The 56,431-nt window shown below is 59.2% G+C and carries 53 protein-coding genes and 2 tRNA genes (2 of these 55 running past the window's edge); 25 read left to right on the forward strand and 30 right to left on the reverse strand.

From position 1 onward, the window contains the following. The 6 genes from ACEWMW_RS09795 to alaS all read left to right on the forward strand — a co-directional run. Window positions 1-181: the end of a DUF2062 domain-containing protein gene (locus ACEWMW_RS09795; RefSeq protein WP_409413750.1), read on the forward strand. The gene continues 356 nt to the left of window position 1, outside the view; only the last 181 of its 537 coding nucleotides appear in the window; the start codon falls outside the window, past its left edge; the stop codon is at window positions 179-181. Further along, the gene (locus ACEWMW_RS09800; RefSeq protein WP_409413751.1) at window positions 178-2,628 is read left to right on the forward strand and encodes a hybrid sensor histidine kinase/response regulator; all 2,451 of its coding nucleotides are present in this window, start codon (window positions 178-180) and stop codon (window positions 2,626-2,628) included. The genes ACEWMW_RS09795 and ACEWMW_RS09800 overlap by 4 nt, the downstream gene beginning before the upstream one ends. A gap of 90 nt (window positions 2,629-2,718) precedes the next feature. Further along, complete coding sequence (locus ACEWMW_RS09805) at window positions 2,719-4,203, forward strand: DUF4139 domain-containing protein (protein ID WP_409413752.1); 1,485 nt, start codon at window positions 2,719-2,721, stop codon at window positions 4,201-4,203. Window positions 4,204-4,213: 10 nt separating this feature from the next. Continuing rightward, window positions 4,214-5,854: a DUF4139 domain-containing protein gene (locus ACEWMW_RS09810; RefSeq protein ID WP_409413753.1), complete on the forward strand. Its 1,641-nt coding sequence runs from the start codon at window positions 4,214-4,216 to the stop codon at window positions 5,852-5,854. 155 nt (window positions 5,855-6,009) lie between these two features. Continuing rightward, a complete protein-coding gene (gene recA, locus ACEWMW_RS09815) occupies window positions 6,010-7,077 on the forward strand; it encodes a recombinase RecA (protein ID WP_409413754.1) in 1,068 nt (355 codons plus the stop codon). 209 nt (window positions 7,078-7,286) lie between these two features. Beyond that, a complete protein-coding gene (gene alaS, locus ACEWMW_RS09820) occupies window positions 7,287-9,953 on the forward strand; it encodes an alanine--tRNA ligase (protein ID WP_409413755.1) in 2,667 nt (888 codons plus the stop codon). A gap of 20 nt (window positions 9,954-9,973) precedes the next feature. On the opposite strand, the gene ACEWMW_RS09825 is transcribed toward alaS, so the two are convergent. The 5 genes from ACEWMW_RS09825 to cpdR form a co-directional block, all read right to left on the reverse strand. Beyond that, on the reverse strand, window positions 9,974-10,144 hold the full coding sequence (locus tag ACEWMW_RS09825) for a hypothetical protein (protein ID WP_409413756.1): 171 nt from the start codon (window positions 10,142-10,144) through the stop codon (window positions 9,974-9,976). Window positions 10,145-10,196: 52 nt separating this feature from the next. After that, the gene (locus ACEWMW_RS09830; protein WP_409413757.1) at window positions 10,197-11,957 is read right to left on the reverse strand and encodes a cation:proton antiporter domain-containing protein; all 1,761 of its coding nucleotides are present in this window, start codon (window positions 11,955-11,957) and stop codon (window positions 10,197-10,199) included. 205 nt (window positions 11,958-12,162) lie between these two features. Next, entirely contained in the window at window positions 12,163-13,380 is a 1,218-nt protein-coding gene (locus ACEWMW_RS09835) for an NADP-dependent isocitrate dehydrogenase (RefSeq protein WP_409413758.1), read from the reverse strand. A gap of 120 nt (window positions 13,381-13,500) precedes the next feature. Then, a tRNA-Val gene (locus ACEWMW_RS09840) sits at window positions 13,501-13,575 on the reverse strand. A 100-nt stretch (window positions 13,576-13,675) separates the two neighbouring features. Further along, window positions 13,676-14,065 carry a cell cycle two-component system response regulator CpdR gene (gene cpdR, locus ACEWMW_RS09845; protein WP_409413759.1) on the reverse strand — a complete coding sequence of 130 codons (390 nt, stop codon included), beginning with the start codon at window positions 14,063-14,065 and terminating at the stop codon, window positions 13,676-13,678. Between the two features lie 117 nt (window positions 14,066-14,182). Between cpdR and ACEWMW_RS09850 the strand changes: the two genes are divergently transcribed. Beyond that, complete coding sequence (locus ACEWMW_RS09850; RefSeq protein WP_409413760.1) at window positions 14,183-15,109, forward strand: N-formylglutamate amidohydrolase; 927 nt, start codon at window positions 14,183-14,185, stop codon at window positions 15,107-15,109. A gap of 168 nt (window positions 15,110-15,277) precedes the next feature. On the opposite strand, the gene ACEWMW_RS09855 is transcribed toward ACEWMW_RS09850, so the two are convergent. Then, window positions 15,278-16,060 (reverse strand): SapC family protein, encoded by a 783-nt coding sequence (locus tag ACEWMW_RS09855; RefSeq protein WP_409413761.1) that lies wholly within the window; start codon window positions 16,058-16,060, stop codon window positions 15,278-15,280. A gap of 77 nt (window positions 16,061-16,137) precedes the next feature. After that, window positions 16,138-17,586, reverse strand: coding sequence for an FAD-binding oxidoreductase (locus ACEWMW_RS09860; RefSeq protein ID WP_409413762.1), 1,449 nt, complete (start codon window positions 17,584-17,586; stop codon window positions 16,138-16,140). Window positions 17,587-17,731: 145 nt separating this feature from the next. Between ACEWMW_RS09860 and ACEWMW_RS09865 the strand changes: the two genes are divergently transcribed. From ACEWMW_RS09865 to ACEWMW_RS09875, 3 genes are all read left to right on the forward strand, one after another. Next, entirely contained in the window at window positions 17,732-18,322 is a 591-nt protein-coding gene (locus ACEWMW_RS09865; RefSeq protein WP_409413763.1) for a hypothetical protein, read from the forward strand. Between the two features lie 138 nt (window positions 18,323-18,460). After that, complete coding sequence (locus tag ACEWMW_RS09870) at window positions 18,461-19,855, forward strand: DEAD/DEAH box helicase (protein WP_409413764.1); 1,395 nt, start codon at window positions 18,461-18,463, stop codon at window positions 19,853-19,855. A 27-nt stretch (window positions 19,856-19,882) separates the two neighbouring features. Continuing rightward, the gene (locus tag ACEWMW_RS09875; RefSeq protein WP_409413765.1) at window positions 19,883-20,560 is read left to right on the forward strand and encodes an O-methyltransferase; all 678 of its coding nucleotides are present in this window, start codon (window positions 19,883-19,885) and stop codon (window positions 20,558-20,560) included. Window positions 20,561-20,597: 37 nt separating this feature from the next. On the opposite strand, the gene ACEWMW_RS09880 is transcribed toward ACEWMW_RS09875, so the two are convergent. Together ACEWMW_RS09880 and ACEWMW_RS09885 are read right to left on the reverse strand one after the other, a co-directional pair. After that, complete coding sequence (locus ACEWMW_RS09880) at window positions 20,598-21,719, reverse strand: pyridoxal phosphate-dependent aminotransferase (RefSeq protein WP_409413766.1); 1,122 nt, start codon at window positions 21,717-21,719, stop codon at window positions 20,598-20,600. A gap of 60 nt (window positions 21,720-21,779) precedes the next feature. Then, complete coding sequence (locus ACEWMW_RS09885) at window positions 21,780-24,089, reverse strand: ATP-dependent helicase (protein WP_409413767.1); 2,310 nt, start codon at window positions 24,087-24,089, stop codon at window positions 21,780-21,782. 133 nt (window positions 24,090-24,222) lie between these two features. On the opposite strand from ACEWMW_RS09885, the gene ACEWMW_RS09890 reads away from it, so the two are divergent. Then, window positions 24,223-24,513 carry a hypothetical protein gene (locus ACEWMW_RS09890; protein WP_409413768.1) on the forward strand — a complete coding sequence of 97 codons (291 nt, stop codon included), beginning with the start codon at window positions 24,223-24,225 and terminating at the stop codon, window positions 24,511-24,513. A 97-nt stretch (window positions 24,514-24,610) separates the two neighbouring features. Here ACEWMW_RS09890 and rsmD read toward each other — a convergent pair whose 3' ends face one another. From rsmD to ACEWMW_RS09905, 3 genes are read right to left on the reverse strand one after another with little or no spacing between them, the layout of a single operon-like run. Then, entirely contained in the window at window positions 24,611-25,156 is a 546-nt protein-coding gene (rsmD, locus tag ACEWMW_RS09895; protein ID WP_409413769.1) for a 16S rRNA (guanine(966)-N(2))-methyltransferase RsmD, read from the reverse strand. Beyond that, window positions 25,153-25,929, reverse strand: a complete 777-nt coding sequence (locus ACEWMW_RS09900; RefSeq protein WP_409413770.1) for a pseudouridine synthase — start codon at window positions 25,927-25,929, stop codon at window positions 25,153-25,155. Before ACEWMW_RS09900 ends, rsmD begins: the two co-directional genes overlap by 4 nt. Before the next feature lie 17 nt (window positions 25,930-25,946). Beyond that, the gene (locus ACEWMW_RS09905) at window positions 25,947-27,107 is read right to left on the reverse strand and encodes an aromatic ring-hydroxylating oxygenase subunit alpha (protein ID WP_409413771.1); all 1,161 of its coding nucleotides are present in this window, start codon (window positions 27,105-27,107) and stop codon (window positions 25,947-25,949) included. A 71-nt stretch (window positions 27,108-27,178) separates the two neighbouring features. Between ACEWMW_RS09905 and ACEWMW_RS09910 the strand changes: the two genes are divergently transcribed. Then, the gene (locus ACEWMW_RS09910; RefSeq protein WP_409413772.1) at window positions 27,179-28,951 is read left to right on the forward strand and encodes an AmpG family muropeptide MFS transporter; all 1,773 of its coding nucleotides are present in this window, start codon (window positions 27,179-27,181) and stop codon (window positions 28,949-28,951) included. Here the strand turns inward: ACEWMW_RS09910 and ACEWMW_RS09915 are convergent, their stop codons facing one another. The 9 genes from ACEWMW_RS09915 to purB form a co-directional block, all read right to left on the reverse strand. Further along, window positions 28,952-30,244 carry a bifunctional folylpolyglutamate synthase/dihydrofolate synthase gene (locus tag ACEWMW_RS09915; RefSeq protein WP_409413773.1) on the reverse strand — a complete coding sequence of 431 codons (1,293 nt, stop codon included), beginning with the start codon at window positions 30,242-30,244 and terminating at the stop codon, window positions 28,952-28,954. It abuts the gene before it with no gap. Window positions 30,245-30,251: 7 nt separating this feature from the next. Next, a complete protein-coding gene (gene accD, locus ACEWMW_RS09920) occupies window positions 30,252-31,100 on the reverse strand; it encodes an acetyl-CoA carboxylase, carboxyltransferase subunit beta (protein WP_409413774.1) in 849 nt (282 codons plus the stop codon). Then, window positions 31,097-31,891, reverse strand: coding sequence for a tryptophan synthase subunit alpha (gene trpA, locus ACEWMW_RS09925; protein WP_409413775.1), 795 nt, complete (start codon window positions 31,889-31,891; stop codon window positions 31,097-31,099). The genes accD and trpA overlap by 4 nt, the downstream gene beginning before the upstream one ends. Further along, on the reverse strand, window positions 31,884-32,216 hold the full coding sequence (locus ACEWMW_RS09930; RefSeq protein WP_409413776.1) for a hypothetical protein: 333 nt from the start codon (window positions 32,214-32,216) through the stop codon (window positions 31,884-31,886). Before ACEWMW_RS09930 ends, trpA begins: the two co-directional genes overlap by 8 nt. After that, window positions 32,213-33,427 (reverse strand): tryptophan synthase subunit beta, encoded by a 1,215-nt coding sequence (gene trpB / locus ACEWMW_RS09935; protein ID WP_409413777.1) that lies wholly within the window; start codon window positions 33,425-33,427, stop codon window positions 32,213-32,215. The genes ACEWMW_RS09930 and trpB overlap by 4 nt, the downstream gene beginning before the upstream one ends. Further along, window positions 33,424-34,062 carry a phosphoribosylanthranilate isomerase gene (locus tag ACEWMW_RS09940; RefSeq protein ID WP_409413778.1) on the reverse strand — a complete coding sequence of 213 codons (639 nt, stop codon included), beginning with the start codon at window positions 34,060-34,062 and terminating at the stop codon, window positions 33,424-33,426. The genes trpB and ACEWMW_RS09940 overlap by 4 nt, the downstream gene beginning before the upstream one ends. A 9-nt stretch (window positions 34,063-34,071) precedes the next feature. Beyond that, window positions 34,072-34,746: an orotidine-5'-phosphate decarboxylase gene (gene pyrF, locus ACEWMW_RS09945; protein ID WP_409413779.1), complete on the reverse strand. Its 675-nt coding sequence runs from the start codon at window positions 34,744-34,746 to the stop codon at window positions 34,072-34,074. Then, on the reverse strand, window positions 34,743-35,075 hold the full coding sequence (locus tag ACEWMW_RS09950; protein WP_409413780.1) for a LapA family protein: 333 nt from the start codon (window positions 35,073-35,075) through the stop codon (window positions 34,743-34,745). Before ACEWMW_RS09950 ends, pyrF begins: the two co-directional genes overlap by 4 nt. Before the next feature lie 66 nt (window positions 35,076-35,141). Beyond that, the gene (purB, locus tag ACEWMW_RS09955; protein WP_409413781.1) at window positions 35,142-36,455 is read right to left on the reverse strand and encodes an adenylosuccinate lyase; all 1,314 of its coding nucleotides are present in this window, start codon (window positions 36,453-36,455) and stop codon (window positions 35,142-35,144) included. A 186-nt stretch (window positions 36,456-36,641) separates the two neighbouring features. Between purB and ACEWMW_RS09960 the strand changes: the two genes are divergently transcribed. Next, window positions 36,642-39,386 carry a DUF3857 domain-containing protein gene (locus ACEWMW_RS09960; protein ID WP_409413782.1) on the forward strand — a complete coding sequence of 915 codons (2,745 nt, stop codon included), beginning with the start codon at window positions 36,642-36,644 and terminating at the stop codon, window positions 39,384-39,386. Here ACEWMW_RS09960 and ACEWMW_RS09965 read toward each other — a convergent pair. Together ACEWMW_RS09965 and radC are read right to left on the reverse strand one after the other, a co-directional pair. Next, entirely contained in the window at window positions 39,365-40,147 is a 783-nt protein-coding gene (locus ACEWMW_RS09965) for an NRDE family protein (protein ID WP_409413783.1), read from the reverse strand. The genes ACEWMW_RS09960 and ACEWMW_RS09965 overlap by 22 nt on opposite strands. A gap of 1 nt (window position 40,148) precedes the next feature. After that, entirely contained in the window at window positions 40,149-40,862 is a 714-nt protein-coding gene (gene radC / locus ACEWMW_RS09970) for a RadC family protein (RefSeq protein ID WP_409414445.1), read from the reverse strand. 54 nt (window positions 40,863-40,916) lie between these two features. Here radC and ACEWMW_RS09975 point away from each other — a divergent pair, with 54 nt between their 5' ends. The 9 genes from ACEWMW_RS09975 (at window position 40,917) to ACEWMW_RS10015 (ending at window position 48,235) form a co-directional block, all read left to right on the forward strand. Further along, on the forward strand, window positions 40,917-44,147 hold the full coding sequence (locus tag ACEWMW_RS09975) for an intermembrane phospholipid transport protein YdbH family protein (protein ID WP_409413784.1): 3,231 nt from the start codon (window positions 40,917-40,919) through the stop codon (window positions 44,145-44,147). A gap of 47 nt (window positions 44,148-44,194) precedes the next feature. Continuing rightward, window positions 44,195-44,404, forward strand: coding sequence for a YnbE family lipoprotein (locus ACEWMW_RS09980; protein WP_409413785.1), 210 nt, complete (start codon window positions 44,195-44,197; stop codon window positions 44,402-44,404). A gap of 11 nt (window positions 44,405-44,415) precedes the next feature. Beyond that, a complete protein-coding gene (locus ACEWMW_RS09985; protein ID WP_409413786.1) occupies window positions 44,416-44,808 on the forward strand; it encodes a YdbL family probable chaperone protein in 393 nt (130 codons plus the stop codon). A 187-nt stretch (window positions 44,809-44,995) separates the two neighbouring features. Beyond that, window positions 44,996-45,322: an AtpZ/AtpI family protein gene (locus tag ACEWMW_RS09990; protein WP_409413787.1), complete on the forward strand. Its 327-nt coding sequence runs from the start codon at window positions 44,996-44,998 to the stop codon at window positions 45,320-45,322. An 18-nt stretch (window positions 45,323-45,340) separates the two neighbouring features. Continuing rightward, on the forward strand, window positions 45,341-46,117 hold the full coding sequence (locus tag ACEWMW_RS09995) for a F0F1 ATP synthase subunit A (RefSeq protein WP_409413788.1): 777 nt from the start codon (window positions 45,341-45,343) through the stop codon (window positions 46,115-46,117). Window positions 46,118-46,150: 33 nt separating this feature from the next. Continuing rightward, a complete protein-coding gene (locus ACEWMW_RS10000; protein WP_409413789.1) occupies window positions 46,151-46,378 on the forward strand; it encodes an ATP synthase subunit c family protein in 228 nt (75 codons plus the stop codon). A 44-nt stretch (window positions 46,379-46,422) separates the two neighbouring features. Then, window positions 46,423-46,917 carry a F0F1 ATP synthase subunit B family protein gene (locus ACEWMW_RS10005; protein WP_409413790.1) on the forward strand — a complete coding sequence of 165 codons (495 nt, stop codon included), beginning with the start codon at window positions 46,423-46,425 and terminating at the stop codon, window positions 46,915-46,917. Continuing rightward, a complete protein-coding gene (locus ACEWMW_RS10010) occupies window positions 46,910-47,443 on the forward strand; it encodes a F0F1 ATP synthase subunit B family protein (RefSeq protein ID WP_409413791.1) in 534 nt (177 codons plus the stop codon). Before ACEWMW_RS10005 ends, ACEWMW_RS10010 begins: the two co-directional genes overlap by 8 nt. Window positions 47,444-47,677: 234 nt before the next feature. After that, the gene (locus tag ACEWMW_RS10015; protein ID WP_409413792.1) at window positions 47,678-48,235 is read left to right on the forward strand and encodes a PepSY domain-containing protein; all 558 of its coding nucleotides are present in this window, start codon (window positions 47,678-47,680) and stop codon (window positions 48,233-48,235) included. Here the strand turns inward: ACEWMW_RS10015 and ACEWMW_RS10020 are convergent. From ACEWMW_RS10020 to aroA, 7 genes are all read right to left on the reverse strand, one after another. Beyond that, on the reverse strand, window positions 48,232-49,212 hold the full coding sequence (locus ACEWMW_RS10020) for an NADPH:quinone oxidoreductase family protein (protein WP_409413793.1): 981 nt from the start codon (window positions 49,210-49,212) through the stop codon (window positions 48,232-48,234). The two genes, ACEWMW_RS10015 and ACEWMW_RS10020, sit on opposite strands and share 4 nt — an antisense overlap. A 7-nt stretch (window positions 49,213-49,219) precedes the next feature. Next, window positions 49,220-49,975, reverse strand: a complete 756-nt coding sequence (gene gloB, locus ACEWMW_RS10025; RefSeq protein WP_409413794.1) for a hydroxyacylglutathione hydrolase — start codon at window positions 49,973-49,975, stop codon at window positions 49,220-49,222. A 7-nt stretch (window positions 49,976-49,982) separates the two neighbouring features. Next, window positions 49,983-50,405 carry a GFA family protein gene (locus ACEWMW_RS10030; RefSeq protein WP_409413795.1) on the reverse strand — a complete coding sequence of 141 codons (423 nt, stop codon included), beginning with the start codon at window positions 50,403-50,405 and terminating at the stop codon, window positions 49,983-49,985. 127 nt (window positions 50,406-50,532) lie between these two features. After that, complete coding sequence (rpsA, locus tag ACEWMW_RS10035) at window positions 50,533-52,251, reverse strand: 30S ribosomal protein S1 (RefSeq protein WP_409413796.1); 1,719 nt, start codon at window positions 52,249-52,251, stop codon at window positions 50,533-50,535. 345 nt (window positions 52,252-52,596) lie between these two features. Further along, window positions 52,597-53,220, reverse strand: a complete 624-nt coding sequence (locus ACEWMW_RS10040) for a (d)CMP kinase (RefSeq protein ID WP_409413797.1) — start codon at window positions 53,218-53,220, stop codon at window positions 52,597-52,599. Next, window positions 53,217-53,474: a CBU_0592 family membrane protein gene (locus ACEWMW_RS10045; RefSeq protein WP_409413798.1), complete on the reverse strand. Its 258-nt coding sequence runs from the start codon at window positions 53,472-53,474 to the stop codon at window positions 53,217-53,219. Before ACEWMW_RS10045 ends, ACEWMW_RS10040 begins: the two co-directional genes overlap by 4 nt. After that, window positions 53,471-54,853 carry a 3-phosphoshikimate 1-carboxyvinyltransferase gene (gene aroA, locus ACEWMW_RS10050; RefSeq protein ID WP_409413799.1) on the reverse strand — a complete coding sequence of 461 codons (1,383 nt, stop codon included), beginning with the start codon at window positions 54,851-54,853 and terminating at the stop codon, window positions 53,471-53,473. Before aroA ends, ACEWMW_RS10045 begins: the two co-directional genes overlap by 4 nt. 114 nt (window positions 54,854-54,967) lie before the next feature. Between aroA and ACEWMW_RS10055 the strand changes: the two genes are divergently transcribed. The 3 genes from ACEWMW_RS10055 to ffh form a co-directional block, all read left to right on the forward strand. Next, window positions 54,968-55,303 carry a TIGR02300 family protein gene (locus ACEWMW_RS10055; protein WP_409413800.1) on the forward strand — a complete coding sequence of 112 codons (336 nt, stop codon included), beginning with the start codon at window positions 54,968-54,970 and terminating at the stop codon, window positions 55,301-55,303. 131 nt (window positions 55,304-55,434) lie between these two features. After that, a tRNA-Ala gene (locus tag ACEWMW_RS10060) sits at window positions 55,435-55,510 on the forward strand. Window positions 55,511-55,630: 120 nt separating this feature from the next. Beyond that, window positions 55,631-56,431, forward strand: the 5' portion of a protein-coding gene (gene ffh / locus ACEWMW_RS10065; protein ID WP_409413801.1) for a signal recognition particle protein. The gene runs 690 nt beyond the window's last position; the window shows 801 of its 1,491 coding nt (coding positions 1-801); it begins with the start codon at window positions 55,631-55,633; its stop codon lies off the right edge, out of view.

Here is a 56,431-nt window from a genome sequence, read left to right on the forward strand (position 1 = left end):
TTTCTTCGAAACAGCAGGCGTTACTGCTTTTGGATTTGTCGTTCTGGCCGTAGTCAGCGCTGCAATTGGCTATTTGCTGGCGAGCTTCAGTTGGCGGGTTCTGGTCGGCCGCAAACGTCGCCGCCGTCTTCGCGCTATGGAGCTGCGGCTTGATAGCCGTCTCGGAAAAGGTGAACAATGAGCCCTGCTGAGGGCAGCTTGCCAATGCCCGGTTGGCGCGTTCGGTTAGGTCTGTTGGCTGCGGTCTCAATTAGCGCCGCTGTATTGTGGCTGGTGACGCAATCGCCGCTGCTGACCGCGTCGTTCGCCGGTGGCCTGGTTGTTATCCTGCTGGGCATTTTTGCGCAGGCGGGCCTCAAGTCGAAACCCGAAGTTGAGTCTTTTGCGTCGCCCGACTGGTCTGTAACAGCCGCTGCGCTTGAAAAGCTGAGCGATGCGGTGGCGCTGACGGACCGGGCCAATCGCCTCGTTTGTGCCAACTCGGCCTACGTCGAGGCATTCGGGCTCGAAAATGCTCCACCTAACCTCGGTGTTGCAGATGGCGCGCGGACGGAGATGCAGCTCAAAGCACGCGAGGCGTGGCGCGACGGATCGGCGGAAATGTCCCACATTGAAAGTGAAGATGGATTGCGCAGCTATTCGCTGATGATCGAGCGGAGCGGACGCGCGGAAGACTATCTTCTCTGGCGGTTTGCTTCGCATCAGGCGATTTCGCTCGAAGAGCAGATCATCGGTCCCCTGACCGGTTCGGCTGGGCAGACATTGTCGCGTGCGGGTATCGAGCTGGCGCTGGTCAACCAGGACGGGTCTATCAAGGCAGCGGGCGCAGGCTTTGCCGAACGCGCGGCCGGCGATCCCAATGCAACCTTGGCCGGACAGGATTTCGTTGGGCTGCTGCGATCGGACGACCGGGAGCGGATTTTCTTCGGGCGCGAGGGCAAACAGGGCACGCCGCAAACGCTGGTACACATTCCACTGGACCAACCTACGCAAGGCAATGTTCCTGCGGCGGATGCGGGGCCATCGATAATGGCGCTGGTGGATAGCGGTGTCGGTATTGGCGGGGGCTGGGAAGGTGCTGGCCGCTCGGCCATGCCGCAGATAGAATCGCTTCTGTCTGCCCTTCCGCTCGGCTTGGCGGTTGCCGACCGGGATGGCCGCTTCCTCTTCGCCAACAAGGCGTTCCTGCGGGCTGTGAATCGCAAGGAAACGGGCCTTCCGCAGTTCCCTACAGATCTCGTCATGCGTGAAGACAAGGCCATAGTATCCGATGCTGTGCGGCAATTTGGGCGCGGTCCCGCCGCTTCAGGTGACATGGCAGTGCGGCTCACTACCCAGCCGGATGAGCCGGTCTCAATAGGCCTGGCCGGGATACGCGGGTTGGGAGAAGCTGCAGTCCTCCTCAGTCTTGCCGATTCAACCGAAGAAATCCGGCTCCGGCGCCAAGTCGCACAAGCTACCAAGATGCAAGCGGTTGGCCAGTTGGCCGGCGGCGTTGCCCATGACTTCAACAACGTCCTCACCGCTATCATTGGCTACTGTGACCTGATGTTGCTGCGCCATTCGCCCGGTGACAGCGATTATGACGATATCCAGCAGATCAAGGCCAATTCCAACCGTGCGGCGTCTTTGACGCGACAATTGCTTGCATTCTCCCGTCAGCAGACCCTGCGGCCTGAAACGGTGCAATTGCCTGACGTTGTGAGCGAAGTCAGCCAGTTGCTGAAACGCCTGATGGGCGATCATATTGAGTTCACCGTCCGCCATGATCGCGAACTTGGGCCAGTGCGAGCCGACCCGCAACAGCTTGAACAAGTCATCATCAACCTGGCTGTGAATGCGCGCGACGCGATGCAATCGCATAGCGGTGGGCCGGGAAAACTGTCATTGGTTACTCGCCGTGTCCCTGCTGCAGAAGTCTCGAAGATCGGCAAGGATTTCATGCCGGAAACCGACTATACTGCGCTTATCGTGCAGGATACCGGCGGCGGCATACCCGAGGCCGCTCTCGGCAAGATATTCGAGCCATTCTACACCACGAAGGAACAGGGGAAGGGCACAGGCCTGGGCCTCTCGACCGTTTATGGGATTGTGAAGCAGTCCAACGGGTTCATCTTCGCTGACAATATTGTCGGGAATGAGGGCTCGGTCGAGGGCGCCCGCTTCTCAGTCTATCTTCCAGTCCACTACGTTGATCCCGACGAAGAGGCGGATTCAGAGGCGGCTGAGGCTGCATCTGCTAGTGATTGGTCCGGCGGCGGAAAGCTTCTGCTGGTCGAAGATGAAGATATGGTCCGTACTATCGCCACGCGGGCACTTACGCGTGCAGGGTACGAGGTCACTGCCTGTGCCGATGGCGAAGAAGGCTTCGACGAGGTGAAGGGCGGCGGCGAGTTCGATCTGGTCGTCAGCGACGTGGTCATGCCCGGAATGGACGGCCCAAGCATGGCCCGTGCAATCCGCGAATTACAACCCAATCTGCCGATCCTGTTCATGTCCGGCTATGCGGAGGAACAACTCCGCAAGGACATAGACATGGCCGAGATGCATTTCATTGCAAAGCCATTCTCGGTGCAGGATATCGGCGACAAGGTTGCGGCAATCCTTGCGAGTGGCGGAAAGAAATAGTGCTGCTTCGGCGCCCACGCTTTCGCGCCATTCACAATTGATACATAGTTACATGCCGATCCCATGCGGTGATCGGATGGAGAGACTCGTATGACAACCAAAGCAACGCTCGCCTGCAATCTCGCAATAGTTACGGCCTTGGTGATCGCTGCACCAGGCGCAGCGCAATCGGACGAAGAAACAGCGCAAGGCGATGTCTCGGTCACGATCTACAACAACAACCAGGCGCTGGTTCAGGATATTCGCCAGCTCAATATCGCCTCTGGTCGCAGCCGGATCGAGTTTCCTGACGTATCGGCGCAGATCCGCCCGCAGACCCTGAGCTTCGCGGCTAACGGCGCGGCCATTATCGAGCAGAATTTCGATTTCGACCTGCTGACACCGGTCAAGATGATGGAAAAAGCCATTGGCCAGACTGTCACGCTCATCCGCACCAATCCGGCCACGGGCGCGGAAACGCGTGAGCGCGCCAAGATCCTTTCGACGGCGGGCGGGGTCGTGATCCAGATCGGTGGCCGGATCGAGGTATTGCGCGACGATGGCTTGCCAGTTCGCGTCGTGTTTGATCGCGTGCCGCCCAATCTGCGCGCGCGCCCCACCTTATCTGTCAATGTCCAGAGCGATCGCTCCGGCGTTCGTCCCGCTTCGATCCGTTATCTCACTCCTGGCCTTGGCTGGGGCGCGGACTATGTCGCGCTATATGATGAGGGACGCGACACGATCGACATGCAGGGCTGGGTCACGCTGACCAACAACACTGGCACCACTTTCCACAATGCGGATACGCTGCTGGTCGCTGGAGCCCCCGGTCAGAACAGCGGGCGGAACACAAATCGCAACCTCAATCGTCCCGGAACCGAAACTGCTGACCGCGAGAGACTGGGTGATTTCTATCTCTACCCGATCAGCGGGCGCACCACGATTGCCAATGCACAGACAAAGCAGGTCAGCTTCCTTGATGTTCAAGGCGTGCCTGCGCGCAAGGTCTATTCGCGCATGGTCGGATGGCTTTCGAGCGATAGCTCGCCGCAAAACGTCTCGAGCGCGATCGCATTCTCGAGCTCTCGCGATGGCGGGCTGGGCGATGCGCTGCCGGCTGGAACGGTGCGATTCTACCAGCGCGATAGCCAGGGTTCGCCGCAGTTCATCGGCGAGAATCGCATCGGGCATACGCCGATGGGCAGCGAATTGACGCTGGTCACCGGCGACGCATTCGATGTGTTTACTCAGGCCGAAGTCGAGAAGCGTGATCGTATCACTGAAGGCGAGTGGGAATCATACGCCCGCTATCGCGTGATCGAGGATGACAAGACGGTACGGACGGTCGAATACCAACAGAAGCCAACGTACTGGCGCACAACGATGCGCTACACCTTCACCAACGCAAAGCCAGAATCGGTTGAAGTCGAACTGACGCAGGGCGGGCTCGATCGCGGCTGGTGGAGCCGGGATTTCCGCATCGTGAGCGAGGATGTGCCGGGCGAGCAGCTCAATGCAGATCGCCGAAAATACTCGGTGACCGTGCCCGCAAATGGCACGCGCGTCGTCCGCGTCACTTACGCAACCCGTTATTAAGGCGCGGGCCGTGCGGCTATTCCTGCCGTGGCTGATAGGCGCGCTGGCTGGCTTTTCGCTGGCCGCGCCGCCTGCGCTCGGACGCGAGGTTGTGGACGCATCGGCGCCGCAGAATGTTGCCGTGACCGTGTATCGCGATCCATCGCGAGGCGAGGGCGATGCCATGAATGTCGACTGGCCGCAGGGCTTCGCCATGATCAGCGAGACGCGGCGAATATCGCTGCCTGTTGGCCGATCAACCATCCGCTTCAGCGGGGTCGCAGAAGGCATGGTAGCGGTGTCGGCGATTGTGACAGGTCTACCTGGCGGAACAATCGAGAAGAACCGCAATGCCGATCTCCTGAGCCCGGCGGCGCTGGTCAATGGCATGCTGGGCAACCGCATCACCGTTACACGCACCAATCCGGCAACCGGCGCACAGCAGAGCGAAAACGGCATCGTCCGCACGCGCGCCGATGGCGGCTTGGTCCTGCAGACCGCCCAGGGATATGAGGCAGTGCGTTGCGCCGGGATCCCTGAGAAGCTGACGTTCCCGATGGTGCCTGATGGCCTGTCAGCAGAGCCGGTTTTCACTATCGATACGCAAGATGAACGCGGCGGAACCTATGAAATTACGCTGACTTATCTCGCATGGGGCTTTGACTGGCAGGCGCATTATGTCGCCACGCTGCGCGACGAAAAAACCCGGAACGGTAAGATGCGGTTTCGACTGATGTCCTGGCTATCTATCCTGAATGACAACGGCCAGAGCTTCGCCAACTCCGAATTGATGGCAGTGGCAGGCGCGCTCAATATCGAGAGCGATTATGAAGGCCTGGCGGAACCGCCGCGCGCTGCGCCGCTGCGCCTAACCTGCTATCCTTTTGGCAGCACCGCTGCTGGCTCGCCGATCCGCTATCCTCCGCCACCGCTGCTGCCTGCTCCGCCTCCGCCAGCGATGATGGCTGTGGCCTCCGAAGATTCTGTCATCATGGTCACCGGCAGCCGCCGCCAAGAGAAGCTCGCAGATTTTGCTATGGAAGCGGTCGAGGAAGCACTTGGCGATCTCAAACTTTACCGCGTGCCTGAACGCGTCAGCGTCAACGCTCAAGGTATGAAGCAGGTTGCATTCCTCAACAAGCAGGATGTCGAGGGCGAGTACCTCTATGTCGCTAGCTGCGATCCATGGGAGGAGTATCGCAATGCCGATGCCTCCGCGCAGCCGTCCAATATGCTGCTTGTGACCAAGAATGACGAAGAACATGGCCTTGGCGTCGCTATGCCGATGGGTGGCTTTACACTGTTCGAGCCGCACCCGACGGGTGATCTGCTGGTCGGCGAGGAGTTTCTGCGAGACTATGCGATAGACCAAGATGTCGAGATTGCACTGGGGAACAGTTCGCAGGTCTTCAACCAGTGCGCACGGGTAGGCAAGACTGACCCCAATCCTGCGGAAGGTCAGAACATTCCGCCCTGGGTCACGATGAAAGCGGTCATTACAAATGCCAATCTGCATCCAGTGCGCGTACGCATTGATGCGGGGCTGGCTTTGCAATGGGAAGTGCGCGGCTTGCGCGGCACTCGATTAAAAGACGGCAAGCACGTGGCCGAAATCAGCGTTCCAGCCAATGGCGAACGCGAGGTGGCGTTCCGTGTGCGCAGAGTGATCTAATCGCAGGGACTGCAACTTATCCGTTGAAATAGTGCATTTTTCACTTTGTTGGAAAAAATGGTGTTCTACACTTGTTCTCTGAGAACAAATCGGATACATCGGTGAAATGTTGAAAGAGCCTGGACGGGTCTAGGCAAGCAATGGAGGCATGTGTCATGGCGACTAACCTGAAGCTGGTAGAAGGCAAAGAGATGAACGGAGACCGTCAGAAGGCACTTGATGCCGCCTTGGCACAAATTGATCGCGCCTTCGGCAAGGGCTCTGCGATGAAGCTCGGCTCGCGCGAGACGATGAATATCGAATCCATTTCCACTGGCTCGCTGGGTCTGGACATTGCGTTGGGCATCGGCGGCTTGCCCAAAGGCCGGGTGGTTGAAGTCTATGGTCCGGAAAGCTCGGGCAAGACCACGCTGGCGCTACATGTCATTGCGGAAGCGCAAAAGGCTGGTGGCACTGCAGCGTTCGTGGATGCCGAACATGCGCTCGATCCTGCCTATGCCAAGAAGCTGGGCGTCGACATTGACGAATTGATCATCTCGCAGCCTGACACAGGTGAGCAAGCGCTCGAAATCACCGATACGCTGGTGCGCTCCAATGCGATCGATGTGCTGGTAGTCGACTCGGTCGCGGCACTGGTTCCGCGGGCGGAGATCGAAGGCGAGATGGGTGACAGCCATGTTGGCCTGCAGGCGCGATTGATGTCGCAATCGCTGCGCAAGCTGACCGGTTCGATCAACCGCTCGAAGTGCATGGTGATCTTCATCAACCAGCTGCGCATGAAGATCGGCGTGATGTACGGCAATCCGGAGACGACCACCGGTGGTAATGCGCTCAAGTTCTATGCTTCGGTTCGGCTCGACATTCGCCGGACCGGCCAGATCAAGGACCGCGACGAAGTTGTCGGTAATTCCACACGCGTGAAAGTCGTGAAGAACAAGGTCGCCCCGCCGTTCAAGCAGGTCGAATTCGATATCATGTACGGCGAAGGCATCTCCAAGGTCGGCGAAATTCTCGACCTCGGTGTCAAAGCTGGCATCGTCGAAAAGTCCGGCTCGTGGTTCAGCTACGATAGCATTCGCATCGGTCAGGGCCGGGAGAATGCCAAGGTTTTCCTCAAGGAGAATCCGGAGATTTGCAGCCAGTTGGAAGCCGCGATCCGCGGCCGCACCGACGAGGTTGCCGAGGAGATGATGACAGGGCCGGACGCGGACCCTGACAACTGATCCTCAAGCGAGTCCCTCTGTCCAAATGAAGCACTAGCTTCGGGGGCTCGAACAAACGGAATGCCGCTGTATGCCACCCCGTCCGGCATGCAGCGGCTTTTCCTTTCGGAGCTGACAGTCGAATGCAGCCCTGATTCCAGACCTCGTTTGGCGATTTTGAGAGGCATCCGCGCTTGTCGGACCTCGCGGAAATCACTAACTGCCCAACGATGACGTCGACCAATGATATCCGCCGGGGATTCCTCGAATACTTTGCCGGTGCCGGGCACGTTGAAGTGCCCTCGGCTCCGCTCGTGCCGTACAATGACCCGACACTGATGTTCGTCAATGCCGGTATGGTGCCGTTCAAGAATGCCTTTACCGGCCTAGAGAAGCCTCCCGGCCCGACCGCGGCCAGCAGCCAGAAGTGCGTTCGGGCTGGCGGCAAGCACAATGACCTCGACAATGTCGGTTATACAGCGCGGCATCACACATTCTTCGAAATGCTCGGTAACTTCAGCTTTGGCGATTACTTCAAGGAGCAGGCGATCCAGCATGCATGGACGTTGCTGACCAAGGAGTGGGGTATTGATGCCGGTCGCCTCACCGCGACAGTGTACCACACCGACGACGAGGCGTTCGACCTTTGGCGCAAGATTGCCGGCCTGCCCGAGGAGCGGATTATCCGCATTCCCACCAGTGATAACTTTTGGTCGATGGGTGACACGGGCCCCTGTGGTCCGTGTAGCGAGATTTTCTATGATCACGGTGACCATATCGATGGTGGCCCACCAGGGAGCCCTAACGAAGACGGCGATCGATTCGTCGAGATATGGAACCTCGTGTTCATGCAGTTCGAGCAACAGGCCGATGGCTCGCGTGCGGATTTGCCTAGGCCGTCGATAGATACCGGCATGGGGCTCGAACGGATCGCGGCTGTCATGCAGGGCGTGCACGACAACTATGATACCGACACGTTCAACGAACTGATTGCCGCTTCGGAGAGCCTTACAGGAGTCCGTGCTGACAGCGATCATCAGGCGAGCCACCGCGTAATCGCGGATCACCTGCGTTCGACCAGTTTCCTGATGGCAGATGGCGTACTGCCTTCCAATGAAGGGCGCGGTTATGTCTTGCGGCGGATCATGCGCCGGGCAATGCGCCACGCGCATCTGTTGGGTGCCGCCGAACCGTTGATGTATCGTCTTGTTCCTGCTCTGGTGACCGAGATGGGGCAGGCCTATCCTGAACTTGTCCGCGCGCAGCCGCTGGTAGAGGAGACGCTCGAACGCGAGGAATCTCAGTTCCGGCGCACACTCGAAAAAGGCCTGCGCCTGCTCGATGATGCGACGGCTTCGATGAACGAAGGTGACAAGCTGGACGGCGAAACTGCCTTCCAACTTTATGACACTTATGGCTTCCCCTACGACCTTACTGAAGACGCCTTGCGCAGCAGAGGATTAGACGTTGACCGTGCCGGGTTCGATGCTGCGATGGAGAAGCAGAAGGCTGCTGCGCGCGCTGCGTGGAAGGGCTCGGGAGAGGCTGCCGATTCCGAGGTCTGGTTCGATATTGCTGAGCGCGAAGGTGCCACCGAGTTTACTGGCTATACGTCGACTTCAGGCGAGGGGACCGTAGTAGCACTAGTCCGCGATGGCGCCGAAATAGCTAGCGCATCTGAGGGCGAAACGGTCACGATCCTGACTAACCAGACCCCATTCTATGGAGAAAGCGGCGGGCAGACCGGTGACGCTGGCACGGTTTCCACACCCGAAGGCCTCCAGATATCCGTCAAGGACACTTCGAAACCGTTGGGGCGACTGCATACGCATTCGAGCACCATTGAGGCCGGTTCGATCGCTGTTGGCGATACCGTGCATCTCGAAGTTGATATAGAGCGCCGCGATCGCATCCGTGCCAATCATTCGGCGACGCATCTGCTGCACGCGGCCTTGCGCAATCGCCTGGGCGGGCACGTGACCCAAAAGGGATCACTGGTTGCTGATGAGCGGTTTCGTTTCGACTTCTCGCATCCCAAGCCGCTGAGTGATGAGGATATTGCTGCGGTCGAAGCAGAAGTGAATGCGGAGATTCGTCGCAATGAGCAGGTGGTTACACGCCTGATGAGCCCAGATGACGCAGTGGAAGCTGGCGCTCTCGCGCTATTCGGCGAGAAGTATGGTGAAGAAGTGCGGGTGCTTTCGATGGGCGGCCTGGGCGAAGACGGCCGCAGTTATTCTGTCGAGTTGTGCGGAGGCACACACGTCAAGGCGACAGGTGACATAGGAATTTTCCGCATTGTTTCCGAAAGTGCAGTTTCGTCTGGTGTGCGTCGCATCGAAGCGCTGACAGGTGAAGCGGCGCGCAAGTGGCTGGTGTGCCGCGAAGATGCGCTCAAGTCGATAGCCACCACCATCAAAGCTGCTCCCGATGAAGTAGGCGAGCGTGTGGCTGCACTGGTAGACGAGCGCAAACGACTTGAAAAAGAACTCGCTGAAGCACGTCGGCAGCTGGCACTGGGCGGTGGTGGAGGCGCGACGGACGAAGTCTCAACCAGCGAGGATGTCGCCGGGGTCACATTCTCCGGGCAGGTCGTGCAAGGTCTCAATCCGAAGGATCTGCGTTCTGTGCTCGACGAGGCGAAGCAGAGCATGGGATCGGGGATCGCCGCAATCTGTGCGGTGAATGATGGCAAGGCCGCGTTTGCCGTGGCCGTCACCGATGATCTGACCGATAAGTTTGATGCTGTTTCCCTAGTCCGTACCGGCGTGGAGATTCTCGGCGGAAAGGGCGGAGGCGGGCGCGCAGATATGGCCCAAGGCGGCGGCCCGGACGGAGAAAAGGCTCAAGATGCCATTGTTGCAGTCCGGGAATCGCTAATAGAAAGTGCGGCTTAGAACTTAATGTGCGTCGTACCTTATCGACGATTCATGCTCTTGCGCTGCAGGTGATGTTCTGAACCCTGCGGTGTATCAGGACCCTTGCCGCCCCGGAGCGCAGGGTCGCCCTTGTCGCCACCGCGTACATTCTGGGGCTTGAACTTTTCCTTGTTCGAGATCGGTTTGGTCGGCGGCGCTTTATTGCTCACAGGGTTACTCCTTCACCCCACCAACGCGTGAGAACGGGCAAAGGTCCGACAATCACGCGGTCTCGGTGCTCGTTCGCAGTTTTGGGCGCTCAGCCAACTTCCCGGCATCCTGTATCTGTTCGCGCAATTCGTCGCGTTTTTCGTGGATCGACGCGATGACCGGGCCCATTGCTACACCGACATCCACTAGCGCCGCTTCCGACAATTGCAGGGAGGCTTCCAGCGTTTCTGGCACGGCGGTACTAGCTCCGACCCGGTAAAGTTCTGCCGCATGGATCGCATCGCGCGCACGCGCGATGATGGGCAGGTCAGGATAGGATTTGCGCAGTTTAGAGACCAGGCGCTGGGCCAAGACAGGCTCGTCCATGGTCAAAACAACGGCCTTTGCATTCTCGATGCCAAGCCTCGCCAGGGCATCGTCGCGCAATGCATTCCCGAAAATCGAATAGAAGCCCTTGCGCCTTGCGCTTTCCACCATGTCGGAATCGGAATCGATCGCGACATAGGGCTGGTCGTGTCGGCTCAGCATTTCCGAGACGAGCCTGCCCACGCGTCCCGCACCGATGATAATAACCTTTGGTGTTTCCTCATCACCTTCATCAAGCCTTGGCGCAGGCTCGACCTTGCGAGCTGCGAAGCGGCCGAGACGAGCAAGGACAGGAGTGACGGTGAGGCCGATTGCCGTGACAATCTGCCAGAACTGCGCTGTGCCAGGTTGGATCAGCATGGCCGAGCTTGCCGCTGCGAGGACGATAAGGGTCGTTTCAGACGGGCTGGCCATCAGCAGTCCCGTTTCCGCCGCGGTAGATCGGCGCGCGCCCATCAGTCGCAGCAACACGCCTGTGACCAGAGCCTTGAAGATCAATACCCCAACAACCGCACCCAGGATCGGACCGAGATTTTGCCAGATGGTCATCAGATCGATCGACATGCCGACGGTAATGAGGAACACGCCGAGCGCCAGACCCTTGAACGGCTCCATGATCCCTTCAATCTCGCCGTGATACTCGGTCTCTGCAATCAAAAGCCCGGCGATCAGAGCGCCAACGATCGGCGATAGGCCAACCGCGGCCGTTGCAAGGCTCGCTCCGATAACAACGAGCAAGGATGCCGCGAGGAAAAGTTCGGGGCTCTTGGTCCGTGCCGCCTGGGCAAACAATCGCGGCAATGCAAAGCGCCCGATCACGAGGAGTGCGATCACGACTAGGCCGCCCTGCCATAACGTATCGACAAGGCCTTCCCAGCCTTCCGCCTGTGCGTGCGGCGCCATGGCGCCGAGCACAAATACGATCGGGACGATCATGATGTCTTCGAACAGGAGCATGGATAGCGCGGCTCGTCCGACGGGCGTCTTTGTGCCCGAAATCGGCAACACAATAGCAGTGGAGGAAAATGCCAGGGCAAAACCAAGCGCCAGCGCGCCTGTCCAATACTGCCCCATCATCGAGAGGACGATGGCGAGCGAGGTTCCGATTACCAGCAGTTCCAGCGCGCCCAGGCCGAAGACCAGTTTCCTGAGCTGCCACAATCGCCCGAACGACAATTCCAGCCCGATGGCAAACAAGAGAAGGATGATTCCGAACTCGGCGAATGGCGCCAAGGCTTCGGGATCGGTGATCGTTATGTGTTCGAGTAAGGGATAGTCGAAAACCAGTTTTCCAAGGCCAAAAGGACCAACCAGAATCCCGATGAGGATGAAACCGATGACCGGGGTAATCCGAAAGCGCGTGAACACCGGAATGACAATCCCCGCAGCGCCCAAGATAACCAGTGCGTCCGAAAGTGCAGGTGATGCCAATTCGCCAGATGCCATAGGGGCAACCACTACGGCGGAGGCGTGCCAATGTCACGCGATCGATGGTGCGGCCTGTCGGATCAGATTAGTCGATAGGCAATGCGGTGCAAATTACGCAAATGGAAGCAAAGAAGGATGGTCGACAATCGAAAGCCCCGACGCTTTTGCGAAGGGGCTTCCGTATCTTCGATAAGGATGCGCGCCGTTAAGTCGGCGAAACGGATCAGGCGCCAGCCATCTCCGTTTCGAGATTATTGACGATCGCTTCGAAGAACTGCTCGGTCGTAAGCCAGTTCTGCTGCGGGCCGATCAAAAGTGCCAGGTCTTTGGTCATGTCGCCCTTTTCGACTGTTTCGATGCAGACCCGTTCAAGTGTCTCGGCGAACTTCACTACTTCGGGTGTGCCGTCGAACTTGCCGCGATACATCAGGCCGCGCGTCCACGCGAAGATGCTGGCGATCGGATTGGTGCTGGTAGCCTTGCCTTGCTCGTGTTGGCGATAGTGGCGGGTTACGGTGCCGTGAGCAGCCTCTGCTTCGACAGTCTTGCCATCGGGCGCCATCAGGACGGAAGTCATAAGGCCGAGCGAGCCGAAGCCTTGTGCGACGGTATCCGACTGCACGTCGCCGTCATAGTTCTTGCAGGCCCAGACAAACTTGCCGTTCCACTTGAGTGCGGCGGCAACCATGTCATCGATCAAGCGATGCTCGTATGAGATACCGGCTTCTTCGAACTTGTCGGCGAATTCGTTATCATAGATTTCCTGGAACAGGTCCTTGAAGCGCCCGTCATAGGCCTTGAGGATCGTATTCTTGGTCGAAAGGTATACCGGCCATCCGCGATCAAGACCGTAATTCATACTGGCGCGGGCAAAATCGCGGATCGAGTCGTCGAGATTATACATCGCCAGAGCCACGCCGGAGCTGGGAAACTCGAACACGTCGATATCGATGTTCTGACCATCTTCGCCTTCGAAAACTAGGCGGAGCTTCCCTTTGCCGGGAATAAGCGTGTCCTTGGCGCGATACTGATCGCCGAAGGCATGACGGCCGACAACGATCGGATCGGTCCAGCCCGGGACAAGGCGCGGAACGTTGTCGATCACGATCGGCTCGCGGAAGACCACACCGCCCAGAATGTTGCGGATCGTGCCATTGGGGCTGACCCACATCTTCTTGAGATCGAATTCTTCTACGCGCGCCTCATCGGGAGTGATGGTTGCGCATTTTACGCCAACGCCGTGCTCTTTGATCGCATTCGCCGCATCGATAGTGATCTGGTCATCCGTCTCGTCACGCTTCTGGATCGAAAGATCGTAATATTTGAGGTCAACATCAAGATAGGGAAGGATCAGGCGTTCGCGGATCCATTGCCAGATAATCCGCGTCATCTCGTCGCCGTCGAGCTCTACGACGGGGTTCTTCACCTGAATTTTGGCCATGTTGATCCTGTTACCTGTCTCGAATTTGTGTTCGCGCGCGCTTTAGCAGAGGTGGCCTGCTAAGCAAGGCGCGGCCCCTGAAATGAAAAACCCGCCCTTGAGCGGCGGGTTTCCATCCAATGGTGGGCGTAGAGAGAGTTGAACTCCCGACCCCTGCGATGTCAACACAGTGCTCTACCACTGAGCTATACGCCCGAGCCATTGGGTGGCCGCTGAAGTGCGGCAGAGGCGCGCCTTAGCCAAGCGCCCATGCGCGTGCAAGAGAAGTTCGCGGCAAATGTGAACGAGAAGGGTTTTAGAGCGAAGCCTGCGCCGGTTCTTCCAGCACACGTTCGACTTCAAGTACCAGATCGCGCAGATGAAACGGCTTCGACAAGACCTTGGCGTTAGGTTGTTCGCGGCTAGCCTTGAGCGTTACCGCAGCGAATCCCGTGATGAACATTACCTTTGTATCAGGGCTCAGCTCGTTGCAGTGTTGTGCCAGCTCAATCCCGTCCATTTCCGGCATCACAATGTCGGAAAGGAGCAGATCGAAGCGTTCCGATTCGAGATAGGGCATCGCCGCCGTCCCGCAATCGACCGCAGTCACCGAATAGCCCGCCTTTTCCAGCGCCTTGGAAAGGTAGGTGCGCATGATCTGGTCATCCTCGGCAAGGAGGACGCGTGTGGCGTTGGTTGTGCTCATAGGGATTTCCATAGAGCAATTGGTTTAAGAAATCTTTGGCGAAGGGCGAGAATGCTCTGAAATGGAACAATCTACGAAGTTTTTGACACGGCTTCGGTTCACCGCCAGCAAAGGAGCATGAGCGCGAAGGGCGATATAAGTGGCGATTCGATTTACAGGAATGGTGTTTCGCCATTCTCGCTGGAGGTGCCTGAAGCCCCCGGTGTACCGATTCTTATTGCGGCGCCGCATGGCGGCAGATCATATTCGCCTGGCCTGCTCGAAAACATGCGCCAGCCGGAATATTCGGCTCTCCGATTAGAAGATCGCCACGTGGACCAGGTGGCGAAGGCCGTTGCACATGCGACGTCTGCAAGTTTGCTCATTGCGCATACGCCGCGAGCCATGATCGATCTCAACCGGTCCGACCAGGATGTTGACTGGCACATGATCATCGAAGGCGCGCCTGCCAAAGCGACGCCATCTGCGGCGAACCGGCGCTCGCGAAGCGGATTGGGGCTGATACCGCGCCGGCTACCAATAGTTGGAGAGATCTGGCGTGCACGCATATCGCAAACCGAGCTCGACGAGCGGATCGAGACGATTCATCGACCATACCACCGTGCCTTGGCACAGCAACTGGCGCACCTACGTGATCGTTGGGGGGCAGCACTGCTCCTCGATATTCACTCAATGCCCCCCCTGGGCAATCGCCGCGCAGGAGAAGCAGGAGCAGAATTCGTGGTAGGGGACCGGTTTGGTGCGAGCAGCGATCCGATGTTGTCTTCGCGGGCGCTTTCATATTTTTCGACTGAGAACCGCCTGGTGGCGCACAATAGGCCCTATTCCGGAGGATATGTGCTGGATCGGCACGGCATGCCGGCAAGGGGAATACACGCGCTCCAAATCGAGATTTGTCGCAGCCTCTACCTCGACAGACAGCTGTCCGAGCCAACTGCACGAATGGCTTCAATCGTAAAGCTACTCTCCGGGCTGGTTCGTACGCTGGCCGAAGAGGTCACGCAGATGGGCGGCGCACAGCAAATTCCAATGGCAGCTGAATAAAAAACCACCCCGTGCTTTCGCACGAGGTGGCCAAGGTTCAGGGAGGAGGTGCACGAAGTGCACCTGTCCAGATTACGCCATGAGGGTAGCGCAGTCCGAACCTCATCAAACTAGGACGCAAATTCCGGAAATTCAAGGCCCCCACCTAGCATGGGGGCCCTGTGAACTTCAGTTCGCGGCTTGCTCGGCAGCCTTGGGTGCGGTGCCTTGCTGAACCTGACGTCCGAAGATCACTCGCATGAGGTTGAGCGAGAAGAGGTGGGAGTGGATCAGCATCAGCAATCCATTCTTGTTCCACTCTTCGATTTTTTCGGTTGGCAGTTCACGCAGCTTGTTCTCGTCGACCATGCGGAAACCACGATAAACAAAGGGTTTTTCAGGTTGATCGTTTTGCGTGATGGCAATTTCACCATCCATCAGGATGTCAGCTTTGCTGAGCTCTTCCATGAAAACACGAGTGCGCTGGCCCGATTCTTCGAACTTCTCGCAGAACTGCAGTACACCCTTCGTGTGATCGGAAGGCTCGCCTTCGGCAGTGAAAAGGTCGGTGCCATCGTCGAATTGTCCCAGAACTTCATACGTTGGGTCGAAACATAGCGAGAGCTCTTCAGAATCCTGCTGCAGTTTCGCGAGCATGAACGGATAACGACGAACGTAGGCTGGCATGTAAACTGGATCGGTGATCTTGCCTTCATCGTTCACGAAAGTGTTCACACCTTCATTGAGGCCCAGCAGTGCGATCGGCAGCGAATTCTCGCCGGAAGAGAAAACGATGGGAAAATCGCGCTGGCACTCGACGAATTCGTCAACGGTCAGTGGAATCGCGTGCTGGCCCTTCAGGAACTCGGCGCCTTCAAGGGTGCGGCTTTTCCAGCCAGCATGATCGCGCTTGTTCAGCGGCATCAAGTCTTTGTAAAACAAGGGTAGGGTGGGTTGAGGCGCGCTGGCCATGGGTGGTCTCCGAAAAGGGATTTCTGAAATGTTGGTCCGCGGGTGCGCAGTGCTGCGCCACGCGTGAAGCGCGCGCTTTAGTGTGCTTGGCCGTGTCGCGCAAGCGGCACAAGTTTTCCGGGGTTGAGTATGCCTTGGGGATCGAGTGCCTGTTTTACGCCGCGCAGCATCGCATTTGCGACCGGATCGCCCAAACGGCCGAGTTCGTCGCGCTTCATCTGGCCGATACCATGCTCGGCGCTGATTGACCCCTCCCATTGGGTGACGAGATCGTGAACATAAGCGCTGATTGTCTTACCCTGGCTATCCTCCCACTCTCCCCGTGTGGCCCCTGCTGGTGCGAGCACATGAAAATGCACGTTCCCGTCACCAAGGTGGCCAAATGCGATGGGCGTGGTGTCAGGAAAACGCTCTCGCACGGCGGGCACGGCATACTCCACGAAGTCGGCCATGCGTTCGACGGGAACCGAAATGTCATGCTGCATGGCCGGCCCGATAGCCCGCTCGGCTGAGGCGATTTCGTCGCGCAATAACCAGAACGCCTCGGCCTGACTCTCATTGGAGGCGACAGTCGCATCTTGGGCGAGGCCGCTTCCAATCGCCTCGGTCAGGAGTTCTTGCGCAAGCTCAGGCAAAATATCGGATTGATCGGGTGAGCCGACCAACTCGATCAGGGCGTTCCAATTGTGGGTGTCCGCGAGCGGCGACCTTGTGCTGGGAACATGTTCCAAGACTGCCGCAAGGCTGTGAGCAGGAATGACCTCAAAACCTTCGAGGAACTGTTCAGCGCGTCGCTGGAACAGAAGCAGCAACTGGCGCGCCATCGCGATACTTTCGACACCGGCCCAGGCAACTGTCCGCGTCCCGGTTTCAGGCAGAAGTCTCAGAGTGGCTCCGGTCACAATGCCCAAGGTTCCTTCCGATCCGATCAGCATCTGCTTGAGATCAAACCCCCGGTTATCTTTCTTGAGGACAGTCAACCCATCAAAGACACTTCCGTCGGCGAGTACGGCTTCTACCCCCAAGACCTGATCGCGCATAACGCCGTGCCGAAGCACCTGGGTGCCTCCGGCATTTGTGGAGATCAGTCCGCCGATAGTCGCCGAGCCTTTGCCGCCAAGAGTCAGAGGGAAGCGCAGTCTTTCGGCTTCAACAGTCTCGTGAAGGGTTTGCAGCACAACACCGGCATCGCACACGATTTGGCGGGCCTCGACATCAAACGAGCGTACCGAGTTCATGCGTCTGAGTGAGATAATCACTGCGTCGCCGGACTCGTCAGGAGTCGCTCCGCCGCACATGCCGCTATTTCCGCCCTGCGGGACAATCGCGACGCCGTGCTTGGCGCAAAGCTTGACGACCTCTGAAACCTCCGGGGTAGACGTGGGAGAGATCATGGCCGCCGCCTTGCCGCTGAACCTTCCGCGCCAATCGGTTAACCATGGATCCATAAGATCTGGATCCTTTGTGAAGCCACGCGGCCCGAGGAACGTCTCTATTTGGGCAAGAAATTCTGCAGAAGCGGTCATGGTGGGATCCTATGGCACAACTGCCACAAATTGCGCTAGCACTTGCCACATTGATTCAGCAGATTAAGCCGTCATTCAAGGATTTCCGCTACAGCGCGGTCTCGATCCGGTCGCAAATCCGGAACAAGGAGTGCAGACGACAGCCATGAACAAGAAGGCCGCCTTGGTTGCGCCGCTTGCGCTGTCGCTTTCGATGGCGGCTCTCGCCGATCCTGGACAAGAGGGAAACGTCGATGGTCAGGCGACCGTTTCTCATAGCGTAAAGCCTGCTCACCCTGCCGTTGAACCGGGATTAGCTCCGCAATGGGTCACGTTCGACGCCCCTTATCGCAGCCGCGATGCATTCCAGGTTCGCATCGAACAGCGCGTTGTTGTGCGGATTGCGCCGCGCAGTTCGGTGCCTCGCCAAAGCCTCACGGCCGATCTGCAACCAGCAGAGCGTTCGAGCCCGCCGCAATTGATCGAAAAGCGGATGGACGATTGCCTGAAGGTATCGAACATTGCCGCCGTACAAACGACGCGCGACGATCGCTTGCTGCTCTATCTGCGTGATCGGCGACTTGTGAGTGCCAAGCTTGAAAAATCCTGCCGCGCACGTGATTTCTATTCCGGATTCTACGTAGAGCGAAACAAGGATGGCAAACTGTGTCGCAAGCGTGATAAGTTGTTGTCCAGATCGGGTGCGAACTGCGAAATTGATCGCTTGCGGCAACTGGTTTCAGAGAAATCCGAATAAACCGCTCCCAATCGGCCTTGTTGCGCCTGATTTCTTGACTTTTTGCTTGTCAGCGGCAAAGGGCGCGCAAGGTACACCGCTGATCCACTTGCTGCATAAGGGCAGGTGCAGCCACAACACTCGGACATCACGCTGCCCATGACTTTTGCCGACCTCGGCCTATCTCCGCAATTGCTGAAGGCAGTCGATGCTGCCGGCTACACTGAGCCAACCGATATCCAGGCTGAGGCAATCCCCGCTGTCCTGATGATGAAAGATATCATCGGGATCGCGCAGACAGGCACGGGTAAGACTGCGGGCTTCGTCCTCCCGATGATTGACATCATGGCCAGCGGACGCCGCCGCGCGCTAATGCCGCGTTCGCTGATTCTGGAGCCAACGCGGGAACTTGCAGCGCAGGTTGCAGAGAATTTCGAGAAGTATGGCATCAATCACGACCTCAAGATGACGCTTCTCATCGGCGGTGTTCAGATGGGTGACCAGCTCAAGGCTCTCAACGAGGGTGTTGACGTTTTGATTGCTACGCCCGGACGGCTGATGGACCTGTTCGAACGGGGCAAGATCTTGCTTAGCGGCTGCGAACTGCTGGTTATCGACGAAGCGGACCGCATGCTCGACATGGGTTTTATCCCGGATATTGAATTCATTTGTTCGAAACTGCCCGAATCGCGCCAGACGATGCTATTTTCGGCAACTATGCCGCCGCCAATCGAGAAGCTGGCGAAGAAGTTCATGGACAATCCCAAGCGGATTGAAGTCAGCCGCGCGGCCAGCACGAACAAGGATATTACCGCCTTTAAAGTGAAAGTAGAGAGCCGCAAGAAGCGCGAAACGCTCGAATGGCTGCTGCGCAATGATCACGTCGAAACCGCGATAGTATTCTCCAATCGCAAAACGACCGTTCGCGAGTTGAACAAGCATCTCCAGCGCTCTGGATTTTCCAGCGGCGAGATCCATGGTGATATCGATCAGGCCTCTCGGATTAAGGAGCTCGACCGCTTCAAGTCGGGTGATATCAATATCCTGGTGGCATCAGACGTCGCCGCGCGCGGGCTGGACATCAAGGGCGTGAGCCATGTCTTTAACTTCGATACGCCGTGGCACCCGGATGATTATGTTCACCGGATTGGCCGTACGGGTAGGGCGGGGGCCAAGGGCCGTGCCTTCACTTTCGTAGCGAAGGAAGATGCCGAGGCGATCGAGAATATCGAGAAGCTTACCAAGAATGAGATCCCTGTCTTCGGAAAGAAAGATGTCAGAGTCGAGCTGGTGGATCCGGCAGCAGGTGACGAGAAGTCGAAGCGCTCGCGATCGCGGCAGCTCGACGATGATGAGCCCAAAGAAGCGCCCAAGAAATCACGTGCGAAGAAGCCGCGTGACGAACAAAAATCTCGCGACGAAAAGAAGGCCAAGCCAGAAGAGGCCGAGAAGCGTAATCCTCGCGGCAAAAAGCGTGTTCAGGACGATGAGCCAGTGGCCGCTGGTGAGTGGAATGGGCCAAAGCCAAGTTTTCTGGACATAGGCACCCGCTGATCAGGCACGGTTTGACGGTCTTTTGCTATGATCCCTAAGCTTGTCGAGAAATTCTGGCGCGGCACGGGCAGGGCAACGCCACGCTACCGTGACGAGCTTGGGGAAGCGGTTTCGCTTAGTCGACTTCTCAACAATGGTCCGAGAGCTGTCGTGAGTGGAATGGGGCGATTGGCATTCGGGTATCGGCCCAAGCTGCCATGGATATCCTATGATGCGAGTGAGGCTCTGGCGCGAATTCTCGATCCTTCGCGGTCACGAGTGCTGGAATTCGGATCCGGCATGTCGACAGCTTGGTACGCTGAGCGCGCCGCGAGGGTCGTTGCCATTGAATCGAACCGCCACTGGTATCAGGTTGGCAAACGCAATCTTGCTGGTTTGAGCAACGTCGAGCTGATTTTCGCTCCGACGCGCGAGGCATACCTTGAAATACCTGCGGAAGATAATTTTGATCTTGTCATCGTCGATGGGGAATGGCGAGACGAATGTGTCGATATCGCGGTGAAACTCCTTGCAAAGGGAGGCGTGATATTTCTCGACAATAGTGACAAGCAGGATCTGGGCGTTGGCAATGTGGCGTTAGCGAGGGAGAAATTAGTCGATTTCGCGCGGCGCTCGGACTTGCCGTACAGTGAGCTCACCGATTTTGCGCCAACGGCATTCTTTGTCCAGCGAGCTCTTTGGATCGGCCCAGGAGCACCGGCGTAGCCCGATTCTGGAGTGCTCTACCCAACCGCGAGGGCATCTACGTGGACAAGTTCTCTAAAACTCGGGGCAGGGCGCTAGCGTACCGCTGAACATCTTCGAGCCTGCCGCAACTGACACGCGAATATTGGGGCCAGCCATCATATGCGCCCCGGATCACGATACCATGCTGGCGCATCGCGTCACGAACCGCGTTGGCATCAGGCACTTTCACGTAAACGAAGTTTGTCTGGGAAGGCAGTGCAACGAGGCTGGCCTGCGCGACAGCGCTTTCGATCATCTGGCGCGCCTCCACGATCTTCGCGCGGCTGTAGTTGAGAAACGAATCGTCCTCGTAGGAAGCGATCGCCGCAGCGAGGCCTGAAGTGCTGTTAGATGCGTTCATGAGCGACTGGCGGATTAGGGAAGCGTTCTCTTCGCTCGTCATCGCATAGCCAACACGCAAGCCGGCCATTCCGTATATCTTGGAAAACGTCCGGGTGACGATGACGTCGCTGCCCTGGCGGACAAGACCAACCAGCGAGTTTCCATCCGGATCATCGGTCAGTTCATTATAAGCCTCATCTACTAGCACGGTTGCTTTCCCTGCGACCGCTAACGCAAAGGCGTGCAACTCCCTTTGCGGGAGGATCAATCCAGTCGGATTGTCGGGGTTGCAGATCTGAACCATCGACGTCTCGTCATCCACGCCTGCAGCCAAGCCCACGAGGTCGATTTGCATTTCTTCGGTGAGTGGCACGCGTTCCGCCGTTGCGCCGAGCCGCTCCGCATATTTGACCGAACCTCCGAAGAACAATGAGGGGCATACAATCTTGCCGCGCTGGCCCCAGGCAAGCGAGATGGCGTGCAGCAGTTCGCCCGAGCCCGTTCCGATAACGACTTGTTTGGGCGAAATCCCATGTCGCTCCGCGATCATTTCGGCCATCCGATCCACCACTGCGTCGGCGTAATATGCTCCCTGGGAGGCCGTTTCGCTTATGGCGCGGATCGCGGCAGGCGAAGGTCCATACGGATTCTCGTTCCACACGAGCCATGCGAGTTCGGGTGAAGGAGAAAAGGTGGCGCGTTCGACATCTTTCGCGATCGCCGAATGAGCCGAAGACGTTGCGGCGACTAGCGCCGCGCTACCGCCTAGGAAGTTTCTTCGCGAAGTATCAAGCATTACCGCCCCCCATTAGCGCTTGCGGCATCTTGGGGCGATCGGGGCTTCCTGTCGAGGGACTTAGTCGGCCACGCTCACAAAGCTGTCGATCACACGCTTTGTTCCGGCCTTTTCGAATTCGATTTCGAGCTTGTTGCCGTCCTGCTCGGTTACAGTGCCATAGCCGAACTTGTCATGAAAAACGCGCGCACCCAACGCGATATCAGAGCGGGCCTTGGCGGCATAGCTGGCTGCCGAGCGGCCCGGCTCCTTCACACGCACTTGCTTCGTATCGTATCCGGTAGCCAGGGCGCGCTGCCAACCTGGGCCACGCGCCGAAGAACGCTCCGGCCGACTGGTCGAGACATGGGCGAATGGATCATCCTGCTCGCTCCAGTTCGCGCGCCAGAGCGAGGCTCCACCGGTCAGAGTAGTTTCGCTTTCAATCGTTTCCTCGGGCAATTCCTCGATGAAGCGCGAGGGTATCGAGCTGGTCCATTGGCCATAGATGCGCCGATTAGCCGCATGCAGGATCGTGCACCGACGTCTTGCCCGCGTAATTGCTACATAGGCGAGCCGACGCTCCTCCTCCAGGCTGGCGAGACCGCCTTCGTCGAGTGAACGTTGCGATGGAAATACGCCTTCTTCCCAGCCGGGCAAGAAAACGTGATTGAACTCGAGACCCTTCGCTGCGTGCATCGTCATGATGGTGACTTTCTCACCGTCGTCGCGCGCATCATTGTCCATGATCAGGGCGACGTGCTCGAGAAAGTCGCCCAGCGTTTGGTATTCTTCCATCGCTCGCGCGAGTTCGGACAGGTTCTCGAGCCGACCGGCACTTTCGGGCGATCGATCCGCCTGCAGCATTTCGTCGTAGCCGCTTTCGGTGATGACCATACGGAGCAGTTCGGCGGGTGTGACCAGCTCAGCCTGTTCGCGCCAATGGACAAACTGTCGCAAGAGCCCCGCAAGCGAGGCCTTAGCGCGCGCCGGAATCTCATCGCTGTCGCACAGGTCGAGAGACGCAGCGGTAAGCGGTAGCCCGGTGCGCCGTGCGTGACTGTACATCTTCTCCAGCGTCTTCGCACCGAGGCCGCGTTTGGGCTGGTTATAAATGCGCTCGAATGCCAGATCGTCCTGCGGCTGCGCAATCACGCGCAGATAGGCGAGGGCATCGCGGATCTCCGCGCGTTCGTAGAAACGGAACCCGCCGATAATGCGGTAGTTAATCCCGATCTGGATGAAGCGGTCCTCGAATTCGCGAGTCTGGTACTGCGCGCGGACAAGGATCGCTACTTCGTCGAGCGGCGCGCCTTCGCGTTCCAGTCGCTCGATCTCCTCGCCGACGCGTCGCGCTTCCTCCGGGCCATCCCAGACACCGACGACGCGCACTTTCTCACCATGCTCGAGCTCGGTCCACAAGGTTTTCCCAAGCCGCTGGCTGTTCGCATTGATCAGGCCCGAAGCGGCGGCGAGGATTTGCGGGGTGGAGCGATAATTCTGCTCGAGCTTCACAACCTTTGCGCCGGGAAAATCCTTCTCGAAACGCAGGATATTGGCGACTTCCGCGCCTCGCCAAGAATAGATCGACTGGTCGTCATCGCCTACGACGCAGATGTTCTTGCGCTCCTGTGCCAGCAGGCGCAGCCACAGATATTGGACCGCATTGGTGTCTTGGTATTCGTCAACGAGGATATACTTGAAGCGCTGCTGATACTGCTCAAGCACATCGCGTTCTTTGCGAAAGATGTTGAGCATGTGCAGCAGCAGGTCGCCGAAATCGCAGGCATTGAGCGCTTTCAACCTATCCTGATACAAGCGATACATCGCCTGTCCCTGGCCGTTCGCGAAACTCTCGTTCTCAACGGCATCGAGATTGCCCGGGTTTAGCCCGCGGTTCTTCCAACGATCGATCAGTCCGGCGAGCTGACGGGCGGGCCAGCGTTTGTCGTCGATGTCATTGTTCTGAATCAGGGTCTTGAGCAGACGCAACTGGTCGTCCGGATCGATGATCGTGTAATTCGATTGCAACCCAACCAGCTCGGCATGGCGACGTAGCATCTTGGCGCAAACCGAATGGAAAGTACCGAGCCACGGCATGCCTTCGACTGCATCGCCGATGTGATGGCCTACCCGTTCGCGCATCTCGCGCGCCGCCTTGTTGGTGAAGGTGACGCACAATATCTCGCTTGGCCATGCGCGGCGGGTTGCGATGAGATGCGCAAGGCGCGAGGTGAGCGCAGCCGTCTTGCCCGTGCCTGCGCCCGCCAGCATCAGTACTGGCCCTTCGGTTGTCAGCACGGCCTCGCGCTGCGGCTGATTCAGCCTTGCCGCATAGGGCGGGGCATCGTCGCGCTTGGCGGGCACGGGGTGGTCTGTTGATGAGGACATGTCGCAGGTGAACAGTTAGGGAACACGGAGGCCTGGCGCAAGCGTACACACCAACTTATTCGGCAATCCGGAACCAGCAAAGGTCTTGCCCGTTGAAAAGGGCAAGGACGGATCGAGATTCGGAGATTAAACAATGAATAAGCTCATCATCGCAGCCGCTACCGGCACGCTCGCGTTCACTGCTGCACCGGCTCTGGCAGATCACCACGGCGAGGCGAAGGCCGAAGTTGTTGAGACCAATGCAAAAGGTCACGCGACAAAGGTAAAGATCGGTGAGAAAACCTACGAAGTCTGCACCAGCGATGCGCAGGATGGTTGCATCAACCCACGCGAAGCAGGCCTAAAGTGGGGGAACACGCCGCTGAACTACTGGCCTGGCAAGCCTGCCAGCAAGATTGAGGGATCGCTCCCTGCCAATAAGTAGGCGATCCTGGTGAATCCGGTCGCGAGCGGCATTGCCGCCAACGCTGACCTGGAGGGGCGGCGGTGCCATGGCATCGCTGCCCTTTTTGTTGGTCGGTCTAGTTCGAACGCCGAAGCAACGTGAGTTTGGCTTTGCCGACCCGCCGTTCAGCGTCGACTTCCAGCCCTTTGACATCAACCATCTCTTTGTGCGCGGTCTCGACCGCGATCCAACTCGCTTCGCCGATCCACCCCAACCTCAGCAGTCGGTCGAGTGCTACTGACCCGGCTCCGGTGAGGTAGGGCGGATCAATCAGGAACAAGTCGCTTGTCGTTCTGGCGGGGCCGAGCCGCATAACCGAGCCCTGTTCAATCGTCGACTTCGCTCGCGCATCTAGAGCGTCGACGTTGGCTTCGATCGCTTTGGTCGCCGCAGGATCCTCGTCAACGAAAAGGCAATGCGCCGCGCCGCGCGATAGCGCTTCGACTCCTAATGCCCCAGACCCCGCAAACAAATCGACAACCGACAATTCATCGAAGCTGCCCAGCCGAGAGGCCAGCATGTTGAAAAGCGTTTCGCGCGTCCGGTCGGCAGTGGGGCGAGTTGTCTCACCCTTGGGTGCCACCAGCTTTCGCCCGCGCCATTCCCCGGCGATGATCCTCATCCGACCTTGGCTCGCTGTAGCTGTTTACGAAGGCTTTCGACCTGCTTTTGCGGGACCTCCTCCGCAGCTCCGCGCGGCAGGTCGCCAAGCAAGAATGGACCGTAAGCGGTACGCATGAGCCGGTTCACCTTGAGGCCCATATGTTCGAGTACACGGCGCACTTCGCGGTTCTTGCCTTCGGTCAGCGTCAGCTCGATCCACTGGTTGCGGCCAGTACGGCGTTCAAGGTTCGCGTCGATCCGGTCGTAGCGCATACCGTCAATTTCGATGCCCTCGATCAGGCCTTCGAGTTGGTCCTGCGAAACGTCGCCGAATGCACGGGCGCGATAGGTGCGCGGAATGCCTGATGATGGCAGCTCGAGCTGCCGCTTCAGTTCGCCATCATTAGTCAGGAGCAGGAGGCCTTCGGTGTTAAGATCCAACCGACCAACTGGCATCATGCGCGGAGTGCCTTTGGGCAACGCGTTCCGCAAGGCGTCATAGATAGTCGCGCGGCCAGTGTGGTCCCGTTCCGCGGTGAGCAGACCCGAAGGCTTGTAGAAGCGAAACAGGCGCGCTGCTTCGGCCTTTCCGACGGGCTTGCCATCCACGCTGATGCCATTGAGCGATGTCAGGAACGTGGCTGGCGTTTCGACAATGTTGCCATCCAGGGTGATCCGCTTCTCGGCAATCATCCGCTCGATTTCGCGGCGGCTGGCAACGCCAGCACGCGCCAGCAGTTTGGCGATGCGATCCCCTTCAGGACGGTCAGCTGCGCGCGGTGTCTTTGACATGCGCCGCGCCTAGGCGGTCAATTCGCTGCGCGCAACGCCTCTTCGACCGTTTCGTGATAGCGACGGATGCCGCCTTCCATGGTGCCGAGCGTCAACTCGGGTACTGCACCGGTGGAAAGTCCCTGCTGGCCTAGCTCCGCTGCACGGAAATCCTCGCTGGCGAAAACACCGCCATCGAGCAAAGCCCAGCTGCGTTCCCAGTGGTCGCGCGCTTTCTCGGTCTTCGGAAGCTCGGGGATCAACATGAAATCCTCGACCAGCGTCAGATCATGCGCCTGCGGCATCATCACCATCACGTTGATGTAATCCGGGCTGGGGATGATCAGTGCGCCGGGCAGGAGCTGGTAGGCGAACGTCACGACGCGGCGCAGCTGCGCCATATCGGTGAGGTCCACACTCTCCATTTCCTCAAGCCGCCCGACGGCCGCGCGTGAATGGGGTCCGATCATGTCTCCGCTAGTCACCCCGTCCTTGAAGAACGGGCCGATTGTCTGCGCATGGAGGCGGGTGACATGATAGCTTTCGAGGAAAGCATCCATGATCAGCTTCCAATTGCCTTTCACCTTGTGAAGCTTGCGGCGATAAAAGTGCTGTTCGCCCATGCCAAGCGCATCGAAATCCTCGCCCAACTTTTCGGCGTAAGAGAAGTCCGGATTTTCCTTTGGGCAGAACCAGATCAGGCCGCCGGTCTCGATCGATGGCAGTTCGATCAACCCGTTATCTGCCTTGTCTAGATCGGGAAACGTATCGGGGCGGGGCAGGGCGAGCAGTCTGCCATCCACTGAATAGGTCCATGCATGATAGGGGCAGACGAGCTTCTTGGCCGCGCAGACCTCCACGCCCTCTACCAGCCGGGTTCCCCGGTGGCGGCACACATTGAGAAAGACGTGAACTAAGCCCTGGGCATCGCGAGTGATCAGCAGCGGGCGGCCGGTGGCATCATGCGGCAAGGCCATTCCGGCATCCGGAAGAAGCGCAGATGGGCACAAGATCTGCGGTAGACAATCATAGATTGCAGCCTTTTCTCGCTCCCAATATTCAGGATCGGTATAGACGTGGGCGGGCACCGTCGATTGCTCGGCGGCGTCGCGTTTGTGATTGGCTTCGATATCCTTCGCCAACGCCAGCATGCCGTCTGTTGGGCGGCGTGCGGGATAGGTTGTGTCGACAGCACTCATGGCGGCTGTTCCTTCTTCTCTCCGGACGCTAGTGTCGCAAAAAATGGCGCAAATAGGAAGGACGCTAGGGAATGGCCGAGGCCGCACTACCGAAGAAGCAATCTGCCTGGCGGACCCTGCTCCTCGCCCTGTCGAACCGCAAGACTGGGTTCATGCTCATCTTCGGCTTCGCCGCAGGCCTTCCTTACGCCTTGCTACTGGGTACACTCTACGCTTGGCTTACGCAGGCCGAGGTCGATCTGGAAACGATGGGCGTCTTCTCGCTGATCGGACTTTCCTACGCATTCAAGTTCCTGTGGTCGCCCGCGCTCGACCGGATCGATCTTCCTGCTTTCCGCCGGCTCGGCAAACGCAAGCAGTGGATTGTCCCCGCGCAACTGCTCCTCGGCGGCATTCTCGTCACTTTGTCGCTGCTGGATCCGGGCTCGCAGCTGGGCCTGTTCAGCCTGCTTGCGGGGCTGGGAGCCTTCGCCTCGGCGACGCAAGATGTGGTGATCGATGCGTGGCGCGTCGATGTCGCCGACGATGTAGCAACCATCGATATCCTCTCGGCGGTTTACCAGATGGGCTACCGCATCGCGGCTCTCGTCGGCGGCGCGCTGGCGCTCATCCTGGCCGAGAGACTCGGTTGGCCAACAGTCTATGCAATTATGGGCGCGATCCTGCTGACCGTTGGTTTCTTCGGCCTGTTCGCTCCTGATGCTGATACCAAAGCCATGAAGGCGCTTGAGAACGAAGCGGGCGACGACCCATATGGCCTGCGCGAAGCCGGGCAGGTTGTGCCCAAGGTTCGCGCATGGGCGCTGGGCGCTGTCGCCCTGCTTTGGGGCTGGGCGCTTTTCACCGTAGTCGTGTTCATGGTGCGCTCCCTTTCAAGCGATCCGGAATCGCGACCGGATTCGGTCGAATTCATCTCAACCATGGGGCCGCTAGTGGTGGTCGCAACCGTTGTCGTTCCGGCGCTGATTGCGGCCTGGTTGGTGCGGCTCCAAAGGCGAGGTGACCGGGTAATCCCTGCGCAAGTGACTGACGACGAGCAAATCCAGACCGGCAGCTATCACTCGCCCTATGCCGCAGAGTCCGGTTTCGACCGGATGATCGACCATCTATACCGCGCCCTGATCCTGCCGCTGACCGAGTTTGTCGGGCGCATGGGCTGGGCGCTCGTGCTGGTGCTCGCACTGGTCCTGACTTACCGCATCACGGATTCGATCTGGGGCACTTTCGCCTATCCGTTCTATCTTGGGGAATTGAACTACACTCTCGATGAGGTCGCGGTGGCGTCGAAGTTCTTCGGCGTCGGAGCGCTGATCGCAGGCCTTGCCCTGGGCGGTTTCATGCTGACGGTTCTGGGGCGCATGACGACATTGTTTCTCGGTGCATTGCTCGCAGCGCTCACCAATCTCTTGTATGCCGACCTGGCGATCGGGGGCTTCCGCATGGCGGCCGTTTCCGATGCGATTGGTTTCACATGGTTGATCGAGCAGTTCGGCGGCAATCAGGCGCTGGCCAAACTTATGGTGACAATCTTTGCCGAGAACCTCGCGGTTGGGATTGCCGGGGCAGCCTTCGTAGCCTGGCTCTCCAGCATCGTGGCCAAGGGTTATTCGGCGGTGCAGTACGCGTTGCTATCCTCGCTCACCATGCTGGTCGGCACTCTGGGGCGTGGAGCACTGGGACAGTTGATCGAAGAGCAAGGCTATTTCTACGTCTTCATCCTCACGACGCTGATCGGATTTGTCGCGGTGGTGCTTGTCGGTATCGAGTGGTGGCGAGTGAGCCGGCTGAAGGACAAGGCGGGGATTGTCGCTCCCGAAGCGCGTGAGACCGCCCCGGCGGAATAGTCAGTCAGGGATCTCGTCGTTGAGCCGCAGGACTTGCCCTGCAAGGTAAAGCGAGCCGGCAATAAGAACAGGCAGACCGTCATCAGGCAGAGCGGCGAGAGCGGCGGACACATCTGATCCGGACTGAACATCGCATCCGAAGGCTTCAGGTGCGTGATAGTCATGGCCCGGAACCGGGACTACAGTGAGCGTGACAGCATTGTCTGCCAGTGGCCCGGTGAGCGCTTTGGGATCCTTGGTATCAAGCATGCCAAGCACAAGGTGGAGCCGCTGTCCGGCGAAGTGATTGCCCAACATCTCACCGGCATTGGGGTTATGGCCGCCATCGAGCCAGACTTCGCGCACGCCCACCAAAGGTCCGGGAGAAAGTCGCTGCATTCGGGCAGGCCAGTGCGCTTGCTTGATGCCCGTCGCAACTGCCATTGGTGAGATCGCAAGGGTGCTTTGATGCTGGAGCATGGCGATGGCGAGCGCCGCGTTTTCCGCTTGATGTGCGCCGGGGATAGTTGGGCGGGGCAGCGTCATCTCACCGCTGCCGTCGCGATATGTAAGCATAGCATCGAGGGCATATGACCACGCTCCCCCGCGCATTCCAAGTAGCGCGCCTACCCGCTCGGCAGCCTTCACAATCTCGTCTGTCGCGATGGGCGGATATGCCAGCGTCAGCAGTGGCACGCCTTCTTTGGCGATACCCGCCTTCTCAAAGGCGATTCGGGCGATTGGCTCTTCCGGCGTGCCTTCTTCCGGCGCGAGCAAAAAGCGCTCGTGGTCGATTCCTAATGCTGTAATCCCACAGGCCGCCAGAACCTCCGGCCCCAGCACATTGGTCGCATCGAAGCGTCCGCCCAGTCCAACTTCGACCACGCAAGCATCGGCCGGTGTGCGGCTGAACGCGAGAAACGCAGCAGCGATAGTGACTTCGAAGAAGCTGGGGTTGAGGTCCGCTCCAGCATCCAGAACCTCGTCCAGCAGCGCCGCGAGCGTTTCGTCCAAGATCAATTCGCCGGCAATCCTGATCCGCTCGTTATAGCGTACCAGATGCGGGCTGGTAGTGACGTGAACCCTCTTGCCATCAGCTTCAAGCATTGCGCGCAGGAAAGCACAGACCGAGCCTTTGCCGTTGGTTCCTGCGACATGAAACACCGGCGGCAATCGTGTGTGTGGATCACCTAACCGCCCGAGCAATGCGTGGATCGTTTCGAGACCCAAGCGGCCATCAGGCACGGACAATTGCGCCAGCCGGTCGAGCTGGGCCTGGACTTGAGGATCATCGGAGCGGGCGAAATCCCGCATCGTGGGGCTAGGCAGCCTTTTTTGGCGCGAGGTAGTCGAGCACGGTGGCTAGCATATCCTTCAGCTCGCCGCGGTGCACGACCATGTCGACCATGCCATGTTTGTGGAGGTATTCGGCGCGTTGGAACCCCTCGGGCAGCTGCTCGCGGATCGTATCCTGGATCACGCGCTGTCCGGCGAAACCGATCAACGCGCCGGGTTCGGCAATATGGATGTCGCCCAGCATGGCATAGCTGGCCGTTACGCCGCCGGTGGTCGGATCAGTCAGCACGACGATATAGGGTAGTCCAGCCTCTTTCAGGCGCCGCGTCATTACTGTCGCCTTGGGCATTTGCATAAGGCTTAGGATGCCCTCCTGCATCCGTGCACCGCCCGCCGCTGTGCATACGATATAGGCACACTTGCGCTTCAATGCGCGTTCGGCTCCGGCACAAAATGCCGTGCCAACCGCCATGCCCATCGACCCGCCCATGAAGCCGAAGTCCTGCACGCCCACGACTGCAGGACGTCCCTCGATCTCACCCGAACCCACGCTGAAAGCATCAGCATGCGGGTTCTTGGCACGCGCCTGCTTGAGCCGGTCGGTATATCTCTTCGAATCCTTGAATTTGAGCGGGTCCTCGGTGACTTCCGGTTGTTCGAGCACCTGGAACCCCTCGTCGAGCAGCATGGCAAGGCGCGCATCGGCGCTGATCCGCCCGTGATGCTCGCAGCGCGGGCACACATTCAGATTGTCCTGGTATTCCTGTGCGAAGACCATTTCCTGGCAGCTGGGGCATTTCACCCATAGGTCATTGGGCGTGTCACGCTTGGTGACGAAGGGCAGCTTGTTACGGACGCGAGTGAGCCAGTTCATGAGCTCACCTTTGCGGCGGAATGGACCGCTTCGGCAAGGCTTTTCGTCAATTCACGGATATGTCCGGGAGCCTCGCTGCCGTGCTTCCCGACCAGCTCGACCAGAGCCGATCCGACCACTACGCCGTCTGCCACCTGTGCGATTTCAGATGCTTGCTCGGGAGTTCTCACACCAAATCCCACTGCGATGGGAATGTCGGTCGATTGCTTGATGCGGCTGACATTGGCCTCGATCGATTCGATTGCGGCCTGCTGCATGCCGGTGATTCCGGCGACCGCGACATAATAGAGAAAACCGGAAGACCCCTCGAGAACTGTCGGAAGTCGCGCGTGATCGGTGGTGGGTGTGGCGAGACGGATGAGATCGATCCCCGCCGCGCGTAATGCCGGACCAAGGCTGTCGTCTTCTTCGGGCGGAATATCGACGCAGATCACGCCATCGACGCCGCAACCCTTGGCTTCGGCAGCGAACCATTCCGGCCCTCGCCTGACCATCGGATTGGCATAGCCCATCAGCACGAGCGGAATGTCCGGATGACGCGCGCGAAACTCGTTGGCGATCACCAGCACTTCGTTTGTGGTTGTGCCCTTGCCGAGCGAGCGGAGGTTGGCTTCCTGGATCGCCGGGCCATCAGCCATCGGATCGGTGAAGGGCATGCCCAGCTCGATCACATCTGCGCCGCCTTCGACCAGCGCGTCAAGATTGGCGGCAGTGTCGCCGTCACCGGCGGTGATAAAGGCGACGAGGGCAGGGTGGCCCTTGGCGAAGGCTGAGGAGAGGCGGTTAGTCATTTTGGTCTAATGCCCTTGTCCGTCGCTGCTTCAGGCAGATCGCGACCAAATCAACAACTACAAGTACCACTACCGCTCCAGCTGTTCCAATAGCTGTGGTGGAGACACGCTCCGATACTTCGAAGCCGTCAAGCACCAAATAGACTACCATCAAGAAAACGAAAGGCACGCCAACAGAGCTGAGAATATGTTTCAAAGAATCTTGAACTGAGTCTGGAGCCCGATACCCTTCTTTGAGCCGCACCATCCCAAATATTGCGAGTGTGACCACTAACATTAAAGCAAAAGGGATCAGCACGCTGAGGGGCATCACAACGGTACTCACATCTCCACTCCCAGCGCATCGGCGACGGTAAAGATGTCCTTGTCACCGCGACCGCACAGATTGGCGAGGATGATCGCGTCATCCGGCATATCTTTCGCCTTTTTCGCTACCGCGGCGATGGCATGCGCAGGCTCGAGTGCCGGTATGATTCCCTCGGTGCGGCAGAGCAGCTGGAAAGCCTCGAGCGCTTCCGTGTCGGTCGCAGAGGTATATTCGACGCGGCCCGATTCTTTCAGCCAGGCATGCTCCGGCCCGATACCGGGATAGTCGAGACCCGCGCTGATCGAGTGCGCTTCGGTGATCTGGCCGTCTTCGTCCTGCAGCAGATAGGTCTTGTTGCCGTGGAGGATGCCGGGGAACCCGCCCGCAAGGCTCGCCGCGTGTTCCTTGTCTAACCCATGCCCCGCCGCTTCGACGCCGAGCATCTTCACCTCTGGATCATCGAGGAAGGGGTGGAACAGGCCGATGGCATTGCTACCGCCGCCGATCGCTGCGACCAGCAGGTCGGGCAGGCGGCCAACGCGGGAGAGCATCTGCGCCCGCGCTTCTATGCCGATCACGCTTTGGAAATCTCGCACCAGCTCAGGATAGGGATGCGGCCCTGCTGCCGTACCGATGATGTAGAATGTATCATCGACATGCGCGACCCAGTGGCGCAGTGCCTCGTTCATCGCGTCCTTGAGCGTGGCCGCGCCGGAAGTCACGGGGATCACTTCGGCACCCAGCAGCTTCATGCGAAAGACATTGGGCTGCTGCCGCTCGACATCGGTCTTGCCCATGAAGATGGTGCAGGGTAGGCCAAAGCGCGCGCAGACTGTCGCCGTGGCCACGCCGTGTTGGCCCGCGCCGGTCTCGGCAATAATCTTGGTCTTGCCCATGCGGATCGCGAGCAGGATCTGGCCGATGCAATTGTTGATCTTGTGCGCACCGGTGTGATTGAGCTCATCGCGCTTGAACCAGATCTGCGCGCCGCCCAAAGCTTCGGTCAGCCGTTCGGCGAAATAGAGCGGGCTGGGCCGTCCCACATAATGTTCCAGCAAGTCGTCGAATTCGGCCTTAAAAGCAGGATCGGCCTTGGCCGCTTTGTAATGCTTCTCCAGGTCGAGGATTAGCGGCATCAGCGTTTCGGCGACATAGCGTCCGCCGAAATCACCGAAATGCCCGCGTTCGTCGGGCTGGTTACGATAGGAATTGGGTGATGCTTCGGTCATGATCGCGCCGCTTTGCAGAAGGCGGCTATCAAGTCCACATCCTTGACGCCCGGAGCGCTTTCGACACCGCTCGCAGCGTCGACAAGTGATGCTCCGGTTGCGGCCATCGCTTCGGCAACATTTGCAGGCGAAAGCCCTCCGGCAAGCCCCCATGGCAATGCACCGCGATATCTAGCGAGTAGGGACCAGTCGAATACCAGACCCATCCCGCCGGGCAGCGCGCCCTTGGGTGTCTTGGCATCGAACAGGATCAAGTCTGCCGCGCCCTGGTAGGCCTTGGCTTTCTCGACATCGCTGGCCGACGAAACCGAGATGACTTTCCAGACCGGCAGGCCGAAGCGCGATTTTATCTGCGTGACCCGCTCGACCGATTCTGCACCGTGCAGCTGGATCGCATCGAGCTTCGCTGCTTCGGAGTGCTCGCCAAGAAAAACGTCATCTGCATCGACGAATACGCCGACTTTGGTGATCCTGCCTGCCGCGCGCTCACCCAGCTTCGCTACGATCGCCGGGGACGCATAGCGCGGCGAGGGCGGATAGAAGTTGAATCCGACATAGTCCGCTTGCGCGGCAATCGCCGCATCTAGCGCATCTGGGCTCGAAACACCGCAGATCTTGATTTCGGGTGCAGGCATTGTGCGCCCCTAAAGCGTCGCCTCGATCGCCCGTGCGGCCGCGACCGGATCGTCGGCTCGGCTGATTGGGCGGCCAATCACCAGCACGCTCGCGCCATCGTCGCGCGCCTGGCGCGGGGTAACGACGCGTTTCTGGTCACCTGTCGGTTTGCCGCCGGGGCGCAGCCCGGGGACGACGAAGAACCCGTCTTTCCACCGCTTGTGGACCCCGCTCACTTCCTGGCCCGAGCAGACAATCCCGTCGAGCCCGGCGTCCTGAGCGAGATCCGCCAGCCGCATCACATGATCGCGCGGAGTGCCCGAAATTCCCGTGCGCTCCAGATCCCGCTCGTCGAGGCTGGTGAGCATTGTCACTGCGACAACCTTCGTTCCCTCCGCCGCGGCGGCTTTGGCGTCTTCCAGCATCGCGCGTCCACCTGATGCATGGATCGTGATAATCGCGGGCTCGAGCACATGGATCGCCTGCATCGCGCCTGCAACCGTGTTGGGAATGTCGTGCAGCTTCAGATCGAGGAAGATCGGCAGTCCCAGATGCGCGATCTCGTGCACGCCGTGGTGGCCATGCGCGCAGAAGAACTCGAGCCCCAGTTTTACTCCGCCGATATGCGCCTTGACCTTGCTGACCAGCGCCTTGGCCGCGTCAAGCTGCGGTACGTCGAGCGCAAGGTAAACAGGATTGCTCATTCGGATCGCAGGCTAGGATCGGTCTCCTGAGTCGGAGCCGGATTGCTGGGCGGAGTTGTTGCCGGGGGCGGAGGAGGCGCAGCGATATTGCGCGTCGCCTGCTCAAGATGGCCGATGCGGCGGTTAAGCCGCCAGCTGGTGCCGCGCGCGATCATCCACATCGGCAGCATGCCGAGCAGGAATGAAACGATCACCACTGCGGGCAAGCGTGTGTCCCACACGAGGTTTTCCCAGATGCGCACAGTGACCTGCTGATCCCAATTGCCCAGCGTGAACAGCAAGACGGCGACCAGTGTCAGCACCCAGACTACGGTACGAACGATCTGCATGGCGTACTCCCGATTATTTGCAGCAATGCTAGGCGCGAAGCTCGGCAGCGTCCAGCCGTTGGCATGTCAGTCCCCGAAAACGCGCGCGAAAATCGTGTCGACCTGTTTGAAATGATACTCAAGATCGAACTTCTCTTCGAGTTCGGAGTCGCTCAGCGCCGCGGTCACTTCCTTGTCCTGCTTGAGCAGATCGAGCAGCGATTGCGCACCGTCCGATTCCCATACCTTCATCGCGTTGCGCTGGACGAGGCGGTAGGCATCTTCGCGGGATACCCCAGCCTGCGTTAGCGCCAGCAAGACGCGCTGCGAATGAATGAGGCCGCCCATGCGGTCCATGTTCTTCTGCATGCGCTCCGGATAAACCAGCAGCTTGTCGACGACCCCGGTCAAGCGGGCTAGAGAGAAGTCGAGCGTGATGGTCGCATCCGGCCCTATAAAACGCTCGACCGAAGAGTGCGAGATATCGCGCTCGTGCCACAGCGCTACGTTTTCGAGCGCGGGCATGACATAACTGCGGATCATGCGCGCCTGTCCGGTAAGGTTCTCGGTGAGGATCGGGTTGCGCTTGTGCGGCATCGCCGAGGAGCCCTTCTGGCCGGGCGAGAAGTATTCCTCCGCCTCAAGGACTTCGGTGCGCTGCAGATGCCGGATCTCGACAGCTACGCGCTCAATCGAGCTGGCAATGACGGCCAGCGTCGCGAAATACATGGCATGGCGATCACGCGGGATAACCTGCGTCGAAATCGGCTCGATCTTGAGGCCGAGTTTTTCGGCAACATGCGCTTCCACTTCGGGTGCGATATTGGCGAAGGTGCCGACAGCGCCCGAAATGGCGCAGGTTGCTATTTCCACCCGCGCGGCGCGCAGGCGCTCGCGGCTACGATCGAATTCGGCATAGGCTTGTGCCAGCTTGAGCCCAAACGTCACCGGCTCGGCGTGGATGCCATGGCTGCGACCAATGGTCGGTGTGTATTTGTGCTCTTCGGCGCGGCGTTTGATCGCGGCGAGGAGGGAGTCCATGTCGGCCAGCAGAATATCGGTCGCGCGCGCCAACTGAACGGCCAACGTGGTGTCCAACACGTCCGAGCTGGTCATGCCTTGGTGCATAAAGCGCGCTTCGTCGCCGACTTGCTCTGCCACCCATGTCAGGAACGCGATCACGTCATGCTTGGTAACCGCTTCGATCGCATCGATTGCTGCGACATCGATCTTGGGATCTGTCGCCCACCAGTCCCACAGCGCCTTCGCGGCACTTTCGGGGACGACGCCGAGTTCGCCCAGCTTCTCGGTCGCATGCGCCTCGATCTCGAACCAGATGCGATACTTGGCTTCCGGTTCCCACAGGGCAGTCATATCAGGGCGGGCGTAGCGGGGGACCATGGAATACTCCGGAAAGGGATGAACTTTTGCGAGCGCGGCTAGGCTGCTCCGGTGGCAAAAACAAGGGTGCGGCGGAGCGGATTGTTCCGCAATTGCAATCCCGCGCGCCTTATCTACAACAATGGGGCACTAAGCAGGGGTCTCGCATTGAATATTCTACGCCATTCCGTAGCCGCCATTGCGATTGTGGCATCGTCTTCAGCCACAGCGGGCGAGGAGATACTGTACCAACCAACTCCCGACTGGGTAGACGTCGCCAAACTCGACAGCGCTGATGGAGCCGGAGGTACTCCCTTACGCCTCCTTGAGCAACAGGTGCGATTGGAAGACGGCACCGTTTGGACATACATAGACAATGCTGTCGCGCTTGAATCTCCCGAAGCTCTGACCGCTCTAGGAACGCTCTCGGCACAGTGGTTTCCCGATAAAGGCAATCTGATCATTCATCGGGTCGAGCTAATGCGCGATGGACAAGTCATCGATGTGCTGGCCGGCGAGGCGCGTTTCGAAGCGATCCGGCGCGAACGGGGTCTCGAAAATCGCATGCTCGACGGGGAATTGACCGCGACAATGCCACTGCCGGGTGCGCAAATCGGCGACATCATGCGAATGAGCTACTCGACCACGCTGTCCGACCAAGCTCTGGGTGACCACATGCAATGGACCGGCGTTATCATTACCGAGCCGATGCCTCTGGCCGAAGGGCGCATCATCGCCTCCTGGCCGGTCGAATCCGAGGTGAGCTCGCAAGTCATTGCGCAATCCGACATGGGCATGCTTGAAGAGAAGGATGGGTATCGGGTCTACTCGGTAGAGCTGCCTGCTGCCGAGCCGAAGGGGATGCCGGGTGATGCCCCGCAGCGTTTCCGGCTGCCGCCAATGGTCCAGTTCAGCAGCTATGATAGCTGGGAGCAGCTGTCTCGCGAAATGGAACCTCTCTTCGCGACCGACGGCGGGCTGGACAGCATTCCTGAGCTCGTTGCCAAAGTTTCCGAGATTACCTCTCGGACGGATGACTCACTCGAGCGTGCGGCGCTCGCCACTCAGCTGGTGCAGGATGAAATCAGCTACCTTCTTAATGGGCTGAATGGCGGCAATTACATACCACAAACAATTGGTGAAACCTGGGACAAGCGCTACGGCGATTGCAAGGCCAAGACGCTCCTCCTGCTGACCATGCTACGCAAGATGGATATCGAGGCGAATGCCTTGCTCGTCCAGACGGTCTATGGCGACGCCCTGCCGCAAATCCTTCCGATGCCAGGAAACTTCGATCATCTAATCGTTCACGCGCGGATCGGCGGAGAGGACTATTGGTTGGATGGCACAGGTAGCGGGACGCGATTGGACAATATCGCCGATGTCCCGCGCTTCTTCTACGGTCTGCCCCTAAAGCCCGAAGGTGCGAATCTCGTCGAAATGGTTGCCCGGCCACTGGCAGTACCCGCCGAGACCATTCGCCTGACAATCGACCAGAGTGCCGGCATTGCCGTGCCGGCCCTTTTTGACATCGAAGTTGATCTGACTGGTGCATCTGCCGCTGCTTGGAAAGCTATCTCGCAGATGGAAGAGGCGGAAGTGCGCGACAATATGATTGATCGTGTCGCCAGGAATGTCGTCGGTAGCAGCCAGGTAACCGAACGCGCTGTATCTTTCGATGATGAGGCCGGCACGGCACGGATCAACCTCTCGGGCTTGCGAACAACCCCGTGGCGACAAAACCGCGGCATCTATGAGAACAACATCAATTTCCAGCTAGCCAACGGATTTTCGGTCGATGTGGATCGCGCACGCAAGGAATGGCGAGAAATACCCGTGGTGATCAACGCGCCAATTTATGAGGTTCGCGAGATCGTGTGGTCGTTGCCCGATGAAGAATTCACGTTGGAAGGAAGCCCCTCGATCAATCAGATGATCGCCGGCAATACCATCAATTCCGAGGTGAGACTCGATATTGGCCGGCTTTACCTTGACCAGTCCATGCGCAGTCACGTGTGGGAACTGGAGGCAGCTGAGCTTCCCGCCGCAAAGCGTGAAACGGCACGGCTCAAACGGGCGCTCCCGACATTGAAGGCATCGCGCGATGCCCGCCGTAGCTGGGAATATCGTGGCAAGCACCGCAAGTTGCTTGAGAAGCTCGAGGATGCCTATGCGAAGTTGATCGAGGATGCCGATGACGATGATGCCAGCGCGCATGCCAACCGGGCTGGCTTTCGCGCTGGAACGGGAGATTTTCAAGGTGCTCTAGAGGATCTGAACGAAGCTATTGCGCGTGCTGCCAGCACTGGGCTGTATTATCGGAGAGCGAGTGCGCACCAGCAGTTGGGAGACCTCGAGAATGCGCTTTCCGATTTGGAAACAGCGGAGGAGCTCCAGGGCAATGGCGCAAGTCACGGCAGTCGCATCGAGATTCTCGGACTGCTGCGCCGCGGTGACGAGGCGCTGGCATTGGCAGAAGAGTTTGCGCTAATTGCCGATGATTTCGAGCAGGGTGAGCAAGTTCGCGCATTCGCGCTGGGTTGGGCAGGGCAGGCCGCCGAGGGGCTAACTGTGTTGCGGGATATCGCCGATACCAGTCCGGAAGATGCCAACCAGCTGAATGAGGCTTGTTGGTATGCCGGGATCTGGAACATGGTGGACGAAGATATTCTTGCGATCTGTACAGCCGCCGTCGAGCGCGGTGGTGTCTCCGCTCCCGCACGTGACAGTCGCGCGCTTGCGCTTTATCGGCTTGGCAGAAGCGAGGAGGCGGTAACCGAGCTGGACGAAGTCTTGAGCGCGCATCCCGATCAGCATGCCTCGCGTTACCTGCGCGGCATCATCCGCACTCAATTGGGTGACGAGGGCGGGCGCGATGATATCAATTCAGCATTGTGGGCAGCGCCGAGCATGAAGCGAACCTACACTGCTTACGGATTGGGGCCCGCCTGACTTTGCTTCCACCCAAATTCCAGATCGATTTCACCCCTCGCTTGGCCCTCTGCGTCGAAGCTGCGCTCGATAATCCGCCCGTTACCCTTGCGGTCGATCATCACCACGGTTGAGCAACGCGTGCCATAGAGCGGGTGGCAGATGAATGGTGGTGTCTCCGAGGGTTCGACCGCGATCTCGGACTGGTCGCGTGGCAAAAGGCCCATATCGCGAACCGCCCTATTGGTCAGCGCATCGAACAAGGGTTCGGCATCGTTGCTGGTTGCATTGAGCCAATCCAGGACGGCACCCTTCAGATAGACCGTCTTGGCCCAAGGCTCGTCGAGAGTGCCGTTTGAAACGCCGTAAATGCCATGGGCGAGGCCGGTCGACACGCTCTCGGGACGATTGGTGAGAAAACGCGCGCCGCTCACGTCGGCGCAGAACAAGTTGAACGGGTTATAGGCGTGGAGTGCCAGTTGATCGGCATCTCTTGGGTCTGCTTCTCCCGCGAGCAAATTGGTAACCAGCTCTCCGCGCGAGCGCTTGCGGGGATCGGGCTGGCCGTATCCACGCAAATTGGTCACGAGCACGAACCGTCCAGCCTCGCTGACGCCCAGCCATGTACCTCCCGATTGCAAATCGCGGCCTGCGAGAATTCCGGGCTCGCCAGCCCATTTGTCCAAGCTCGCTGCTGGCCGTTCGTGGAACTCGTCGCGATTGCCGATTGCGATTAGTGGCCAGTCGGGATGCGCATGCCAGGCGAACGCAGCGACACACATGTTAGATAAGTCCCTTGGAGCGCAGGGAAACGTGGTCACTGCGTCCGATGATCACATGGTCGTGCAGCGTGACTCCCATCAGCCGCCCGGCTTCGGCGATGCGGTTGGTGATCTGGATATCGGCGCGGCTGGGCGAGGGATCCCCGCTGGGGTGGTTGTGCACGATGATGATCGCACTGGCTCCCACATCCATTGCCTTGCGGATAACTTCGCGCGGATGGATCGCGGCTTCGTCGATCGAACCGTCGGTCAGGTGATGATCGAGGATCAGGTGATTGCGCGTATCGAGATAGAGGATCCGCACGCGTTCGACTGTCAGGTGCGCCATATCGATGGTGAGATAGTCGATCAGCGCCTGCCAGCTGCCCAGGATCGGGCGGTCCTTTACTTCGCTGCGCGCCATGCGGCGGGCCGCGACAGACACGCCTTTCAATGCTGCGGCGCTTGCTTCACCGATCCCCTTGACCTGTTTCAAGGCTGCCGGATCCGCGTTCAGGACATTGGCAAGCGAGCCGAATTCCTTGAGGAGTGCTTTGGCGATTGGCTTCGTGTCGCCTTGCCGCATCCCGGCGAAAAGGAGAAACTCGAGCACTTCGTAGTCAGCCAGGGCCTCGGCTCCACCATCGAGCAAACGCCTGCGCAAGCGCTCGCGGTGCCCGTGACCGGCATTTAAATCGGTTTTTTCTTCAGCTTGCGGCAACCCAACCCCCGCCATCGGCGTTGTCCATTCATTGCCTTTCCTGGGCGAGAGGCGCAAGTGCGAGAGCGAATGGTCCAGGCCGAAGACGAATTTGACCAAGAGGAGTCGCAAGATCGCCGCCGGACCGGCTTGCGCCGCTGGCGCGTGCGTATCTCGTTGGGGCTGCTCGTCATTCTGCTGGGCATTTTTGCCTACGGTTGGACCCAGCGAGAGCGAATTGCGGACAACTACATTGTCGAAGAACTCGAGGCCCTGGGCCTTGATGCCACTTACGATATCGAGTCGATCGGTGCGGCCGAACAGGTTCTCACCAATCTCGTGATCGGTGTCCCCGAAACACCCGACTTTACCGCGGAGCGGGTCACGGTGTTCCTCAATTACACTTGGGGGATCCCAACGATCGGCCGGGTAGAGCTGGTCAGACCGCGCTTGTACGGCACGTATCGCAATGGGGAACTGAGCTTCGGCAACCTCGATTCGGTGATCTTTGCCGACTCCGGCACAGCGCCGCAATTGCCTGATCTCGACTTGCTGGTGGTGGACGGCCGAGGGTTCCTTGATACCGAAATTGGGCCAGTTGGCCTGTTTCTGGAGGGCGAGGGTGAACTGGATAGCGGCTTTTCCGGCGAACTCGCCGCGACCGCACCAGTCCTTGCCTTCGATAAATGTCGCGCCACGGGCGCCTCGATCTTTGGAGCGTTGACGACCAATGCGCACAAGCCGCGTTTTGAAGGGCCATTGCGATTGGCTCGCCTGGCTTGTCCCGAGCAGGAGTTGGCGCTGCAGGACCTCGCGATCCAGGCAATCATGGACGGCGATCCAGAACTGTCCGGCTTCGATGCCAAGGCCACGATCCGGTCCGCATCAATCAATATGGCCGGGATCGCAGCTAGCAGTGCGCGCGGCTCAATTGATGGCTTTTATCGCGATGAGCGCCTAAATTCGGATCTATCGCTCGATCTCCGCACAGTCGCGCATGAAATGGTCGCGCTCGAACGGCTGGCGGCCAACGGGAACATCCGGGCGAATGCCGGGTTCGAGCAAGTTGAACTGCAAATGGACCTTGCCGGGGAGGGTGCACGTCTCGGCAATGCTGCGACGCAGGGCCTAGCCGAGATTGAGCGCAGCGCCCGCGACAATTTGCTCGCACCACTGCTTGCCAAGTTCCGGAGCGCATTTGAGCGGGAGGCGAGCGGCAGCCGGTTTACCGCACAACTGACCGCGCGGCGGACGGACGGGAATTCAAGCCTAGTGGTGCCCGAAGCCCGCCTCGTCAGCGCCGATGGTGGGCCATTGCTTTCGATTTCCAGACTGCAGCTGAGCAGTGACGGTGAAGGCGTTCCCCGCGCACAGGGCAATTTCACATTTGGCGGGGACGGCCTGCCTCGGATTTCGGGGCGGATGGAGCAACGCGGCACGCGCAATCCTGTCCTGCGCATGAAAATGGAGGAATACAGCGCGGGAGAATCGTCCCTGGCGGTTCCGGAGATCGTCATCGCGCAATCGGACCGAGGACAACTGGGCTTTGCCGGATCGGTTGTTGCGAGTGGCCCGCTTCCCGGCGGGATGGCGCGCGAATTGCGGATCCCGATAGATGGACTCTATTCCGATCGTGCGGGGCTGATGCTGTGGCGGCGTTGCACCCCGATTGAATTCGACAGGCTGGAGCTGGCCAACCTCTCGCTTGCCGGCAACGGCCTTAGGCTCTGTCCAAGCACCTCCGGTGCAATTTTGAGAAGCGGCGGAAGCGGGATGCGCATCGCAGCTGGCGCCCCTTCGCTCGACCTGTCCGGGCACGTGGGCGACACACCCATCACAATCCGCAGCGGCCCTGTCGGCTTTGCCTATCCCGGGGCTATGACCGCGCGAGACCTCGACATTGTCCTTGGTCCCGGCAGCGAAGCTTCCCGTTTCAAGGTGACCAACCTTGATGCGAAACTGGGCGAGGATGTGACCGGGAGTTTCGACGAGGCCGATATTCGCCTGTTCGCGGTTCCGATGAACCTGCTCAATGCGGCGGGGCAATGGAGCTTTGCCGACGGCGAGCTTTCAATCGAGGGCGGCAGTTTCCGCCTAGTCGATCGCGAAGAAGAAGCGCGGTTCAATCCGCTGATTGCCCGGAATGGCAGACTTACCTTGGTCGACAATCGGATCACGGCCTTTGCCACACTCCGCGAGCCGGCCAGCGACCGTGCTGTGACCGATGTCGCCATCGTCCACAACCTGGAAAGCGGCACAGGCCACGCGGATATCGAGGTCGATGGATTGCAATTCGACAAGGCGCTGCAGCCTGACGATCTGACACCGCGCGCACTGGGAGTGATCGCTAACGCGAATGGCACTGTTACCGGAACGGGCCGGATCGAGTGGAGCGACGAGGAAGTAACCAGCAATGGCTCATTCTCATCTGATGGGCTCGATTTCGCTGCCGCTTTCGGACCGGTCGAGGGCGCTAGCGGTACGGTGGAGTTCGTCGACCTGATCAACCTGACGACTGCGCCTGGGCAAACCCTCAAGGTTGCATCGATCAACCCGGGTATTGAGATTTTCGACGGCGAGATCGAATTCAACCTCAAGGACGGCACCGCATTGTCTCTTGCAGGCGGAACATGGCCGTTCCTGGGCGGTACACTGACTATCCAGCCGGTAGATCTTAATTTGGGCGCAGATGAAGTCCGCAGATATATCCTCATGGTCACGGGGATGGAGTCGAGCCAGTTTGTGGAGCGAATGGAACTGGGCAACATCAGCGCGACCGGTCTTTTCGACGGGACGATCCCGCTGGTGTTCGACGAGGACGGCAATGGCCGGATCGAAGGTGGGCTTCTGATTGCACGTCCGCCCGGTGGAAATCTCTCTTATGTCGGCGAGCTTACCTACGAAGACCTTTCGGCAATTGCCAATTTCGCTTTCGATGCGCTGCGGTCGCTTGATTACAGCGAAATGGAAGTGCGCATGGATGGTTCGCTGACCGGAGAGATCGTTACCCGCATTCGATTTAACGGCGTCAAACAAGGCGAGGGCGCCAGATCGAATATCCTCACCAGGCGGATCGCGAAGTTGCCTATTCGTTTTAACATCAACATCAGCGCGCCGTTCTACCAGCTCATCACCAGCCTCAAGGCCATGTACGATCCTGCGTTCGTGCGTGATCCGCGCGAACTGGGACTTTTGTCCGATGACGGTATCCGCCTACAGCGCTCGGTGACCGGCAGCGAAGTGCGCGATCAGGTCACGACATCGGATATCCTTCCGGATGAACCGCCCATTCAGAGCCCAGAAAGCGAGAACTCTCTATGAATCATGTTCAATTGACCGGAGCCGGAAGGGCTGCAAAGGCATTGCAAATGCTGCTTGCGCGCCCCAGAAATGGCTCAAATTGGGCAATTTTGCCGCTGCTGATGGCAGGAACGATCGCGTTGACAGGGTGTATTTCGGTGAATGCTCCGGAAGAACCGATCGTGATCGAGCTTAATATCAACATCCGGCAGGAAGTGATTTATCGCCTCGCAGAGGATGCGGGCGATACGATTGAAGATAATGCGGATATTTTCTGATGGGAAATGATATGACGACAGCATTCAGGAAACCGGCACTGGCGATTGCGCTGGTAGCGACCGCAATTGGCGGTCTGGCCACTGTTGCCTATGCCCAGCGTGATCCGGCTTACGAAGCTGCTCGCTCTTCGGGCGCGGTCGGCGAAAAGATGGACGGATATCTTGGTATCGTTGGTTCCGCTTCGCCTGATCTGCAACGCCTGGTGGACGACATCAATATCAAGCGCCGGGCGGTCTATGCGGAGCGTGCGCAGGCCGCGAGTGCCACCCTCGAAGAGTACGCACTGACGGCAGGTTGCATTGCGATTTCGCGTACTGTGCCGGGCGAGAAATACCAGGCACCTGACGGTACCTGGCAGACCCGGACCAGTGCTCCGCCGCTGCGCGATCCGCGCTGCCCGTAATCCGTCTAATCCACAGACCAAACAAGGCGGCGTTGCCCATCATAAGGCGGCGCCGCTTTTTCATGCTGCAATGCCGCACACGCGGTTGACTCGCTAGGGCGGGGTGCCTAAGGGCAGCGCAGTTTCGGCCGGGGCCTCTCGACCGTGCAGAAATTCAACTCCCTTGAGCTGAGGAAACGCTTCCATCGTGGCCAACGATCCCGACACCTCACAGGTTGACGAGGACCCGGCTATCGACTCGCTTGAGGCGCGGATTGCCAAGGCTCGGGCTGAGGAAGATCGACGTACCGGTAAGGACAAGGAACTGATGGGCCAGGTCCATGCCTCGGCAATGTCGGTTGCCTCGACCATGGTGGGCTATCCGCTGGGCGGCATTATCATCGGTTGGTTTCTCGACCAGCTGTTCGGAACGCTGCCCTGGCTAACGATTACGATGATGTTTTTGGCATTCATCGGCGCATGCATTCATGTGGTGCGCATGAACTCGAACAAGTCCGCGGACGCGGAAGACTAATTAGGGATCGCAAGAGCAGTGGCAGCTGAAGCGAAAATTGATCCGATGCACCAGTTCGAGATCGCGCCGGTTGGCGGCGGCGAACTCGTGGCATCTCCTTTTGTCCTGACCAACTCGGCAATGTGGATGCTGATCTCGCTGGCCGTGATTCTGCTGTTCATGTGGGGCGGAACACGCCGCGCTGTTGTGCCCGGTCGCTGGCAGGCTGCGGTCGAGATCGTGACCGATTTCGTTGGCGACATCACGCGCTCGTCGATTGGACCGGAAGGTCGCAAATACCTTCCTTGGGTTTTCACAAGTTTCATCTTTATTCTCGCCGCAAACTGGCTCGGCTCCATGCCCTTTGCCGTTTTCGGCCTCAAGCCGTTCACCGTCACCAGCCACTTCACCATCACCGGCATCATGAGCATCATCAGCTTTGCCATCGTGCTGGGTGTTGGTTTCTGGAAGCACAAGCTTCACTTTCTTTCGCTGTTCGTTCCCAAGGGCGCACCGCTTCCACTGCAGATATTTATGGCGCCGATCGAGTTCATCTCGTTCATGGTCCGCCCCTTCAGTCTCGGCCTGCGTCCCTTCGTGGCGATGTTTGCCGGCCACATCCTGCTCAAGGTCTTCGGTTACTTCATCGTACAGGGCCTGATGGCAGAGAGTGCTATGGGCGGTTTCGTCGCGTTCCTCTGCTTCCTGTTCATCGTATTCATGAGCGGCCTCGAGCTGCTGGTGGGCGCAATCCAGGCTTACGTTTTCGCACTGCTGACAGCGATCTATATCAACGACGCAGTCAATCTTCACTAAACAACCAACGATTTTTCCAACGGAGTTAGAATAATGGATCTTGCATCTGCACAGGTGATCGGCGCGGGTCTCGCAGCAATCGGTATCGGCGCAGCCGCGACCGGCGTGGGCAGCGTCTTCGGCAACTACCTTCAAGGCGCTCTGCGCAATCCTGGTGCCGCCGGAGGCGAGCGTATCTGGATGTTCGTCGGCTTTGCTGCTGCCGAACTTCTTGGCCTGATCGCATTCGCCGTCGCCATGATCATCCTGTTCGCTCGTTGAGCGATAAGGACCCCAGGCGCGTTACTCGATCGTAAGAGGCCCCAATGCCCCAACTTGACCAGTTGGCCTTAGCCTACCAGTCCCAATGGTTCTGGCTGGCCCTCGTGCTCGGCACGATCTTCATTGTCGTGGGAATGTGGATTGTTCCCCGCGTCGAGAAGACCGTGGACGATCGCGATTCTTCTATCGAAGCCGACCTAGCCGAGGCGCAGCGTCTTCAGGACGAGGCCGAAGCCAGCGAGGAAGCCTGGCGAGCGAAGGTCAACGAGGCGCGTGCTGATGCGCAGTCTGTGATGGCTGAGGCAAAGGCGAAAGCACAGGCCGATATCGAAAAGAAGGTTGGCAAGGCAGATAAGGAAATCGCCGTGACTACCGAGGCCGCAGAGGCCGAGCTCGATGCCGCGCGTGCCGCAGCCTTGACAGAGATTGAGGAAGTGGCCGCACAGGCTGCCAAAGATATTGTGGCCAAACTGACCGGCGCGGAAGTGTCCGAGGCTGAAGCCCGCCAAGCGGTTACAGGAGCGTTCGCAAATGCATGATCTCCTGCTCACGATGGTCGGCGCCGGTGACGAATTTGTCGAGCCCAAGGCATTCGGCTTTATCTCGCCGGGTGTAGCCGTTGCGCTTGCGATGGTGGTTGTGCTGCTGATTATGTGGCGCGTTGGCGTGCCAGCTATGGTCGCAGCCGCGCTCGATCAGCGCATCGCGGACATCAAGAAGCAGCTCGACGAAGCGAAGCAGCTTCGCGCGGAAGCCGAAGCGCTGAAAGCGGAATACGAGAAGAAAGCCAAGGCTGCCGATGGCGAATTGGCCGAACTCAAATCGAGCGCCGAGAAACAGGCCAAAGACATCGTCGCCAAGGCCAAGGTCGATGCCAAGAACATGGTCGAACGCCGCAAGCAGATGGCCGAAGAGAAGATCACAGCAGCAGAACGCGCGGCGATCGAAGAACTTCGCGATCGGGCTGCCAAGGCAGCTGCGGAGGCTGCGCGTGGTCTGATCGTGGACAAGCTTGGCGCCGATGCTGACAGCAAACTAGTGGATGAGACAATCCAGAATATTTGATCGTTTTCCTAGCGGTTTCGAAATCGGGGCGGTCCTGCGGGCCGCCCTTTTTCGTGGTGGTGTTGATCGTGGACTAGACCACTCAGCGAGAGGTGTCGCGGTGGCGGCGCGCTGGTTGATCGGGATTTTCAAAGGGCTTGGCATCCAGTTCAGAAATGCTAATGCGAGGCATTCGCAACCAAAACATTCACCTCTCATGCCAAAGCAACTTCTCCTGATTGGATAACAAATCCCATGAACCGTGCCTTCCTGACGAAACTCCATCTTGCGCTTGCCGCTTTCATGTTTCCGGCAGTGTTGATGTTCCTGGTGACAGGAGCGCTCTACACCTGGGGCAACAAGGGGGAATGGCACGAGGAAAGCGCAGTGGTTGAACTTTCGCAGCCGCTCGCGGATCAGTCGGAAGGCGACATCACGTCCTTGGCCGTGCAGCAGCTGGTCGAACGCGATCTTCCAATTCCTAGTGGGGCACTAACAGTCGAAACGGGCGAGGGCGCGTCGCTGACATGGAACGGTGCGCGGAGCGAGATCGAGCTGAAGTCGGCCGAAAACCCGCTAGCTGCTCAGGCGACGATCCGCGAAGCGAGCTTCCATCGCTGGCTGGTCCAGCTTCACAAGGCCAAGGGTAGCACCTTCTTCAAGGTCTACGCGACCGCCCTTGCCGTGGTGCTGTTCCTGCTGGTCGCCAGTGGGCTGGTGATGGGCATGCAGTCCAAGCCAATGCGTCGGCTAACCCTAACTAGCGGTGCGGTCGGTGTGCTCGCCTTCGGCGGGTTTGTCGCGCTCGGCTAGGCACCCGGCTCGAACACCACTTTCCCGACCAGTTCGCGGTTCGCCATTGCGTCGAAACCTTCGCGCCACTGGCTGAGCGGCAAGGTCCGATCGATAACCGGCGAGATTTTGCCCGCTGCGGCGAGCTTGCCGAGTTCTGCCGAAACGACCTCGCCGCGCTCCGGGAAACGCCGGACATATTCGCCGGCCCGGACGCCCACGACCGAGAACCCCTTTATCAGCGGTATATTGGTCGCGATTTCCGCGATCCGGCCCGAGGTAAAGCCAATCACTTGCAATTGACCGCCGAAGGTCACGCAGCGGGAGCTTTCGTCAAACACATCTCCGCCTACTGGATCATGGACGATATCGCACAAGCGGCCATCGGTAAGCTCGACTATTTTTTCTCGAAAACGCCCTTCGGCCAGCAAGGTCGCATCGGGCGACACCGCCTCCGCAATGCGCGGCAACTTTTCTTCGACGCCTGAGCTGGCAAAAACCCGCGCTCCGAGCGCCTTAGCCAAGTCGCAGGCGGCAAGACCGACCCCGCCGCTGGCACCGTGCACCAGTACCGTCTGCCTCTCTTCCAGCTGCCCAATCTCGACCAGTGAGACATAGGCCGTGCTGTAGGCTGCTCCGAAAGCAGCGGCTTGGGCGAAATCGAAGCCTTGCGGAATGGGTTTGAGGTTCTTAGCGGGTAACGAGACGAACTCGGCAAAGCTGCCTATCTTCGCGCCGCCCATCACCAGGTCGCCCGCTTGGAAGCCGCTGTTTGCCTCTGCTTCAATCACCTCGCCCGCCATCTCCAGCCCCGAGACGAAAGGCGGTTCCGGCTTGAATTGATATTTCCCCTGCGTCATCAGCAGGTCAGGGAAGTTGAGCGAAGCAGCACGCACACAAACCAGCACTTCGCCCGGCTTGCGCTGCGGCACGGCGGCATCGACGAGCTCTACTCCGGACAGGTCGTCCGACAGCTTGGTAACCTGCAACGCCTGCATAGACTTGCTAGAAATTGTCCTTCGCCGTGCGAAGGGCTGCGAAGGTTTCGGCCGGATTGGAACCGCCCCAACGCTTGCGCAGATCATTGGCATCGGCACGCAGAAATGGATTGGTTTTCAATTCTCGGCCCAGCTGCATGGGAACAGTCGGTTCGCCGCGCTCGCGCTTGGCATCGATCTCGTCCGAGTAAAGCTGCAGCTCGACATTGTCGGGATCGGCATGCAGCGCAAACTTCGCGTTCGACTGGGTATACTCATGGGCACAATAGAGTGTGGTGTCTTGGGGCCACTGCCTGACCCGGTCGAGACTGTCCCAGAACTGTTGCGGCTCACCTTCGAACATCCGGCCGCAGCCGAGCGCGAACACGCTGTCTCCGACGAAAGCCATTCGTGCTTTGGGGATGTGCAGGGCGATATGGCCATTGGTGTGACCCGATACGTCGACCACCTCGGCTTCCCACTCGCCCAGCTTTACCTTGTCGCCATGTGCGATCAGGTTATCGATCGGCGAGATCCGCTCGACTTCTTTAGGAGCGACGATTTCGCAGCCTGTCGCATCCTTGATCGCCCCGTTTCCACCTGCGTGATCAGGATGCCAGTGCGTGTTCCAAATATGGGTGATCTTCCATCCCTTGGCATCGGCTTGCTTGAGGTATTCGGCTCCATCGGGCGTATCGATAGCAGCCGTCTCGCCACTTTCTGGATCGTGCAGCAGGAAACCGTAATTGTCGGACAGGCAGGGGAATTGGTGAACTTCGAGCATGATATTCCTATTCTTGCGCCGCCTTTGAACTGGCCGTGGAGCGCCCTTTGGCGAAGGTTGGCAGATCTTCGGGGAGCGTGATCCAGTCGTGACGTCGATCATCGTAAACGGCGCGATGGGGCGGGGCGAAGTTTTGGTCCGCGAAGGCTCCGACCGGAATTCCAACCTTGTCTGGATGGACCCCTGCCTGGACGAGTATCGTGGAACCGCAGGTTGGACAAAAGCGATTGGTAAAAGTACCGCCAAGGTCGGTGGGGCGAATGTATTCGCGGCTTTCGCCGGACACTTCTACACGGTCTGTGGAATAGTAGGCGATATATCCGAAAGGCGATCCACTGCGCTTCTGGCAGTCTATGCAGTGGCACACGACCCGCGCGCTATCGCCCGAAACCGTGGCAGTCAGAGCGCCGCATTGACAGGAAGCTAGCATGGCTGACTGTCTATCGCTTGCATCCCCAATAGGAAAGGCCCGCCTGCCGGTGTGGCAAACGGGCCAATTCCTGATGTCCTACCGCTTCGCTACTTGAGGACGCGGTGGAAGCGACTGATCGCTTGGATCAGTCGTCCTTCTTCTTCAGCGCTTCGCCGAGGATGTCGCCGAGCGACGCGCCGCTGTCGGTCGAACCGAACTGGGCAACTGCTTCCTTCTCTTCGGCGATCTGACGCGCCTTGATGGAGAAAGTAGGCTTCTTCGAACGATCGAAACCGGTTACCAGTGCGTCGACCTTGCTGCCGGTCTGGAAGCGGTCGGGACGCTGCTCGTCACGGTCACGGCCAAGATCGGTGCGCTTGATGAAGCCAGTCGCGCCATCGTCGCCCACCTGCACCTCGAGGCCGCCATCGCGAACTTCGAGGACGGTAACGGTAACGGTCTGGCCCTTGCGCAATGCGCTGGCATCGGCGCCATCGGCTGAAGGTGCACCCTTTTCGAGCTGCTTCATGCCAAGGCTGATACGCTCCTTGTCGGTGTCGACATCAAGCACGATGGCTTCGACCTGCTCGCCCTTGCGGTGCAAGGCCAGCGCGTCTTCGCCCGAGATACCCCACGCGATATCCGACATGTGGACCATGCCGTCGACATCGCCGTCGAGCCCGATGAATAGGCCGAATTCGGTGGCGTTCTTGACTTCGCCCGAAACCTTCGCACCAACCGGGTGCTTCTCGGCGAACTCTTCCCATGGATTGCGCTGGGCCTGCTTGAGGCCGAGCGAAATACGACGCTTCTCGCTGTCGACTTCGAGCACCAGAACTTCGACTTCCTGCGAAGTTGAAACGATCTTGCCCGGGTGGACGTTCTTCTTGGTCCAGCTCATTTCCGAAACGTGGACCAGGCCTTCGATGCCCGGTTCGATTTCGACGAATGCGCCATATTCGGTGATGTTTGTGACGGTACCCGTCAGCTTCATGCCGATCGGATACTTCGCGGCAACACCGTCCCAAGGATCGCTTTCCAGCTGCTTCATGCCAAGGCTGATGCGCTGGGTTTCTTCGTTGATGCGGACGATCTGGACGGTCACGGTCTGGCCGATCTCGATCATCTCGCTCGGATGATTGACGCGCTTGTAGCTCATGTCGGTGACATGGAGCAGGCCGTCGATCCCGCCGAGGTCAACAAAGGCACCGTAATCGGTGATGTTCTTGACCACGCCATCAATAACCTGGCCTTCGGCGAGATCGTTGATCAGCTCGCTGCGCTGTTCCGCACGGGTCTCTTCGAGGACTGCGCGGCGCGAAACCACGATGTTGCCGCGGCGGCGATCCATCTTGAGGATCTGGAAGGGCTGCGGCTGGTCCATCAGCGGGGTGACGTCGCGCACAGGGCGGATATCGACCTGGCTGCCTGGCAGGAAGGCCACGGCGCCATCGAGATCGACGGTAAAGCCGCCCTTGACGCGGCCGAAGATACGGCCATCGACGCGCTTGCCTTCGCCAAATTCGCTTTCCAGCTTGTCCCAGGCTGCTTCGCGGCGGGCGCGATCGCGGCTGAGCATTGCTTCGCCGTCGGCGTTCTCGACGCGGTCAACATAGACTTCGACTTCGCTACCGACCGAAAGGCCGTGCTCGTCTTCGCCGCGCATGAATTCCTTAAGATCAATGCGGCCTTCGCTCTTGAGGCCTACATCGATTACCGCAAAGCCGTTTTCGACTGCGGTGACGGTGCCTTTGACGACGCGGCCTTCAAAGCCGCCATCTTCTTCACCGCCGAGTTGTTCGTTGAGGAGCGCTTCGAAATCGTCGCGCGTGGGCATTTCTGGGGGATTGGCTGTAGTCGCCATAATGGATCAAATCCTGTTTCACATTTGCTACCGGCCACCGGTTTATCCGGGGTCTTAAACCGCCGCCTGGCGCACCATTGCGCTGGCCTTGCGGGCAAGAGGCCGTTCGTCTCCATGGGGCCGAATGCGTCCACAGAGGTTCTTTCAACCAGAAGATTGCGAGAACGGGCGCGCGCCTAGGCGATACCCGGCGCGAAAGCAAGGGTTTTCGGGCCGATTCCTCGAGGGGGAATCCAACTCGATGGAGCACATGGAGCACTGTCCAGGCACTCGAATCAGGGTGGGGCAAAAAGGAAGCCGAAAACATGCGCCGATTATGACCGGCGCATCGGCTGTAGGACAGAATTACCGAGCCACATAGCTCTCCACGATCTCGATCGCCGCTGCGATCGCGGCATCGCGGTCAAGCGCAGATGTATCGAGGATATAGGCATCTTCCGCCGGGACCAGCGGGGCTTCCGCGCGATTGCGATCACGCTCGTCGCGGCGGCGCAGGTCGTCGGCGATTTCCTTGAGCGTGTGTGGTTCGCCGCGCTCCTGCATTTCCCTGAACCTGCGACCGGCCCGCGCGTCAACGCTGGCAGTCACGAACAGCTTCACATCGGCCTCGGGCGCGATCACGGTGCCGATGTCGCGCCCGTCGAGCACTGCACCGCCATCCTGCGTCGCGAAGGCGCGCTGGCGCTCGTAGAGCGTTTGCCGGACACCGGGATGCACCGACACACGGCTGGCGAGGCCGCCGGCATCTTCGCTGCGCAAGGCGGGATCTGAAAGCAGGCTGTCCGGGAAGTCGGCCGCCGCGAGAGCTTCGCTGGCGTCGTCCGGATCGCGGCAGTCAAGGAACACTTGCCTGCCGACCGCGCGATAGAGCAACCCAGTATCGAGATGCGGCAGGCCGAAATGCGCTGCCAGCGCCTTGGCAATCGTGCCTTTGCCGGAGGCAGTAGGACCATCGACGGCAATGATCATTTTGCAGCCCTGCGTGCACGGAATGCCTTCGCCAGACCCCAGATCGCAATCGCGGCCCAGAATGCTTCGAGAACGAGGCTGGGAAGGTTGGTGTGCACCAGCAACGAGACCGTCAGAAGAGCTGCGCCCGCAAGATTGGTTCCGTGAAGGATAAACGGATTGGGATCGTCCTTCCACGTCAGGTAGAAATAGGCTCCAATAATACAGGCCATCCCGACAAAGCCAACCAGCGTTGCCACGTCCAGATCGATCATGCCGTGGCCTCTTCAAGCAGCTTCTCGAAGTTCGGGAAGCTGGTGCGGATAGGGGCGGTGTCGTCGACTTCGACGCCGTCTTTGGATGCCAGGCCAGCAACCGCCATCGCCATGGCAATCCGGTGGTCGAGATGCGTCTTGACCCGGCCATTGGCCGTCCCGCGCAGCGGGTCGCCGCCCGTTCCTTCGATCACCAGGCCGTCCTCGCGCTCTTCGATCCGCGCTCCGGCTGCGGTTAGGGCTGCCGCCATTACCGCAAGGCGGTCCGATTCCTTGACGCGCAATTCGTCGAGCCCGCTGGTGGTGGTAGTGCCGGAGGCGAGCGATGCTGCGACGAACAGCACTGGAAATTCGTCGATCATGCTCGGCGCGAGCGGCGGATCGACCTCGATCCCGTTCAACGCCGAATGCCTGACGCGCAAATCGGCCACCGGCTCTCCGCCTACTTCGCGTTTGTCCAGTTCCTCGATACTCCCGCCCATCTGGCGCAGCACTTCGATCAGGCCGGCGCGGGTGGGGTTCAGGCCGACATTCTCGATTACCAGATCGCTGCCTTCGGTCAGCAGTGCGGCAACGATAAAGAATGCGGCAGACGAGGGATCGCCTGGAACGGTGATATCCTGCGGCGTGAAATCGGCTTCGCCGCGGATCGAGATGATCCGTTCCCCATCAACTTCCTCTACGTCCAGTTCAGCGCCGAAGCCCTTGAGCATGCGCTCGGAATGATCGCGGGTGGCCACCGGCTCGATCACCCGTGTGATTCCCGGTGTATCGAGGCCTGCCAGCAGGACTGCGCTCTTCACCTGCGCGCTGGCGACGGGAAGGCGGTATTCGATCGGCACTGCGGTCGTCGCGCCGCGAACCATCAGCGGCATTGTCCCGCCGGGCGAAGCCTCGAAGCTCGCGCCCATCAGCGAAAGCGGATCGATCACCCGCCCCATCGGGCGTTTCGAGAGGCTGGCGTCACCGGTAAAGGTGGCGGTGATGGCATGGGTCGCGACTAGGCCCATCAGCAACCGCGTAGAAGTGCCCGAATTTCCCATGTCGAGCGCGCCCTGCGGCTGCAGCAATCCGCCGACTCCCACACCGTGGACGCGATATTCTCCCTCGCCGCCCTTGCTGATCGATGCGCCCATCTGCGTCATCGCGCGGCCGGTGGCCATCACATCTTCGCCTTCGAGCAGGCCGCGCACGGTCGTCTTGCCAATGGCTAGTGCGCCGAACATCAGGGCACGGTGGCTGATCGACTTGTCGCCCGGCACGCGGATACGCCCGGTCAACGGCCCGAGCGGCGCAAAGGTCTTGGGGAAGGGCGTATCGGCCAAATGGATACTCTCATGCAGGATGTAAAAGTGCGCGCGGCTTTTGACAGCGCCCATGGCTTCTGGCAAGGCGCGCCCGCACTTGATTCCCGACCTGTCGGCACCCATCAAGCATCATGGAATTTACGCCCCGCCTCCACCTAAGGAGCGGGAAGCATTTGAGGAACTATAATGGTCAAGCCAGAATGGGGCACGAAGCGTTCTTGCCCGAAATGCGGCACCCGCTTCTACGATCTCGGTAACGAGGATCCGGTTACCTGCATCGAATGCGAGGAAACCTGGACTCCCGAGCCAGTGCTCAAGTCCAAGCAGCCTATTCCTTTCGAGGAAGACGAGAAGAAGAAGAAAGACGGCGAGGCGGATAGCGATCTGGCCGATGATGATCTCGACGATATCAATATCGAAGATGATGATACGCCGGCGGACGCAGACGTCGATCTTGGCGGTGATGACGATCTCGGCGTTACCAAGGGCAAGGGCGACGACGACGGCAACGATGATAGCTGATTAGGTTGAGCGGACCGCACGGCGGGCTCAACAAAATTCTTGCCTTGGGCAGGATGCGCTCCTAATGGGCTGCGTCCTTGCCGAAAGGCAGGTCTTGCGGGTATAACCATTCCCGCGCACATGACTGGAACGGGGCCTTAGCTCAGCTGGGAGAGCGCAACACTGGCAGTGTTGAGGTCAGCGGTTCGATCCCGCTAGGCTCCACCAGTCGCCTGATAAAAGTCGGATTTCTTTGTAGGGATTCGCACGCTGGCCGACGAGGTTTCGTCCGCCGGCGTTTTTCGCATTTAGTTGGCCGGGCGGTCGGCAAAAGGAGTGAGAAAGACAATGTTCGATACTCTGTCCGATCGGCTCGGCAATGTCTTTGATCGCCTGAAAGGGCGCGGTTCGCTCAATGAGCAGGACGTACGCGATGCCATGCGCGAAGTGCGGGTTGCGCTACTTGAAGCCGACGTCGCGCTACCGGTTGTGCGCCGCTTTGTTGACGCCGTTACCGAAAAAGCGATTGGTCAGGACGTGCTCCGCTCGGTCACGCCGGGCCAGCAAGTGGTCAAGATCGTCAATGATGAATTGGTCGCCATGCTAGGCGGCGCCGAGGACGAGGCGACCAACGCCGAACTCAACCTGGATGCCAAGCCGCCGGTTGTTGTGATGATGGTCGGCCTGCAGGGCTCGGGCAAGACGACAACCACGGCCAAGCTGGGCAAATATGTCCGCGAAAAGCATGGCAAGAAGATCCTGATGGCCTCGCTCGATGTCAATCGTCCGGCCGCGCAGGAGCAGCTCAAGATCCTGGGCGAGCAGGTCGATATCGCGACCTTGCCGATCATGCCTGGGCAGCAGCCGGTCGATATTGCCAAACGCGCGATGGAAAGCGCCAAGCTGCAGGCGATCGACGTGCTGCTGCTCGATACGGCGGGCCGACTGCATGTCGACGAAGCGCTAATGGGCGAGATGAAAGCGATCAGCCAGGTTTCCGCCCCGCAAGAAGTCCTGCTGGTGGTGGACTCGCTCGCAGGTCAGGACGCAGTTAACGTCGCCAAGTCGTTCAATGACGAAATGCCGCTGACCGGCGTGGTGCTGACCCGGATGGACGGTGATGCACGCGGTGGCGCAGCGCTGTCGATG

This window comes from Litorerythrobacter xanthomarinus (genome assembly GCF_046254955.1).
Lineage (GTDB): Bacteria > Pseudomonadota > Alphaproteobacteria > Sphingomonadales > Sphingomonadaceae > Qipengyuania_C.

What these genes read in the sequence shown, in the direction of transcription:
- ACEWMW_RS09800 (WP_409413751.1), top strand. Translation starts at nt 178, where the DNA reads ATGAGCCCTGCTGAGGGCAGCTTGCCAATGCCCGGTTGGCGCGTTCGG.
- ACEWMW_RS09805 (WP_409413752.1), top strand. Translation starts at nt 2,719, where the DNA reads ATGACAACCAAAGCAACGCTCGCCTGCAATCTCGCAATAGTTACGGCC.
- recA (WP_409413754.1), top strand. Translation starts at nt 6,010, where the DNA reads ATGGCGACTAACCTGAAGCTGGTAGAAGGCAAAGAGATGAACGGAGAC.
- alaS (WP_409413755.1), top strand. Translation starts at nt 7,287, where the DNA reads ATGACGTCGACCAATGATATCCGCCGGGGATTCCTCGAATACTTTGCC.
- ACEWMW_RS09830 (WP_409413757.1), bottom strand. Translation starts at nt 11,957, where the DNA reads ATGGCATCTGGCGAATTGGCATCACCTGCACTTTCGGACGCACTGGTT.
- ACEWMW_RS09835 (WP_409413758.1), bottom strand. Translation starts at nt 13,380, where the DNA reads ATGGCCAAAATTCAGGTGAAGAACCCCGTCGTAGAGCTCGACGGCGAC.
- cpdR (WP_409413759.1), bottom strand. Translation starts at nt 14,065, where the DNA reads ATGAGCACAACCAACGCCACACGCGTCCTCCTTGCCGAGGATGACCAG.
- ACEWMW_RS09850 (WP_409413760.1), top strand. Translation starts at nt 14,183, where the DNA reads ATGAGCGCGAAGGGCGATATAAGTGGCGATTCGATTTACAGGAATGGT.
- ACEWMW_RS09855 (WP_409413761.1), bottom strand. Translation starts at nt 16,060, where the DNA reads ATGGCCAGCGCGCCTCAACCCACCCTACCCTTGTTTTACAAAGACTTG.
- ACEWMW_RS09860 (WP_409413762.1), bottom strand. Translation starts at nt 17,586, where the DNA reads ATGACCGCTTCTGCAGAATTTCTTGCCCAAATAGAGACGTTCCTCGGG.
- ACEWMW_RS09865 (WP_409413763.1), top strand. Translation starts at nt 17,732, where the DNA reads ATGAACAAGAAGGCCGCCTTGGTTGCGCCGCTTGCGCTGTCGCTTTCG.
- ACEWMW_RS09870 (WP_409413764.1), top strand. Translation starts at nt 18,461, where the DNA reads ATGACTTTTGCCGACCTCGGCCTATCTCCGCAATTGCTGAAGGCAGTC.
- ACEWMW_RS09875 (WP_409413765.1), top strand. Translation starts at nt 19,883, where the DNA reads ATGATCCCTAAGCTTGTCGAGAAATTCTGGCGCGGCACGGGCAGGGCA.
- ACEWMW_RS09880 (WP_409413766.1), bottom strand. Translation starts at nt 21,719, where the DNA reads ATGCTTGATACTTCGCGAAGAAACTTCCTAGGCGGTAGCGCGGCGCTA.
- ACEWMW_RS09885 (WP_409413767.1), bottom strand. Translation starts at nt 24,089, where the DNA reads ATGTCCTCATCAACAGACCACCCCGTGCCCGCCAAGCGCGACGATGCC.
- ACEWMW_RS09890 (WP_409413768.1), top strand. Translation starts at nt 24,223, where the DNA reads ATGAATAAGCTCATCATCGCAGCCGCTACCGGCACGCTCGCGTTCACT.
- rsmD (WP_409413769.1), bottom strand. Translation starts at nt 25,156, where the DNA reads ATGAGGATCATCGCCGGGGAATGGCGCGGGCGAAAGCTGGTGGCACCC.
- ACEWMW_RS09900 (WP_409413770.1), bottom strand. Translation starts at nt 25,929, where the DNA reads ATGTCAAAGACACCGCGCGCAGCTGACCGTCCTGAAGGGGATCGCATC.
- ACEWMW_RS09905 (WP_409413771.1), bottom strand. Translation starts at nt 27,107, where the DNA reads ATGAGTGCTGTCGACACAACCTATCCCGCACGCCGCCCAACAGACGGC.
- ACEWMW_RS09910 (WP_409413772.1), top strand. Translation starts at nt 27,179, where the DNA reads ATGGCCGAGGCCGCACTACCGAAGAAGCAATCTGCCTGGCGGACCCTG.
- ACEWMW_RS09915 (WP_409413773.1), bottom strand. Translation starts at nt 30,244, where the DNA reads ATGCGGGATTTCGCCCGCTCCGATGATCCTCAAGTCCAGGCCCAGCTC.
- accD (WP_409413774.1), bottom strand. Translation starts at nt 31,100, where the DNA reads ATGAACTGGCTCACTCGCGTCCGTAACAAGCTGCCCTTCGTCACCAAG.
- trpA (WP_409413775.1), bottom strand. Translation starts at nt 31,891, where the DNA reads ATGACTAACCGCCTCTCCTCAGCCTTCGCCAAGGGCCACCCTGCCCTC.
- trpB (WP_409413777.1), bottom strand. Translation starts at nt 33,427, where the DNA reads ATGACCGAAGCATCACCCAATTCCTATCGTAACCAGCCCGACGAACGC.
- ACEWMW_RS09940 (WP_409413778.1), bottom strand. Translation starts at nt 34,062, where the DNA reads ATGCCTGCACCCGAAATCAAGATCTGCGGTGTTTCGAGCCCAGATGCG.
- pyrF (WP_409413779.1), bottom strand. Translation starts at nt 34,746, where the DNA reads ATGAGCAATCCTGTTTACCTTGCGCTCGACGTACCGCAGCTTGACGCG.
- ACEWMW_RS09950 (WP_409413780.1), bottom strand. Translation starts at nt 35,075, where the DNA reads ATGCAGATCGTTCGTACCGTAGTCTGGGTGCTGACACTGGTCGCCGTC.
- purB (WP_409413781.1), bottom strand. Translation starts at nt 36,455, where the DNA reads ATGGTCCCCCGCTACGCCCGCCCTGATATGACTGCCCTGTGGGAACCG.
- ACEWMW_RS09965 (WP_409413783.1), bottom strand. Translation starts at nt 40,147, where the DNA reads ATGTGTGTCGCTGCGTTCGCCTGGCATGCGCATCCCGACTGGCCACTA.
- radC (WP_409414445.1), bottom strand. Translation starts at nt 40,862, where the DNA reads ATGGCGGGGGTTGGGTTGCCGCAAGCTGAAGAAAAAACCGATTTAAAT.
- ACEWMW_RS09975 (WP_409413784.1), top strand. Translation starts at nt 40,917, where the DNA reads ATGGTCCAGGCCGAAGACGAATTTGACCAAGAGGAGTCGCAAGATCGC.
- ACEWMW_RS09980 (WP_409413785.1), top strand. Translation starts at nt 44,195, where the DNA reads ATGCTGCTTGCGCGCCCCAGAAATGGCTCAAATTGGGCAATTTTGCCG.
- ACEWMW_RS09985 (WP_409413786.1), top strand. Translation starts at nt 44,416, where the DNA reads ATGACGACAGCATTCAGGAAACCGGCACTGGCGATTGCGCTGGTAGCG.
- ACEWMW_RS10000 (WP_409413789.1), top strand. Translation starts at nt 46,151, where the DNA reads ATGGATCTTGCATCTGCACAGGTGATCGGCGCGGGTCTCGCAGCAATC.
- ACEWMW_RS10005 (WP_409413790.1), top strand. Translation starts at nt 46,423, where the DNA reads ATGCCCCAACTTGACCAGTTGGCCTTAGCCTACCAGTCCCAATGGTTC.
- ACEWMW_RS10010 (WP_409413791.1), top strand. Translation starts at nt 46,910, where the DNA reads ATGCATGATCTCCTGCTCACGATGGTCGGCGCCGGTGACGAATTTGTC.
- ACEWMW_RS10015 (WP_409413792.1), top strand. Translation starts at nt 47,678, where the DNA reads ATGAACCGTGCCTTCCTGACGAAACTCCATCTTGCGCTTGCCGCTTTC.
- ACEWMW_RS10020 (WP_409413793.1), bottom strand. Translation starts at nt 49,212, where the DNA reads ATGCAGGCGTTGCAGGTTACCAAGCTGTCGGACGACCTGTCCGGAGTA.
- gloB (WP_409413794.1), bottom strand. Translation starts at nt 49,975, where the DNA reads ATGCTCGAAGTTCACCAATTCCCCTGCCTGTCCGACAATTACGGTTTC.
- ACEWMW_RS10030 (WP_409413795.1), bottom strand. Translation starts at nt 50,405, where the DNA reads ATGCTAGCTTCCTGTCAATGCGGCGCTCTGACTGCCACGGTTTCGGGC.
- rpsA (WP_409413796.1), bottom strand. Translation starts at nt 52,251, where the DNA reads ATGGCGACTACAGCCAATCCCCCAGAAATGCCCACGCGCGACGATTTC.
- ACEWMW_RS10040 (WP_409413797.1), bottom strand. Translation starts at nt 53,220, where the DNA reads ATGATCATTGCCGTCGATGGTCCTACTGCCTCCGGCAAAGGCACGATT.
- ACEWMW_RS10045 (WP_409413798.1), bottom strand. Translation starts at nt 53,474, where the DNA reads ATGATCGATCTGGACGTGGCAACGCTGGTTGGCTTTGTCGGGATGGCC.
- aroA (WP_409413799.1), bottom strand. Translation starts at nt 54,853, where the DNA reads ATGGGCGCTGTCAAAAGCCGCGCGCACTTTTACATCCTGCATGAGAGT.
- ACEWMW_RS10055 (WP_409413800.1), top strand. Translation starts at nt 54,968, where the DNA reads ATGGTCAAGCCAGAATGGGGCACGAAGCGTTCTTGCCCGAAATGCGGC.